This is a genomic window from Streptomyces sp. NPDC001135 (assembly GCF_053598395.1).
Window position 1 is genome coordinate 1 of record NZ_JBSFKD010000041.1, and the last position, 57032, is coordinate 57032.

General features: G+C 70.0%; 50 protein-coding genes, 1 tRNA gene and 3 pseudogenes (1 of these 54 running past the window's edge). 38 read left to right on the forward strand and 16 right to left on the reverse strand.

The annotated features are described in order from the left end of the window. Window positions 1-173: 173 nt before the first annotated feature. Window positions 174-2084 carry an RICIN domain-containing protein gene (locus ACWC94_RS35850; RefSeq protein WP_450801461.1) on the reverse strand — a complete coding sequence of 637 codons (1911 nt, stop codon included), beginning with the start codon at window positions 2082-2084 and terminating at the stop codon, window positions 174-176. Window positions 2085-2133: 49 nt separating this feature from the next. Here ACWC94_RS35850 and ACWC94_RS35855 point away from each other — a divergent pair. The 3 genes and pseudogenes from ACWC94_RS35855 to ACWC94_RS35865 form a co-directional block, all read left to right on the forward strand. Further along, window positions 2134-2413 (forward strand): annotated as a pseudogene (locus ACWC94_RS35855) (hypothetical protein); the annotation flags it as partial. After that, the gene (locus tag ACWC94_RS35860; RefSeq protein WP_450801462.1) at window positions 2334-2708 is read left to right on the forward strand and encodes a DNA-binding protein; all 375 of its coding nucleotides are present in this window, start codon (window positions 2334-2336) and stop codon (window positions 2706-2708) included. The pseudogene ACWC94_RS35855 and the gene ACWC94_RS35860, both read left to right, overlap by 80 nt. Window positions 2709-3205: 497 nt before the next feature. Further along, window positions 3206-3508, forward strand: a pseudogene (locus tag ACWC94_RS35865) (transposase); the annotation flags it as partial. Window positions 3509-3524: 16 nt separating this feature from the next. On the opposite strand, the gene ACWC94_RS35870 reads toward ACWC94_RS35865, so the two are convergent. The 3 genes from ACWC94_RS35870 to ACWC94_RS35880 form a co-directional block, all read right to left on the reverse strand. Then, entirely contained in the window at window positions 3525-4112 is a 588-nt protein-coding gene (locus ACWC94_RS35870) for a histidine phosphatase family protein (RefSeq protein WP_450801463.1), read from the reverse strand. A gap of 121 nt (window positions 4113-4233) precedes the next feature. Then, window positions 4234-4998, reverse strand: a complete 765-nt coding sequence (locus tag ACWC94_RS35875) for a MerR family transcriptional regulator (protein ID WP_450801464.1) — start codon at window positions 4996-4998, stop codon at window positions 4234-4236. Window positions 4999-5556: 558 nt separating this feature from the next. Then, window positions 5557-6036: a hypothetical protein gene (locus ACWC94_RS35880; protein ID WP_450801465.1), complete on the reverse strand. Its 480-nt coding sequence runs from the start codon at window positions 6034-6036 to the stop codon at window positions 5557-5559. 98 nt (window positions 6037-6134) lie between these two features. Between ACWC94_RS35880 and ACWC94_RS35885 the strand changes: the two genes are divergently transcribed. After that, the gene (locus tag ACWC94_RS35885; RefSeq protein ID WP_450801466.1) at window positions 6135-7307 is read left to right on the forward strand and encodes a tyrosine-type recombinase/integrase; all 1173 of its coding nucleotides are present in this window, start codon (window positions 6135-6137) and stop codon (window positions 7305-7307) included. A gap of 50 nt (window positions 7308-7357) precedes the next feature. Here the strand turns inward: ACWC94_RS35885 and ACWC94_RS35890 are convergent. Then, window positions 7358-7431 (reverse strand) — tRNA-Gly (locus tag ACWC94_RS35890). A gap of 594 nt (window positions 7432-8025) precedes the next feature. Between ACWC94_RS35890 and dcd the strand changes: the two genes are divergently transcribed. After that, window positions 8026-8601 (forward strand): dCTP deaminase, encoded by a 576-nt coding sequence (dcd, locus tag ACWC94_RS35895; RefSeq protein WP_450801467.1) that lies wholly within the window; start codon window positions 8026-8028, stop codon window positions 8599-8601. Window positions 8602-8615: 14 nt separating this feature from the next. Then, window positions 8616-9125 (forward strand): phosphoribosyltransferase, encoded by a 510-nt coding sequence (locus ACWC94_RS35900; protein WP_450801468.1) that lies wholly within the window; start codon window positions 8616-8618, stop codon window positions 9123-9125. A 187-nt stretch (window positions 9126-9312) separates the two neighbouring features. On the opposite strand, the gene ACWC94_RS35905 is transcribed toward ACWC94_RS35900, so the two are convergent. Continuing rightward, window positions 9313-9813 carry a hypothetical protein gene (locus ACWC94_RS35905; RefSeq protein WP_450801469.1) on the reverse strand — a complete coding sequence of 167 codons (501 nt, stop codon included), beginning with the start codon at window positions 9811-9813 and terminating at the stop codon, window positions 9313-9315. A gap of 346 nt (window positions 9814-10159) precedes the next feature. On the opposite strand from ACWC94_RS35905, the gene ACWC94_RS35910 reads away from it, so the two are divergent. Beyond that, entirely contained in the window at window positions 10160-11074 is a 915-nt protein-coding gene (locus tag ACWC94_RS35910) for an aminoglycoside phosphotransferase family protein (RefSeq protein WP_450801470.1), read from the forward strand. Between the two features lie 3 nt (window positions 11075-11077). Here ACWC94_RS35910 and ACWC94_RS35915 read toward each other — a convergent pair whose 3' ends face one another. Next, on the reverse strand, window positions 11078-12454 hold the full coding sequence (locus ACWC94_RS35915) for a sporulation protein (RefSeq protein WP_450801471.1): 1377 nt from the start codon (window positions 12452-12454) through the stop codon (window positions 11078-11080). A gap of 269 nt (window positions 12455-12723) precedes the next feature. Between ACWC94_RS35915 and ACWC94_RS35920 the strand changes: the two genes are divergently transcribed. Both ACWC94_RS35920 and ACWC94_RS35925 read left to right on the forward strand, forming a co-directional pair. Continuing rightward, window positions 12724-13233: an ATP-binding protein gene (locus ACWC94_RS35920; protein WP_450801472.1), complete on the forward strand. Its 510-nt coding sequence runs from the start codon at window positions 12724-12726 to the stop codon at window positions 13231-13233. 321 nt (window positions 13234-13554) lie between these two features. Next, window positions 13555-13851, forward strand: coding sequence for a hypothetical protein (locus ACWC94_RS35925; protein WP_450801473.1), 297 nt, complete (start codon window positions 13555-13557; stop codon window positions 13849-13851). A gap of 338 nt (window positions 13852-14189) precedes the next feature. On the opposite strand, the gene ACWC94_RS35930 is transcribed toward ACWC94_RS35925, so the two are convergent. Then, window positions 14190-14969, reverse strand: a complete 780-nt coding sequence (locus ACWC94_RS35930) for a GntR family transcriptional regulator (RefSeq protein WP_450801530.1) — start codon at window positions 14967-14969, stop codon at window positions 14190-14192. A gap of 164 nt (window positions 14970-15133) precedes the next feature. Here ACWC94_RS35930 and ACWC94_RS35935 point away from each other — a divergent pair, with 164 nt between their 5' ends. From ACWC94_RS35935 to ACWC94_RS35950, 4 genes are all read left to right on the forward strand, one after another. Beyond that, window positions 15134-15478, forward strand: a complete 345-nt coding sequence (locus tag ACWC94_RS35935) for an SCO3933 family regulatory protein (protein ID WP_450801474.1) — start codon at window positions 15134-15136, stop codon at window positions 15476-15478. Beyond that, window positions 15478-16779, forward strand: a complete 1302-nt coding sequence (locus ACWC94_RS35940) for an FtsK/SpoIIIE domain-containing protein (RefSeq protein ID WP_450801475.1) — start codon at window positions 15478-15480, stop codon at window positions 16777-16779. The genes ACWC94_RS35935 and ACWC94_RS35940 overlap by 1 nt, the downstream gene beginning before the upstream one ends. Then, the gene (locus tag ACWC94_RS35945) at window positions 16776-16973 is read left to right on the forward strand and encodes a hypothetical protein (protein ID WP_125213920.1); all 198 of its coding nucleotides are present in this window, start codon (window positions 16776-16778) and stop codon (window positions 16971-16973) included. Before ACWC94_RS35940 ends, ACWC94_RS35945 begins: the two co-directional genes overlap by 4 nt. A gap of 292 nt (window positions 16974-17265) precedes the next feature. Further along, a complete protein-coding gene (locus ACWC94_RS35950; RefSeq protein ID WP_450801531.1) occupies window positions 17266-18624 on the forward strand; it encodes a replication initiator in 1359 nt (452 codons plus the stop codon). A 163-nt stretch (window positions 18625-18787) separates the two neighbouring features. Here the strand turns inward: ACWC94_RS35950 and ACWC94_RS35955 are convergent, their stop codons facing one another. Both ACWC94_RS35955 and ACWC94_RS35960 read right to left on the reverse strand, forming a co-directional pair. Then, window positions 18788-20224: a recombinase family protein gene (locus ACWC94_RS35955; protein WP_450801476.1), complete on the reverse strand. Its 1437-nt coding sequence runs from the start codon at window positions 20222-20224 to the stop codon at window positions 18788-18790. A 196-nt stretch (window positions 20225-20420) separates the two neighbouring features. Next, window positions 20421-21488 (reverse strand): YIP1 family protein, encoded by a 1068-nt coding sequence (locus ACWC94_RS35960; protein WP_450801477.1) that lies wholly within the window; start codon window positions 21486-21488, stop codon window positions 20421-20423. 103 nt (window positions 21489-21591) lie between these two features. On the opposite strand from ACWC94_RS35960, the gene ACWC94_RS35965 reads away from it, so the two are divergent. Then, window positions 21592-21915 (forward strand): antibiotic biosynthesis monooxygenase family protein, encoded by a 324-nt coding sequence (locus ACWC94_RS35965; protein WP_450801478.1) that lies wholly within the window; start codon window positions 21592-21594, stop codon window positions 21913-21915. Window positions 21916-22207: 292 nt separating this feature from the next. On the opposite strand, the pseudogene ACWC94_RS35970 reads toward ACWC94_RS35965, so the two are convergent. Further along, window positions 22208-22291: pseudogene (locus ACWC94_RS35970) on the reverse strand (LysR family transcriptional regulator); the annotation flags it as partial. Window positions 22292-22387: 96 nt separating this feature from the next. Continuing rightward, the gene (locus tag ACWC94_RS35975) at window positions 22388-24670 is read right to left on the reverse strand and encodes a (Fe-S)-binding protein (RefSeq protein ID WP_450801479.1); all 2283 of its coding nucleotides are present in this window, start codon (window positions 24668-24670) and stop codon (window positions 22388-22390) included. Between the two features lie 200 nt (window positions 24671-24870). Here ACWC94_RS35975 and ACWC94_RS35980 point away from each other — a divergent pair, with 200 nt between their 5' ends. The 7 genes from ACWC94_RS35980 to ACWC94_RS36010 all read left to right on the forward strand — a co-directional run bounded on the left by ACWC94_RS35980 (window position 24871) and on the right by ACWC94_RS36010 (window position 32888). After that, window positions 24871-25890: an MraY family glycosyltransferase gene (locus tag ACWC94_RS35980; RefSeq protein ID WP_450801480.1), complete on the forward strand. Its 1020-nt coding sequence runs from the start codon at window positions 24871-24873 to the stop codon at window positions 25888-25890. Window positions 25891-25984: 94 nt separating this feature from the next. Beyond that, complete coding sequence (gene dnaK, locus ACWC94_RS35985; protein WP_450801481.1) at window positions 25985-27835, forward strand: molecular chaperone DnaK; 1851 nt, start codon at window positions 25985-25987, stop codon at window positions 27833-27835. After that, a complete protein-coding gene (gene grpE / locus ACWC94_RS35990; protein WP_450801482.1) occupies window positions 27832-28503 on the forward strand; it encodes a nucleotide exchange factor GrpE in 672 nt (223 codons plus the stop codon). The genes dnaK and grpE overlap by 4 nt, the downstream gene beginning before the upstream one ends. A gap of 36 nt (window positions 28504-28539) precedes the next feature. Continuing rightward, entirely contained in the window at window positions 28540-29712 is a 1173-nt protein-coding gene (gene dnaJ / locus ACWC94_RS35995) for a molecular chaperone DnaJ (RefSeq protein ID WP_450801483.1), read from the forward strand. A gap of 5 nt (window positions 29713-29717) precedes the next feature. Continuing rightward, window positions 29718-30167, forward strand: coding sequence for a heat shock protein transcriptional repressor HspR (locus ACWC94_RS36000; RefSeq protein WP_450801484.1), 450 nt, complete (start codon window positions 29718-29720; stop codon window positions 30165-30167). Between the two features lie 389 nt (window positions 30168-30556). Beyond that, complete coding sequence (locus ACWC94_RS36005; protein WP_450801485.1) at window positions 30557-31663, forward strand: sugar ABC transporter substrate-binding protein; 1107 nt, start codon at window positions 30557-30559, stop codon at window positions 31661-31663. 178 nt (window positions 31664-31841) lie between these two features. Beyond that, on the forward strand, window positions 31842-32888 hold the full coding sequence (locus ACWC94_RS36010) for a LuxR C-terminal-related transcriptional regulator (protein ID WP_450801486.1): 1047 nt from the start codon (window positions 31842-31844) through the stop codon (window positions 32886-32888). 40 nt (window positions 32889-32928) lie between these two features. Here ACWC94_RS36010 and ACWC94_RS36015 read toward each other — a convergent pair whose 3' ends face one another. Beyond that, on the reverse strand, window positions 32929-33891 hold the full coding sequence (locus ACWC94_RS36015) for a helix-turn-helix transcriptional regulator (RefSeq protein ID WP_450801532.1): 963 nt from the start codon (window positions 33889-33891) through the stop codon (window positions 32929-32931). A gap of 421 nt (window positions 33892-34312) precedes the next feature. On the opposite strand from ACWC94_RS36015, the gene ACWC94_RS36020 reads away from it, so the two are divergent. Continuing rightward, window positions 34313-34648: a Rieske (2Fe-2S) protein gene (locus ACWC94_RS36020; RefSeq protein WP_031172594.1), complete on the forward strand. Its 336-nt coding sequence runs from the start codon at window positions 34313-34315 to the stop codon at window positions 34646-34648. A gap of 158 nt (window positions 34649-34806) precedes the next feature. Here ACWC94_RS36020 and ACWC94_RS36025 read toward each other — a convergent pair whose 3' ends face one another. Continuing rightward, window positions 34807-35199, reverse strand: a complete 393-nt coding sequence (locus tag ACWC94_RS36025; protein ID WP_450801487.1) for a pyridoxamine 5'-phosphate oxidase family protein — start codon at window positions 35197-35199, stop codon at window positions 34807-34809. Between the two features lie 115 nt (window positions 35200-35314). Between ACWC94_RS36025 and clpB the strand changes: the two genes are divergently transcribed. After that, the gene (gene clpB / locus ACWC94_RS36030; RefSeq protein ID WP_450801488.1) at window positions 35315-37936 is read left to right on the forward strand and encodes an ATP-dependent chaperone ClpB; all 2622 of its coding nucleotides are present in this window, start codon (window positions 35315-35317) and stop codon (window positions 37934-37936) included. A 240-nt stretch (window positions 37937-38176) separates the two neighbouring features. Then, complete coding sequence (locus tag ACWC94_RS36035) at window positions 38177-38707, forward strand: YbjN domain-containing protein (protein WP_450801489.1); 531 nt, start codon at window positions 38177-38179, stop codon at window positions 38705-38707. 15 nt (window positions 38708-38722) lie between these two features. Here the strand turns inward: ACWC94_RS36035 and ACWC94_RS36040 are convergent, their stop codons facing one another. Next, window positions 38723-39904 (reverse strand): hypothetical protein, encoded by a 1182-nt coding sequence (locus ACWC94_RS36040; RefSeq protein ID WP_450801490.1) that lies wholly within the window; start codon window positions 39902-39904, stop codon window positions 38723-38725. Between the two features lie 150 nt (window positions 39905-40054). Next, window positions 40055-41239, reverse strand: a complete 1185-nt coding sequence (locus tag ACWC94_RS36045) for a pyridoxal phosphate-dependent aminotransferase (protein WP_450801491.1) — start codon at window positions 41237-41239, stop codon at window positions 40055-40057. 793 nt (window positions 41240-42032) lie between these two features. On the opposite strand from ACWC94_RS36045, the gene ACWC94_RS36050 reads away from it, so the two are divergent. From ACWC94_RS36050 to ACWC94_RS36115, 14 genes are all read left to right on the forward strand, one after another. Continuing rightward, complete coding sequence (locus ACWC94_RS36050) at window positions 42033-42575, forward strand: DUF2617 family protein (protein WP_450801492.1); 543 nt, start codon at window positions 42033-42035, stop codon at window positions 42573-42575. A 78-nt stretch (window positions 42576-42653) separates the two neighbouring features. Then, window positions 42654-44291, forward strand: a complete 1638-nt coding sequence (locus ACWC94_RS36055) for a polyamine aminopropyltransferase (RefSeq protein ID WP_450801493.1) — start codon at window positions 42654-42656, stop codon at window positions 44289-44291. A gap of 66 nt (window positions 44292-44357) precedes the next feature. Beyond that, window positions 44358-45140: an SRPBCC domain-containing protein gene (locus ACWC94_RS36060; RefSeq protein ID WP_450801494.1), complete on the forward strand. Its 783-nt coding sequence runs from the start codon at window positions 44358-44360 to the stop codon at window positions 45138-45140. A gap of 47 nt (window positions 45141-45187) precedes the next feature. Then, entirely contained in the window at window positions 45188-45994 is an 807-nt protein-coding gene (locus ACWC94_RS36065; protein WP_450801495.1) for an aldose epimerase family protein, read from the forward strand. A 10-nt stretch (window positions 45995-46004) separates the two neighbouring features. Beyond that, complete coding sequence (gene pyrE, locus ACWC94_RS36070; RefSeq protein WP_351807522.1) at window positions 46005-46553, forward strand: orotate phosphoribosyltransferase; 549 nt, start codon at window positions 46005-46007, stop codon at window positions 46551-46553. Window positions 46554-46698: 145 nt separating this feature from the next. Then, complete coding sequence (gene fbaA / locus ACWC94_RS36075; protein ID WP_450801496.1) at window positions 46699-47721, forward strand: class II fructose-bisphosphate aldolase; 1023 nt, start codon at window positions 46699-46701, stop codon at window positions 47719-47721. Window positions 47722-47789: 68 nt separating this feature from the next. Beyond that, window positions 47790-49247 (forward strand): MFS transporter, encoded by a 1458-nt coding sequence (locus ACWC94_RS36080; protein ID WP_450801497.1) that lies wholly within the window; start codon window positions 47790-47792, stop codon window positions 49245-49247. Between the two features lie 173 nt (window positions 49248-49420). Continuing rightward, window positions 49421-49834 carry a DUF3151 domain-containing protein gene (locus tag ACWC94_RS36085; protein WP_450801498.1) on the forward strand — a complete coding sequence of 138 codons (414 nt, stop codon included), beginning with the start codon at window positions 49421-49423 and terminating at the stop codon, window positions 49832-49834. Between the two features lie 146 nt (window positions 49835-49980). After that, the gene (locus ACWC94_RS36090; RefSeq protein ID WP_450801499.1) at window positions 49981-50826 is read left to right on the forward strand and encodes a tryptophan 2,3-dioxygenase family protein; all 846 of its coding nucleotides are present in this window, start codon (window positions 49981-49983) and stop codon (window positions 50824-50826) included. After that, window positions 50819-52003, forward strand: coding sequence for a kynureninase (gene kynU, locus ACWC94_RS36095; protein WP_450801500.1), 1185 nt, complete (start codon window positions 50819-50821; stop codon window positions 52001-52003). The genes ACWC94_RS36090 and kynU overlap by 8 nt, the downstream gene beginning before the upstream one ends. 218 nt (window positions 52004-52221) lie before the next feature. Continuing rightward, window positions 52222-53124, forward strand: a complete 903-nt coding sequence (locus ACWC94_RS36100) for an alpha/beta hydrolase (RefSeq protein WP_450801501.1) — start codon at window positions 52222-52224, stop codon at window positions 53122-53124. Between the two features lie 149 nt (window positions 53125-53273). Further along, window positions 53274-54491: an alpha/beta hydrolase gene (locus tag ACWC94_RS36105; RefSeq protein ID WP_450801502.1), complete on the forward strand. Its 1218-nt coding sequence runs from the start codon at window positions 53274-53276 to the stop codon at window positions 54489-54491. 61 nt (window positions 54492-54552) lie between these two features. Then, window positions 54553-55743: an acyltransferase family protein gene (locus tag ACWC94_RS36110; RefSeq protein WP_450801533.1), complete on the forward strand. Its 1191-nt coding sequence runs from the start codon at window positions 54553-54555 to the stop codon at window positions 55741-55743. A gap of 1 nt (window position 55744) precedes the next feature. Beyond that, window positions 55745-57032: the 5' portion of a sensor histidine kinase gene (locus ACWC94_RS36115; RefSeq protein ID WP_450801503.1), read on the forward strand. It continues 218 nt past the right edge of the window; 1288 of the gene's 1506 nt are visible here — the first part of the coding sequence; it begins with the start codon at window positions 55745-55747; the stop codon falls past the right edge of the window.

Here is a 57032-nt window from a genome sequence, read left to right on the forward strand (position 1 = left end):
CTGCAGCTCCTCTACCAGGGCAAGTCCCCCACGGCGACCGGCCCCTACGACCGACTGCCCTGGCGGCCGGGCGTCCTCACCCTGCAGCGCTGACCCCCAACCGCACGTGGAGGAACCCCAGCCGTGCGTCGGCTGGGGTTCCTCTCTTCTGCGCAAGGCAGGGGGACATCTGCCTACTTGAGCGCTGTACCGCCCGCGTTGTGATAGGCGATCGCCTTGCGGATCAGGTTTCCGCCGTCGGACTCGGCCGTGGTCTGTTCCTGCTGCCCTGGACCGAAGAGCAGGCCGGCGACATGGGCGTTCGCGACCTGGTCCATGTGCGCGAAGAACCAGTCCACCTTGTCGTCCTTGTAATGGTTGAGAGTGTTGTTCTGCGCCATGTTGCCCACGGGGATCTGCCACAGGACCACCGGCTTGCCCACGGACTCGGCCATCGTCTTGTAGAACTTCAGCGTGGCGGCGGCCTTCTGGTCGGTCCAGAAGTGGTCACTGCCGCCGTGGGCCGGCTGTGCGTACCAGCCTGCGTCGCGGTCCGACACATCGGTGACCAGGAAGTCGGCGTTCTGTGCCCCGAGCTTCGCGTAGTCCCTGACGCACGCCTGTGTGGCGGTCTGCCAGTCCCAGCAGGTCAGGTGGAGCCCCACGGCGGTGTTCGGCGCGTACTTGCGCGCCATCGACATCAGGCAGCGGCTGAGTCCGGCGGCGCTGTTCTCCTGCGATCCGCAATCGGTCGGGTTGGCGGCCGAGACCTGCGCGGCAACCTGGTGCGGATCGCCGAGCGACCGGACGTAGCCCCAGAAGTCGGGCTCAAGGTCGATCGCGTCGTGCGACGTGCCGATCTTCTGGAGGAAGAAACGGTAGTCGTTCATGTACCGGGTGAGCAGGTCGAGCCTGTTGATGGCCTTGACCTCGCCCGGGCCGTCGCCCTCGCCTGCCAGATCCCCGAGGTCGCGCAACGAGTACCACGTCCAGAGCATCTTCTGCGGACGCGGGCTGCCCTTGTACGTCGCCTGGGCCGCCACGCTGTCCCGCCAGGTCACGTAAGTGCCGGGCGCCGTGGTGCTGCCGTTCCAGCAGCCCCACCAGCCCGACCACCCGTCGTGGCAGCGCGCTGCCGAGTAGTAGTCCGACGAGGGCGCGGGCTGGCTGTGCACATAGGCGTAGCGCATGTCGAACGGAGCGGCGGCCGCCGAGGCGTCAGTCATCGAGCCGCCGATGAGCACCGTGCTGCTGCCCATGAAACGTGTCGTCGAGCTGCCGCCACCGGCCGCGGGAGACGGTGCTGACGACGGCTGCGTGCCGACACTCCCGGCCGGGACGAGTTGCCACTGCTGATCGGCGCCGCCCCGGTCGCGGTTCTGGACGACGTCGCCCCCGTCGGCCTTGGCGGCGTTGTGGACCTCGACGGCCATGCCACTGAAGCGATTGATCAAACGCACGTAGCCGTCCGGCGACTTGGCCAGTTTGAACTGCTGGTTGGTGCCGTTCAGGTCTTTCCACTGCACGAGGGCGGAGCCGGCGGTCTTCGACCAGCCGAGGTCGTCCAGCACCTTGCCGGAGTTCCGGTTCTGCAGCCGGTAGTACCCGTCACCCGCGTCGACGAACCGCCACTGCTGGTTGGCCCCGCCGTGGCGCGCCCACTGCACCACCGCCGCGCCGTCGTTCGTGGCGAAGCCGCGGTCGTCCAGCACCTTGCCGCTGTTGCGGTTGACCAGCACGTACCACTTCTTCATATCCAGGGTTTGCTGCGCCGAAGCCTGGCTGACCACAACGGCGGAGCCGGCCACGACCACCGTGACGAGGCCCGCCCAGAAACCCCGACGCGCGAGCAACCGGCGGCCACGATGCTTCGGGCGGCCACCGCGGGCGCGGCCGTCGGCACGGCGGCCGCCGGCGCGGGACGCCAGCGATGACGTGGGTGGGCTGGGGACATGTCTGTGCTCCCGTTCAAGGGACATGCCTGTGCTCTCCTTCAGCCGTTGCATCTGACCGGACCACTTGGCCGGACACCACTCAGTGGTCCGAGAGGCCGAAAAGGTTGCCGCGAAGATCCACAAAGCTGCGACGATCACCGGCGAGTTCACGGGCCAGGGCTACGACGGAGGGTTCGGCGGATGACGCGCCCGGACCCTCACCACCATCGACCGCTACGACGGCCTGCTGCGCCCGCACCTCCTGCCGACCTTCGGCGGCAAGGACCTGGACGAGATCACTCCGCGGCCTCATGGTCCTGCTTGGCGCGTTCGCCTCGCTCCGCCCCGAGGAACTGGCCGAGCTGCGCCGTCACCTGCAATGGTTCGCCGAGAAAGGGTCGGACGGCCTTCTCTTCGTCGGTGAGAAGGGCGCGCCCTTCCGCCGGTCGACCGTCGGCCGGCAGTGGCGCAGGGCCAGGAAGAAGGTCGGCATGGCGGAGGGTGATCACATCGGCCGCGGTCCTCGTCGAGGTCATCCACCCGAAGATCAACGACGCCGCGCTGAAGTGGACCTTGTCCCGGCTGCGCGTGGAGCCGGTAACCCAGACGGTTGCACAGTCCGCCGCCACCCTGCTGCGGGCGGCGGGGCTGCACGGTCACAAGTACGCCATCGACGCCCTGCTGTGCGCGACCGCCCTGCGGCATCCCGGCCGGGTGACGAGCCTGACGTCCGATGCCGAGGGCATCGGTCTGCTCACCGCCGGGCATCCACGCGTGCTGGCCGAGAAGGTGTGAGGAACAGAGCCGGTGGTCTGGACAACAAAGAACCCCCCGGGTCTCCGACCCTGGGGGTTTCACATGGAGCGGGTGACGAGAATCGAACTCGCGCTCTCAGCTTGGGAAGCTGGGGTGATCTACGGCCGGTCTCTGGGCTGACCTGCAGTGGAGTGGTGCCGTCGTCAGATCGGAGCGCTCAACTCGTACCCGGTGTTCCCCGTGGTTCCCCGCACGATCTGGCACGTGTCTGGCACGGCCCTCCGTCCCTGGACCCCTCGCTCGCAGACCTGGCCGGCATGCCGGGCCACGTCGCAGGGCGCACCACTGCTCAGGGCTCGCGGGGGGTTCGGGCATGGACGTTATCCCGATGGCGGCGACGTCTGAATAGCCCCAACGCGCTTTCCCACTGTCCGCGCGGCCGTACGGGGGCGTCCATGGGGGTTCGCGCGGCAGGTCAGACGAGGTGCGCGTGCGGGGGCGAACGGTGGCGACCCGTCAGCGCCCCCTTGCGGAAACAGACCCGTCGTAGGCCCCGTCGGCGACGGCCCGCCAAGCTCCACGCCGACAAGGGCTACGACTACGACCACCTGCGCCGATGGCTCCGGTCCCGAAACATCACTCCGCGCATCGCCCGCAAGGGCATCGAGTCCTCTCAGCGTCTGGGCCGCCACCGTTGGACCGTGGAGCGGACAGTTGCGTGGCTGTCCGGGTGTCGCCGCCTGCATCGTCGCTATGAACGCAAAGCGGAACACTTCCTGGCCTTCGCCGGGATCGCCGCGGCGCTCATGTGCTTCCGGCGCCTCTCGCAGCAGGCGTGAGGCAGCGGCACCGCCGCTACGGGACGTTCCAGGCGGCGATGAACGGCTGCCCATCCTCGGTGGCCAGAAAGCTGAGCGTGCCCGGATGCGGATGGCCGAGCAGCCGGCCGGCGGAGGCGTCGAGGCCGAGCCAGCGCACCGTGAGCACGCGGGCCAGATGACCATGCGCGACGACGGCGACATCGCCGTCCTCCAGCAGCGGCCGGATCCGGTCCAGCACCGCGTCCGTGCGCGCTGCCACCTGCTCAAGCTGCTCGCCAGGATGGTCGTCGTCGCCGGGAACGACGCCGTCCCGCCACAGGTCCCAACCCGGCTTCATCTCCTGGATCTGTGCCGCGGTCAGACCCTCGTAGCCGCCGTAGTCCCACTCCAGCAGATCGGGATCGGGCCGGACGCCGGCCAGGCCCGCCAGCTCGGCCGTCCGCATAGCGCGGCTCAGCGGGCTGCTGAAAACCGCCACCAGATGGCGTCGGGCCAGCCTCGGAGCGAGCTCCTTCGCCGCGGCCTCACCCGCGTCAGTCAGCGGAACGTCGGTACGGCCAGCGTGCTGGCCCGACAGGCTCCATTCGGTCTGGCCATGCCTGATCACTATCAGTTCACCCATGGCCGCGCACGATATCTGATCATGCGACACGGCCGACCACTCCCGCCTTCGCCGCCACCGCCAGCACCCTCATCTGCGACGGCTGAATCGCCAACTGAGATGACCTCTGAGGCACGTGCGGTCAGCTCAGCCGGGCATCGGCGTACACGGTCATCGCATCGCGCTGGTAGACGGCGAGACCTTCGGCGATCTTGTCGAAGTTGGCCCGCATCTGCGGGTCGTCGACATAGGTCTGGGCCACTCCCTTGTACGCGGCCGCGGTCGGGGTCCAGAACCGGCAGATCTGCTGGTAGTTGGCGTCCACCTCGGCCTGTACCGCGGGGTCGGAGACCGGCGTTCCGGCCACCATGAACTCCGCCATACGGATCATCTGCGCCGTCACCTCACGCTGCCAGCGCTCCGTGTCCTCGGGGGTCATCGCCTCGACTGCCTGCCGGGACTGCTCCCACGCCTGCGGCCACCGCTCCCGTACTTCGGCCTCGGCCTCGGAGGGGGCCTGGAACCCCTCGAACAGGTTCTCCGGCTTGTTGATCTTCGTCATCTTCCTGTTGTCCCTACCTTCTTCCAGTTCGGCGATGGTGCGGCCGACCGTACGGGCCAGCGTCTCCAGCCGGTCCCGTTCCGCGAGTAGCCGTTGGTGGTGCTCGCGGAGCACGGCCACCTGGTCGAGCTGGCTGTCCAGGACTGCCTGGATCTCGCGCAGCCCCAGGTCCAGTTCCCGCATCAGCAGGATCTGCTGCAACCGCAGCAGATCGGCCTCCTCGTAGTAGCGGTGCCCGTTGCTCCCGATCCATGCGGGCGGCAGCAGGCCGATCTCGTCGTAGTGCCGCAGCGTCCGCGATGTCACCTTGGACATCCGCGCCACCTCCGCGATCGACCAGGCCATGCCGGTGCCTCCCTCGCCGGGCCGGTCTCTCCGGCCACACACATGACCGTAGAAGTTGCCGCAACGGAAAGCGCAAGCCCAAACCCTGTTGGACAGACACCACGGCCTGACCCGTCGGACAGGCGCTGCTAGGGGCGCAGACGGTTGGCGCCGGCCAGCGGGATTGCTGTACTTCGCTGCTGTACTGCGACGGTCCAGGGGTGCCGGCCGAGCAGTCCACGGGAGGGCCTCCGGCCCAACTCGCTCAGTACCCGAAGAAGTGGCGGGCCGGGTCTCTGACCTGCGGCCGTGAAATCGATCAACGCTGCGACCTGCGACTTAGCCGTCGGTGGTTGTCAGCGTTGGTCGTCGTTGAGCACCCCCGTACGGCCCAGAGACGGCCCGAGCGGGGGTGCCGTGATGTGCCCCCCTCGATGCGAACTATGGGCACGGTGGTCGCTGAAGTCTCCTGGGCTGGTACGGAGGGTGGCCAGGGACGCCAATGGTCGGCGCGGGTCGGTGGAGTTGCTGTACTTCGCTGCTGTACTGCACAGCCCAGGACCGTAAGGAACGCCCCGGTCATCTGAGATCAGTTGTGAGTCGACGCTCCGCAGCAGCCGTCAGCTCCTTGAGGCTCTGTCGAAGCAGGTTCAGGTCCGGGGAAAAGTCCCCCTGTGCCACCTGGCCCAAGACGGCAACGACTTGCTGATCGAGCCTAGCCATGGCCTGGCGGACCTCGTCACTGTCGATCCCCATGTGGGAAATATCCCAAGTTGTGTGGCAGTCGGTGCTGCGTCTGATTGCTTCATCCTGGATCTCCTGCCGACGCTCAGGTGAGTCAGACACGTTGATCGACTGCGGGAGGCGAGCCACCCAGTCCTTAGCTGCGTACGCACGCTTGAACTGCTTGCGCACGGCTTGTCGCTGAGCTTGCAGCCCCGTTTCCTGGTCCCTGCGACGCTCTCTTCGGATCGTGAACATGTGGTTGGCTGCGGCTCCAAGGAAGGCTCCCCCAAGGGCTCCGCCAAGGCCTACGAGCGCTGTTTCAAGTCCGGTCACACTTCCCAGGGAATGGCTTGCGGCAGTCCGTAAAGCGTTACACGCCGAACGGATCACCCGTTGAGGCGTCCGCGCACGCGCTACGGGCGGGCCGCCTGATGGCCAACAACAAGGGGAGGCGCCGGCGTTTCGGCGCGATCAGGCGACTACCCTCCGGCCGCCATCAGGCGCGCTATCCCGGACCGGATGGAGTGATGCGCCCGGCGCCGGTGACCTTCGCGACGACCGCTGACGCGGACGACTGGCTCGCAGAGAAGCAGACGGAGATCCGGCGGGGCGAATGGCGAGACCCGGACGCCGGGGCAGTGAGCTTCCGGGCCTACGCCGACAAGTGGGTGGAGGAGCGAGACCTGGCGCCGCTCACCAAGGACCTGTACCGCTACCTTCTCGACAAGCATCTGACCGCGTTCGCCGAAGCCGACTTGGACGAGATCACCGCACCGCGCGTGCGCGAATGGCGGGCCGAACGGTTGCGGCTGACCGGCGCCAAGACCATCACGGCCAAGGCCTACCGCCTTCTCAAGGCCATCATGGAGACCGCCGTAGACGACGAGCTGATCCCGCGAAATCCCTGCCGGATCAAGGGTGCTGGCAAAGAGAAGGCGGCCGAGCGGCGCATCGCTACCGTTGCTCAGGTCGACGCTCTTGCCACCGCCGTGGGGATGCGGTGGCGCCTGATGGTCTACCTCGGTGCGTACGGTCCGATGCGACCGGAAGAGCTGGCCGGTCTCCGTCGCCGAGACGTCGACCTCGACACTCTTCGGATCCGCGTTCGCCTCGCCGAGCCGGAGCGGATGAACGGGCGACGCGTGCAGGGCGGCACCAAGAGCGAAGCGGGAACTCGGACTGTGATTCTTCCCGCGTTCCTCCGCCGGGAGCTGCGCTGGCATCTGGAGTCGTACGCCGAGCCGGGGCCGGGCGGGCTGATCTTCGGGGGGGGAGAGAAGGGCGCCCCCTTCCGCCGCAGCTCCTTCGGGAGGAAGTGGCGCAAGGCGCGGGAGATCGTCGGCATGCCGGAGGGCTTCCGGTTCTACGACCTTCGGCACACCGGGCACACGCTCTCCACGCGGTCCGGTGCCACCCTCAAGGACATGATGGTCCGCGCCGGGCAGTCCTCCGAGAAGGCCGCGCTGATCTACCAGCACTCCGACGACGAGCGACAAGAAGAGGTCGCCGCCGGCCTCGATGCCACCGTTCGGAAGGCTCGGGCCGAGGCAGCGAAGAAGGCGGCCGACAAGCCTTCTGGCACGAATCTGGCACGCGGCGCGTGATCACCCTGCACGACAAAAAGGCCCGGGTCCTCTGACCTGGGCCTTCTTCATGGAGCGGGTGACGAGAATCGAACTCGCGCTCTCAGCTTGGGAAGCTGATGTTCTACCATTAAACTACACCCGCGTAAGTACGGACATGGTCCTCGCGGAGCCGGTGCCCGGACATTGCTCACTGTACATCATCGCAGACCCCTGGTGCCGAGACCCTGGGGTCTGAGTCTGTTTCAGGGGTCGGATCCGGCTGCGGGTGGGGCGAGTTGGGGCGTACCGTGGAGGCCTCGGGGAGGGCCCGGGTGAGGTCGGAGTGCCGCCTGGAGAGTCGTCTCTTTGATCCCGTAATGTGGCTTTTGTCGTCAGGGCGAGAAGCCCGACGAGGCTCTTGGGGAAGGGACTTAAGGGACTTGATGGAACGCACCGTCGTCCGTTGCGCGGACGGGCACGTCTTCAGCACCGCTTCGTTCCCGATGCAGCAGGCCGATCGGCTCGGCCCCCGTCGGCTCATGAGGTGTCCCCGGTGCGCCCGGCTCCGCAGTGTGGTGCCGGTCGCCCTGGAGAAGCGCTAGAGGCGTCGGCGGGAAGCCGGGGCAGGTCCGAGGCAGGGAACACCAGCCCCGGCGGTATCACGGACCGCACGGCGGGCACCCGCCGCAGTGGTGACTCAGGCGCGCGGAGTCGTCACGATTGTCACGGCTCCGCGCGCCTTGCGTATCCTCGCTACGTGCTTCTCTCAGACAAGGACATCCGGGCCGAGATCGACGCCGGGCGGGTACGGATCGATCCCTATGACGAATCCATGGTGCAGCCGTCGAGCATCGACGTGCGGCTGGACCGGTATTTCCGGGTGTTCGAGAACCACCGCTACCCGCACATCGACCCCTCCGTCGAGCAGGCCGATCTGACCCGGCTCGTGGAGCCGGAGGGGGACGAGCCGTTCATCCTGCACCCCGGGGAGTTCGTGCTCGCCTCCACGTACGAGGTCATCACGCTGCCCGACGATCTTGCCTCGCGGCTCGAGGGGAAGAGCTCGCTCGGGCGGCTGGGGCTGGTCACGCACTCCACCGCCGGGTTCATCGACCCCGGATTCAGCGGGCACGTGACGCTCGAACTGTCCAACCTCGCCACGCTGCCGATCAAGCTCTGGCCCGGGATGAAGATCGGCCAGCTGTGCATGTTCCGGCTGACCTCGCCCGCCGAGTCCCCGTACGGCAGCGAGCGCTACGGCTCCCGGTACCAGGGCCAGCGCGGGCCGACCGCCTCGCGGTCCTACGTCAATTTCCATCGGACCCAGGTGTGAGGGCAGCCGCAGACATGAGTGATGTTCGGGAGAACCTGACCTACGAGCGGTTCGGCGGCGCCGTCCGCGAGCTCGCGCAGACCATCGCCGACGACGGGTACGAGCCGGACATCGTACTCAGCATCGCGCGGGGCGGGGTGTTCGTCGCCGGCGGGCTCGCCTATGCCCTGGACTGCAAGAACATCCACCTGGTGAACGTCGAGTTCTACACCGGGGTGGGGACGACGCTCGAGATGCCGGTCATGCTCGCGCCGGTCCCGAACGTGATCGACTTCTCGGACAAGAAGGTCCTGATCACCGATGACGTCGCCGACACCGGCAAGACGCTGAAGCTCGTGCGCGACTTCTGCCTCGACACCGTCGCCGAGGTGCGCTCCGCGGTGATCTATGAGAAGTCCCACTCCCTCGTGAAGTGCGAGTACGTCTGGAAGCGGACCGATGAGTGGATCAACTTCCCGTGGTCTGTGTTGCCTCCATGCCGTAAGTCTGGCACGCCGATCACGCCGTCGAAAGACGCTCTCTGAAGATCGTCACTGTGGTGAATGTGCCGAACATCTGCTGTCGCATTTCGCGAACAGAGCCAGTTGGCGCTTCATGACTATGACCGCACCTCAGGGGGCGCCGGTCTCCCGCTGGTGATGGAGCGGTGGAGGCCGGCGCCCGCCGCGGACCGCAACCAAGCTGCGTGATTGGCCTGCGGTCTTCAATCGGTCAGCCGAGGCTGGGCTCAATCTTGCCGTGCGCGAGCGCGGGCATGTACTTCTTGTTGCCCTGGAACTGCGCCTCGTAGCCAGAGCCGAGCGCCTGGGCCCACAGAATGGGGTCGAGGAGGTTGGAGCCGCTGTCGAGGTGCGCAACGCCGGTGGCGTCCGTCACCCCGATACCGATCTGTCGGCCCGACCCAACGGTGAAGGTGATGGGCACGCCCTTGATGGGCTCGCCGTCGCTGTCGATGAGCTTCGCGCTGATCTGAGCTTGCGCCTGGCCCATCACAGTGCCCTTCACCGTCGCTGCGGTGAGCTGCGGGTATTCCTTGTCGGTCCCTCCGTTGGGCTGCGGCGGGTACGGGTAGGGCTGCGGGTACTGCTGGAACTGCGGCGGGTACGGGTACTGCCCCTGGGGCGGGTACGGGTACGGCTGCGGGGGGTACGGCTGGAACTGCGGCGGGTAGGGATACGGCGGCTGGGGCGGCGCGTACGGCTGCGTCGTCACTGGTGCTCCTCAAGGGATGAGTTCGCGCGGGCATATGCCCGCCCTCCCACCGTTACACGCAAAGCGACGATTCGCCCCCGGAGTCGTCACTATGCGTGACATTAGGGGGGTTGTGATTGGCATATGACCCGGACGGCCCACCGATCCATGGCATCGGCCGGATGTGGGCCCCAGCCGATCCACTCCAACCAGCCGGCCGCAGCCGCACCCTTGGCTGAGAGCTCCCGCCCTCGCTGAGACCGCCTGCTCCTGGGTACCGTCGTGTTCGTGTGTCCGGTGCGCGTTGGGTTGGTCACCCAAGGCTCGCACTGGTTGATCGCGCGCGACTAGGGGAGCTGGTACGGGCATGGCGGTTGACGCTGCTCGATCGGAAGAGGGGTTCACGTCGGCCAGGGCTACACGGGTGATGAGTGCCGCGTGTCGGGCTGCGGGCCTCGATGGCAGAGGCGCGGAGCTGATTCGTCTCGGAGAGAACGCGCTGTTCCGGCTGGCCTCGGCGCCGGTGATCGTCCGCGTGGCTCGGGGAGAGCCCTGGTTGCCCAAGGCGCGTGTCGAGGTGGCTGTGTCCAGGTGGCTGGCGGCAGAAGGGTTCCCTGCTGCCAGGCTCGTTGACGGCTTGGAGCAGCCGATTGTGACTTACGGTCACCCGGTAACCTTCTGGCGCCTCATTGTGGAGGGCGACCGTAAAGCCACGTACGGCGAACTGGGCGCCATATTGAGAGACTTGCACTCTATGACGGTGCCTGCGGGCCTTGAGTTGCCTGCGTTCGACCCATTCGACAAGCAAGAGCTGCGGATCAGTAAGGCGCCGATCCCGGACGATGACCGGGTCTTCCTCCGCAAGCGGTGGCAGGAGCTGCGCGGTCAGTTTGAGGAGTTGAGGTTCGAGACTCCGAAGGGGCCGGTGCACGGTGATGCGCACGTGCAGAACCTCATGGTGAACGATCGGGATGAGGTGATCCTGATCGACTTCGAGGCCTTCTGCTTCGATCACCCGGAGTGGGACCTGATGGTCACGGCGGTCGAGCATCACAGCCTTGGGTGGCAGACCGATGAGCAGTACGCGGACTTTGTGCGGGCGTACGGACGGGACCTGTACGACTGGCACGGTTACGACACGCTTCGGCGGCTGCAAGAGTTCGGCATGACGACGTGGCTCATGCAGAACGTGCGGGAGAACGAGGAGACGGCGGCCGAGTACCGCCGGCGCATCGCTGGCTTGCGTAACGATGATGCGCCGCGCGATTGGCGACCCTGGTAACTGCTACTCGTCCTCGTCGTCCAGGCGGGCCAAAGCTTCGCTCACCTGCTCGTTTAAGGCGACGACGGCGGTGTGAGTGGCGTGCGTGCTCACCTCTGCCTGGAAGTCAGTGACATAGCGCTGGAAGCGTGAGGACTGGAGGGAATCGCCGCCGTCCACGGCAAGGCTCGCGGTGGTGACGGCGGCCTCCAGCTCGCCGTTCAGTAGCTGGCTCTGGGCGAGCACCATGCGGCAGAAGCCCAACGTGCGGGCGTACTGCGGATCGGTGCTGTCGACGGCGCGCTGTGCATGCTCGACGGCTTCCCGGCGCATCTTGAGGTCCCGGAAGCAGTGGCAGAACTCGCCCAAGAGCTCGGCGTCATCGAAGTAGCTCAGCCAGGCCGGGTCATCGGCGCTTTCGGCTCGCTCGAAGTGTCGTTCCGCTTGGTTCATCGCCTCGGCCGCTCCGGCCCGGTCGCTGGCGTTGGAGAGTGCGCGGGCCTCCATTGCCCAGTAATTGGCCATAGCTCGTGGGGTGGCTCGGCCCTTGGCGCCCTCGACGGCGGCACGGGCAAGCTGGATGGCTTGCGCGTGGTTGCCCAGGTAGTTGGCCTGATGGCTGAGGTTGCCCAGGATGCGTGCCCCGAACATCCGGTCGTCGATGACCTTGGACAGCCGCAGTGTGGACGTGAGGTAGCGGTGGGCAAGCCGGTGGTTACCGACGTCGTACGCGGTCCACGCGAGCAGCTGGGAGACCTCGGCGGCGGCCCCGTAGAGCGCTGTGCCCACCTTCTCGCTATAGCTGGCGTTCAGCAGGGGAAGGACCTCGTGACGGAAGTAGTGGCGTAATGCCTTGTGGCCGTGGCCTCCGCCGTACTTGAAGTCGAGCTGCATGAACATGGAGGCGGCATCCCGGATCGCGCGTACGTCGCGCATGCCGACTCGTTGATGCGCGGGCCTGTCGGCCTGGACGCCGTCGGGCCGGTCGATCATCCATGACAAGACGGCTGTGCTCAGCTCGGCGTCCTCAATGATCAGTCGGTCTGAGACGGGCGTGTCGGCACCCTCCTGCGCAAGACCGTCAAGCGCCGATAGTACGTCGGGGACCGTGCTCGGGTAGCCGATCGGCTCGGGGGCGGTCGGCCGAGTGTGGTCGAAGAAGCCGAGATCGCCCGGCGTGATGCGGCGGCCCAGCTTGGCGCTGAGGACGTCAGCCATGATCGCTGCTGTCTCCGGTTTGATTCCGACGCCGTCTCGCCAGCGCTGCACAGCGACGTGTGTCGTTCCGAGAGGGATGCCTCGCTGGGCGGCAGCGTCCTTCATCCGCTTGGCAAGCCCCTTGTTGGAGACCTTCGCCTCGTCCATGACCGCGATCAACTGAGCGTTCGGTTCTCGGCTCATGCTCCCCTGCCAACCCGAGAATTGCGGCGAGTGTTCATCGTGTCACAGCAGTGTCGCCTTGGGGGTTCATTGGTGAACCCCCTTCGTATTTGACGGTGTTCACGTGAACCCCCCGATGAACGCTCCCGACTAAGCCTGCCGCGCCGTTCACTGGTCAGCACAGATCGGCGGGCTATGGGGCCCGCAAGGGCTCGGGAGGGAACGCGGTGGAAGCACGGCAGAGCAAACGCACAGCGAACGTCCCGACGACGGGCACTCCGCCTCGCTCGGTGTACGACCCTGACGTCGGCCACTTCCGGGCTCTGACCGTCCACGCCGAGGACTCGGACTGCGTGAAGGCCGCGCGGGACATGATCGGTTCCTACCTTGCGACCTGGAGCCTGGGTTACGCGGTCGATGACGTGAAGCTCGTCGTGTCGGAACTGGTCGGCAACGTCGTCCACCACGCTGTGCCAGATGAGCGCTTGTCGATGCCCGGTGCGAAGCGGCGCATCGACGTGTGGCTGATCAACTACCCCGGACTGCTGGCGATCGGCGTCTTCGACGAGGACTCGACACCGCCGGACCTCCCCGCGGGTGAGTTCATCTCGCCAGACCTGGCCGGTGACTTCATCGAGGCTCTCGTACCGGACCGGGGGCGCGGGCTGCTGATCGTTCAGCGCTTGGCCGATGCGGTCTGGTGGTCGCCGGGGCTCAAGGGCGCTGGCAAGACAGTGTGGGCTCGGTTCGACCTCGATCGGGTCTGGGCCGACTGGTGGGCCGAGTACTCGGCTCGATAGACGCCGGGTCGCCACCCTGCTCTGCTCCCACGCGATCGGGAGCGGGACGGCGACCCGGTCACTGGCCGGAGCCTGACCACTCCGGCCGAAGGGGCGCGGTCTCTCGGACGGCTCGGGGGCTCCCCTCCCGAGCGAGAGTCCGCGCTTCACATCCCCATATAGGCCGGGCCACCCCGTCAGCCCTGGAAAGCGAAGGGTGGCCCGGCTGGGAACACGGCGGTTCCCGGTGCCTGATGGTACCGGGGCCGCCGTGCTGCGTTTGTGCCCTGGTCCAAGGAAGTTGATGATCCGTTACCTAGATCAGAGGCAGAGGTGGGCAAGGTGACTGGCTCGGGTGAGGGCTGGCTGAACGATGGTCTCGATCTGCCGGGGGCGGACTCCGGTCTCTGGGTGTCGGGGGTGGACTACATCTCCGGTTGGCGTGAGGCACGTGAGGCTGCCGACCGGCTGAACCGCGCACTCCTGGGCGCGGGGTTGGAGCTGTCCGCCGTGAGGGCCGTTGCGTCCACGAACGAGGACGGGCACGGGGTGGTGCGGCTGACGGGCTGGCCGGCCGTCGTGGACCGGCTCTCTGCGCTCCTGGAGGCACGCGCGGACAGCGATGGCGGTGCAGCGTGAGGCTGTCGACTCTCCTGCTTGATGCCTCAGCCACAGAAAGTCAGCCACGACGATGCCGTGCGGCGAACGAGCGGGCGCGCGTGTGTCTCGCTCAGCCACCCACCGGCAGCAACCACGCTTCCGTGTTCTTGATCGTCGCGGCCGTTGCCGCCCGAGGCTCGGCACCGATGGTTGGTCAACGGCTCGGCTCCTTTGGCGTACTGCGGGTGGGGGCGCCTGCCGACCGGACGGGACCGGCGTCCACGCCGCACGCCCGGCCGGGGCGGCCGGGCGCCCCGGCGCGCCGCAGGCGCGCCCTTGAGGAAGTGAAGACTGTTTCGACCGATCGTTGTCGGCGCTCAGGCGTGGGGACGTCGTGCGGGCCGCTTGTCGGCGGTGATCCGGTAGGCGAGTTCGGCCCGGTCGGCGCCGAAGCGCAGCTCTTCGAGGATCAGCGGGCGGTCGTCGGTGCCGTGCGCGACGCGACATACGTGCAGGATCGGTGTGGCGTCGGGGAGCTGGAGCGTGGTCCGCTCATCTGGCAGGGGCATGCGGGCACGTACGGTCTCGGTCCAGGTGAGCTTGTGCCCAGCCTGGGTGAGCACCCAGTAGAGGGCGGCCGATGGCTTGCACGGCTCCTGACCGAGGAGGGGAACGGCCTCGGCAACCTCGAATGGGATCAAGGTGCGATGCATGGCACGCGTCCCGGTGCTGGGGTCGGTGAGCAGTCGGTCACAGCCGAACAGGGCTTCCTCAGTATCGAGTTGGAGGAGTCGGCCGGTGTCCTTCGTGGTGCGGGTGCGGTAGGTGCTCGGCTTCTCGGTCTCCTGCCAAATGTCGCCGCTGGGCATCACGAACTTGTCTTCCGCCGTGCGGCTGATGCCCCGTTCAAGCGTGAGCACCGGCTGACCGCTGGAGCGTACGAAGCTGCCCTTGCCGTGCCGAACGTCAATGAGTCCTTCGGCTCGCAGCGCGGCGATGGCGTTGCGGACGGTCGGCCGGGAGACGCCGTAGCGGGCCATGAGCTGAGCCTCGGACGGCAACAAGGAGTCGGGAGCGAACTCGCCGGACAGGATCGCTTCGCGGATCGCGGCGGCGACCTGCTGGTAAAGGGCTCCTGGACGCTGGATCTCCGACATTCGCTCATCTCCAGGTTGCAGTCGTAGGCACGTCGCACGCGCGACATCACTCGTCAGCATAAGTACTTGCGCTGCTGTCGTACAGGGCCCCATAGTCGTACCTCGTAAGGACAAGTGACGTCAGGATGTCTCCGGCATCCCGAGTGGCCAAGGAGGCCAACGAAATGCAGTCCATTCCCGTGGACACGGCGCGGCTGGGCGTACTGCGGTGCGCCATCGCGCCCGAAGCAAAGATCACCAACTCTGAGACGCAGGAGGTGAAGAGGGACCGGGACGGCAACCCGGTCTGGACCGTGGCCGTCACTGTGCGGCAGGACGGACGACGGATCTCCGTCATCGAGATCGCTGTGAGCGGTCAGCCCAAGGGCATCGAGGAAGGGCAGATCGTAAAGGTCACCGGTCTGACCGCGTTCATGTGGTCGATGGGGGACCGGCACGGCGTCAGCTTCCGCGCCGACTCCGTCACCCCCGTGACCGGCCCGGCGCACGCCAAGGGTGGTGACGCCTAATGGGACCTATCCTGCTCGCCCTCGGCCTGGCCGTGCTGGCGTGGGTGCTCGTCGTCGGTGACCTGGTCCGCCGGCACCGCCCCGTCTGGCACTGGTACCTGATCGGTTACCCGGCCACCGCCTGCCGGGTGCTGTTCACCTGGCGCAAGGTCGCTCAGCTCAACGACCTAGCCGTGTCCAAGCGTCCGCCGCGTGGGCTGCTCGGCGACCTGGTCGTCAAGGGTGACCCGCTGCGGCCGGTGGCTCCGCGGATTTCCTTCCCGCGCGCCACACGCATGGGCCTGACGGTGCTGGTCCGGCTGCACGCGGGCCAGACCCCGGCGACCTTTCTGAAGGCGGCTGACGCGTTCGTGCACGCGTGGAAGGTCCACGCGGTCCGGGTCACCTCGCCCGAACGCGGGCTCGTCCTGCTGACGGCGACGGCCACGGATCCGCTTCAGCGGCCCGGCTTAGCGTCTGCTCCGGCCGAGTTGCTGTCGGCGCTCATCGGGGTCCTGGAGAGCGGCGGCGCCTGGGTGATGAACCTGCGGTTGGTGCCGCACTGGCTCATCGCCGGTGCCACCCGCTCGGGCAAGTCCACGCTGCTGGCCCGGTTGATCACCCAGCTCGCCCCGCAGCCGGTTGCCATGGTCGGCATCGACTGCAAGGGCGGCATGGAACTCGGGCTGTTCGCCGACCGGCTCAGCGCGCTGGCCACCTGCCGACGCGAAGCGGTCGCCGTGCTCTCCGCGCTCGTGGTCGACATGCAGGACCGGATGAGCGCCTGCCGGTCGGCCGGGGTGCGCTCCATCTGGGAGCTTCCCGACAAGGTCCGGCCGGTGCCGGTCGTCGTGATCGTGGACGAGATCGCCGAACTGTACCTGTCGGACGGCACCCGCGAGAGCAAGGCGGAAGCCGAACAGTGCTCCACCCTCCTGCTCCGGATCGGCCAGCTCGGGGCAGCGCTCGGCCTGCACCTGGTCGTCGCCGGCCAACGCGTCGGCTCCGACCTCGGCGCCGGTGTCACCGCGCTGCGGGCTCAGCTCGGCGGCCGGATCTGCCACCGCGTCAACGACCCCGGCACCGCCGAAATGACCTTGGGTGACCTGAACAAGGACGCCGTGGCCGTCGCCCAGTCCATCACGGCAGAGGAACGCGGCGTGGCCGTCTGTACCGGCCCGGACGGCGGCTGGAGCCGCGCCCGCTCCCACCTCACCCCGACTGAGGAAGCCGTCTCGACAGCCCGGAAGTACGCCGCGACGGCACCCGACCTGCCTGCCCTGAACCGCGTCCCTGAGGTGCTGGAAGGAGACGACAAGTGATCAGCGAAGGTACCGCGTTCACGTTCTCGGTGATCTTCGGGATCATCACCGTCCTCCTCGTCCGCTCCCGCGACGTGCGCGCCTGGGAAGCGGTCTGCGTCGGCCTCTTCGGCCTCTACCTCGGTCAGACCCCCGTGGTCTTCACCGTCCACGGTCTCTTGACCTGGCTCATCAGCGGCTTCGCCCACCACTGACCCGAAGGGACACATGGCCATGCCCATGCCTCGCGTGAGGTGCCCCCACTGCAAGGGCGACGGAGCCCGCAAGACCTGGACCGGCCGCATGCGCCGCTGCCGCGTCTGCCGGGGCACCGGAAGCATCCGCTGACCACCAACCCACCCCGACACAGGAGGTGATCCCCATGACCAACGGTGCACCACCCACCATCAGCCCTGCCGCTTTGGCGGCCCACCCCGGAAGGTCACCACCATCAACCCGGACTCCACCCCCGCTGACCGGCGCGCCGCCCTCGACCGCGCGGCGCGCCTGCGTCAGCTCCCCGAAGCAGACCGCGACGCAATCCGCCTCGCACAAGATCCCAACTTCCCCCGCCTGCTGGAGCAGATCACCGCAACCGGCGGCTGCTCCCACCCCGTCCACCTCTCCGGCTCCACCACCACCGTGGACGGCACCACCGGCGAGATCCTCCACCACTACGACACCCGCAACGAGCCCGGCGAACGCCTCCTCGTCCGCTGCCGCAACCGCCGCGCAACCATCTGCCCCGCCTGCTCCCGCCTCCACGCCGGAGACACCTACCACCTCGTCCGCGCAGGTCTCCTCGGCGGCAAGAACGTCCCCGATGCCGTCCGTCACCGCCCCCGGCTGTTCGTCACCCTCACTGCTCCGTCGTTCGGCCCGGTCCACCGGTCATCGGAGCTGTGCCGACCCCGCCGCGACGGCGGCACCTGCGAACACGGCCGCCTCCTTGGCTGCGGCCTCGTCCACACGCCGGACGAACCGAGTGTCGGTCAACCGCTCTGCCCCGACTGCTACGACTACACCGCCCACGTCCTGTGGCACGCACATGCCTCCAAGCTATGGGACCGCTTCGTCATCGACGTCCGGCGGCGCCTCGCATCATCGGTCGGCCTGGTGCAGTCCCGCTTCGCCCGGCATGCCCGGCTGTCCTTCGCTCGCGTCGCCGAGTACCAGAAGCGGGCGGCCGTCCACGTGCATGCCGTCGTCCGCCTCGACGGCCCGACCGGCCCCGGCGACGAACCCCCGGCCTGGGGCACGGCCGAACTCCTCATAGACGCCGTACGCGCCTCCGCCCGGAGAGTCACGGTCGGCACCCGCTACAGCCCCGCCGTGGGCGAGCTGGGCCTACGCTGGGGCGCCCAGATCGACGCTCGGCCCCTGCGGACGGACGGTGACAGCCCCGACGATGACGCCGTAGCCGCATATGTTGCCAAGTACGTCACCAAAGGCGCGAGCGACACAGGCGCTGGCACTGACCACCCGCTCTCAACCTGGGCCGACATCGAGTCGGCACCCGTGAGCGAACACACCCGAACCCTCATGCGGACCTGCTGGCGCCTCGGCGGCCTACCCGAGTACACGCCCCTGCGCCTGCGTGTCTGGACTCACACGCTCGGCTACCGGGGCCACATCCTCACCAAATCCCGCGCCTACTCCACCACCTACGCAGCACTCCGCGCCCAACGCGCCCACCACCAGGGCCACACCGACCTACCCGACGCAATCACCGAACGGAACTGGCGCTACATCGGCACCGGCCACACCCCCGGCGCAGCACTCATTGCCGCTGGCATCGCTGAGGACCGACGCCTCAACCAAGAGATGGTCCGCGAACTCTCGAACGCGGGAGGGGCCGTTGGCTGAGCCGAAGAAGATCATCACCACCGAAGAATGGATCAAGAAGCACCTTGCACGAGCTCCAGCACGGGACAGGGCATGGGTGGAACGCGCTCGGCTGCTGCATCGAAGGATCACATGACAGAGGCCCCGGTATCCCCGGGGCCTCTCAGCGTTGTGCGTTCCGACGTCACTCCCGCCAGACGGGCTCGATCAGATCAGGATCGAAGATCCGCTTTCCCCTACCTGCCGGGTGGATGATCACTGCCGACAGGCTGTGGAGGATGATCTCCTGTTGCCGCTCAATAGGGAGATCGAAGAACTCCTCTTCGGTCAGGTCCTCGGTCCGTCCCTTCGCCTCCCTCTGCTTCTGCTCCTTGTAGAACCTGGACCGCTCCAGCTTCAGTTCGTCGCGCAACCTCTCCTTGGCCGGCAGCAACTGCAAGAGCGTGGACACGCTGATCTGCTTGGCCTTCTCGGCCTCCACCAGTTGGCGGATGTCGGCGTTCACGTCCTCCAACTCGTGCTCTCGGGGCCACCGCTGATCACCGGCGGCATCGGATCCGGCGGCTTTCTCACGCTTCTCCGCGAGCACCAACCGCGCGATGTGCTTGTCTACGGGCTCGCCTACGCGTCCGACCTTGCCGCACCCGCCGTTGACCACCGAGCACTGGTAGCTGTACTTCGACGCCTTGGAACCGGGCTTCCAGTTTCGATTGTTCTGTCCCCGGATCTTGGTCTTGCACAGTCCGCAGCGCGCGATGCCGGAGAGTAGGTACTTACGTGCCAGGGACTGTCCAGGCCGCTGCCGCTTGCGCTCTGCGATCGCCTCGCAAACCGCCTCCCACTCCTCGACGGTGTTGATCGGTTCCCAGTCACCCATGACGGGCTGTCCGTCGTCGCCGTAGAGGATCTCGCCGTGGTACGTCCGGTAGCCGACCAACCGTGGGTTGGTCAGGATGTGCTCGACGTGGTGGTGCGCCATGCGCTTGGTGCCCTCGCGCGGGTTCCCCAGCCCCTGTTCCTGCCACCGCGTGCGAATCGTGCCGATGCGGACTCCGGCCAGCACTTCACGCTGTGCCGCCCGGATCGCCTTGGCGGCCTCGGGATCGACCTTGCTCCGGTCGTCCTTGCGCCACCCGTACGGCGCTGGGCCGCCGCTGTCCTTGCCCTGCTGGGCCAGCTCCAGGTGCTTGCGCCGGATCCGGCGCGATGCGTCGTGGGACGACTTGTTGGCGAACGCCACCATGATCCGAGCCATGGTGCGACCGTCGGGCGTTCCCAGGTTGATGTCGTTGGTGACGGTCGCGAACTCCAGGCGCGGGCGCTCGTCGAAGATCTCGATCAGCCGCTCAAGGTCGCGCGGCTGGCGGGCGAGACGGTCAAGGTCGTACGCCACGATCCCGTCGATGAGTCCGGCGCGGAGATCGTTCAACATCAGCTCGAACTCGTCGCGCACCACGTTGCGCTTGAACGCGGACACGTCGTTGTCCTCGTAGACCTTCACGGCCTGCCAGGAACGGAGATCGGTGAGACGCTCGCAGTCCGCTTGCTGCCGGGCTACGCCTAGCGCGTCGCCCTCGTCGTCCCGTGAGATGCGGGTGTAGATCCCCACCTTGCGCGCCACTGTCGGGCCCTCCCCTGACTGCGCCATGCTGCGACGATGCGGGAAGAGCCTACTATCCTCATTCAGTTCAATCAGCCTGGAGCGTCGAGCCGCCCGTCGTGAAGCGGGCCGGGCAGGTCCTCGACGCCTAGACCCACAGCGCATTACGAAAGGGCCCCCGGCTCCGTGCCGGGGGCCCTTTCCTGCGCGCGAACGCTCAGAACGTGCCGAGCTTCACGATCGACAGCAGCGCGATCAGCTGGATCGCCGACGCGCCCAGCGCCTTCGGCCAGGGCAGGTCGTGGGAGCGGGAGACCATCAGCGTCAGGAGGGCGCCCGCGCCGATCCAGGTGGCCCAGCCGAGGACCTGGACGAAGCCGGCGTCGCCGCCGAAGAACATGGCGAAGACCAGGCGGGGCGCGTCCGTGAGGGCGGTGATCAGCATGGACAGGCCGACCGTCGGCTGCCAGGCGCCGTCGCCGCCGAGCTGGCGGGCCAGGGTGTGGGTGACCACGCCCAGGATGAACAGGCCGAACACCATCACGACCGCCGTTATCAGCACGATCGGCACCGCGGTGGAGAGCGTGGCGCTGATCGCGTCCTTGCGGGCGCCGTCGAAGCCGAAGACGGCCAGCAGGCCGTACAGGAAGGTGGTGATGAGCGCCGGGGTCCACATCGTGTAGTCCCGCATGCGCAGGAAGGTCTGGTCGGGGGAGAGGACGATCCCCTTCAGCAGTTCCTTCCAGTGCAGGGGCGGGCCGAGCGGGGCGGCGGGTGCGGCGGACCCGGCCTGGTAGGTCGGGCCGTGGGTGTAGTCGGCGGCCTCGTCGATCGAGAACGCCTGGGTGTGGCCCGGTTGGTTGGCCGCGTACGGGTCCTGGCCGGAAGCGCCGCCCGGGTAGCCGCCGTCGTCACCGAAGTACTCCGGCCCGTCGTCGGCCGGCCCCGGGTGTCCGTACGACTGGCCCGGCCGGCCGTACGGCTGCCCCTGCTGCGGGTACGAGGGCTGCTGCCCCGGCTGCGGGTACGGCCGCTGCGGCGCCTGCGGGTAGCCGTACGAGGGCCCCGGGGGCTGCCCGTACGACGGCCCCGCGGGCTGCCCGTGCTGCGGTCCGGGCCGGCCGTACGACGGTCCCTGCTGCGCCTGCTGTCCTTGGGGGGTGCGGTTGTCCCGGCCCCCGCGTCCGATCCTGAATCCAGCCACGTCATCGAACGTACCTGGTCCCGGAGGGTGACGTGCCGGGCCCGGGCGTCCGGGCCCGGCTTTGCGGCCGACCTGTGACATCCCCTAAGGGACCGTCAGCGATTCGACCAGGGAGCCTTCAGGGGTTTCCCCCGTTTCCCCTACGGTCTCCGGCTCCCGTCCACAGGTGGGTAAGGATGGGGGCATGAGCGTAGTGAAGATCAATGTGCTGACCGTGCCCGCCGAGCAGCGGGAGGTGCTGGAGAAGCGGTTCGCGTCCCGCGCCCACGCCGTCGAGAACTCCGACGGATTCGAGTGGTTCGAACTGCTGCGGCCCGTCGAGGGCACCGACACGTACCTCGTGTACACGCGCTGGCGTGACGAGGAGTCGTTCCAGGCGTGGATGGAGGGCCCGATGAAGAGCGCGCATCAGGGTGGCGCGGAGGGGGAGCGGCCGAAGCCGGCGGCCTCCGGCTCCACGCTGTGGTCCTTCGAGGTGGTCCAGCAGGCGGGCCCGAAGGGCGAGTAGCTGCCGCGCCGGGCGCCCCGTTGCCGACGGCTCCTGTGCGGACGGTTCGGAAGCGGGGCGCTTCGCTACGAAGGAGCCGAGTCCCGGCCGACGCCACGGAGGCCGTGCAGCTCGGTGTGGGTGGTCGGCTGCTCGCCCACGCCAGGGAGCTGCTGCCGGGCACCCCGCCCGGCGAACTCCGCTTCCTCACCGCGTGCTTGACCCCGGCCCTGGACGACGCCCTGCGGGTCGCGGAGAGCCGGGGCGGCGGCTGGGGAGTTGAGGGCGGGCTCCGCCCCGCTCAGTTCCGCTTGGAGGGAGAGGCCGGCACGGCCTCGTGGCCGCTCCCGCGCAGGCGCGCGACCACCTGCGAGCCGATGAGCCCCGTACCGCCGATACGCCCCGGATCCGGTGCGCCACCGCGCACTCGCGACACGACGGCGCCCCCTGCCTGTGCGCAGCAGGGGGCGCCGTCGTGTCGCTGGAGCCGTGGTTACTTGACCGGCTCGGGCTCCGGCTCGCTCTCGGTCTCCGGCTCGCCCGCCGGGTCGACCGGCGTCCTGACGGAGTCGAGGAGCAGCTGGGCGACGTCCACGACCTGGATGGACTCCTTCGCCTTGCCCTCGTTCTTCTTGCCGTTGACCGAGTCGGTCAGCATGACGAGGCAGAACGGGCAGGCGGTGGAGACGATGTCCGGGTTGAGGGAGAGGGCCTCGTCGACGCGCTCGTTGTTGATGCGCTTGCCGATGCGCTCTTCCATCCACATCCGGGCGCCGCCGGCGCCGCAGCAGAAGCCGCGCTCCTTGTGGCGGTGCATCTCCTCGTTGCGCAGGCCCGGGACCTTGCCGATGATCTCGCGCGGGGGCGTGTAGATCTTGTTGTGGCGGCCCAGGTAGCACGGGTCGTGGTAGGTGATGATGCCCTCGACCGGGGTGACCGGGATCAGCTTGCCCTCGTCCACCAGGTGCTGCAGCAGCTGGGTGTGGTGGATGACCTCGTAGTCGCCGCCGAGCTGCGGGTACTCGTTGCCGAGCGTGTTGAGGCAGTGCGGGCAGGTCGCGACGATCTTCTTCGCCGACTTCGGCTTCTTGGTCGACTCGTCCACCTCGCCCTCCTCGTTGAGGGACTCGCCGAAGGCCATGTTCAGTGCCGCGACGTTCTCCATGCCGAGCTCCTGGAACAGGGGCTCGTTGCCGAGGCGGCGGGCGGAGTCACCGGTGCACTTCTCGTCGCCGCCCATGATCGCGAACTTGACGCCCGCGATGTGCAGCAGCTCGGCGAAGGCCTTGGTGGTCTTCTTGGCGCGGTCCTCCAGGGCGCCGGCGCAGCCGACCCAGTAGAGGTACTCGACCTCGGTGAGGTCCTCGATGTCCTTGCCGACGACCGGGACCTCGAAGTCGACCTCCTTGGTCCACTCCAGGCGCTGCTTCTTCGCCAGACCCCAGGGGTTGCCCTTCTTCTCCAGGTTCTTGAGCATCGTGCCCGCCTCGGACGGGAACGCGGACTCGATCATCACCTGGTAGCGGCGCATGTCGACGATGTGGTCGACGTGCTCGATGTCCACCGGGCACTGCTCGACGCAGGCGCCGCAGGTGGTGCAGGACCACAGGACGTCCGGGTCGATGACGCCGTTCTCCTCGGCGGTGCCGATCAGCGGGCGCTCGGCCTCGGCGAGCGCGGCGGCGGGGACGCCGGCCAGCTGCTCCTCGGAGGCCTTCTCCTCGCCCTCCATGGTCTTGCCGCCGCCGGCCAGCAGGTACGGCGCCTTGGCGTGCGCGTGGTCCCGCAGGGACATGATCAGCAGCTTCGGGGAGAGCGGCTTGCCGGTGTTCCAGGCGGGGCACTGCGACTGGCAGCGGCCGCACTCGGTGCAGGTGGAGAAGTCCAGCAGGCCCTTCCAGGAGAACTGCTCGACCTGGGAGACGCCGAAGACGTCGTCGTCACCGGGGTCGGTGAAGTCGATCGCCTTGCCGCCGGAGGTCATCGGGAGCAGGGCGCCGAGGGAGGTGTCACCGGTGGCGTTGCGCTTGAAGAAGATGTTCGGGAACGCCAGGAAGCGGTGCCAGGCCACGCCCATGTCGGTCTTCAGGGCGACCGTGATCATCCAGATGAAGGAGGTCGCGATCTTCAGTCCGGCGAAGAAGTAGGTGAGGTTCTGGAGCGTGGAGACGTCCATCCCCCTCAGCCACGACACCACCGGGTACGAGAGGAAGAACGAGGCCTCGTAGCCGTCGACGTGGTGCTGGGCGCCTTCGAGGGCGTGCAGCATGAAGATGCAGACGCCGACGATGAGGATGACGGCCTCGACGAAGTACGCCTGGCCGAAGTTGGAGCCGGCGAAGCGGGACTTGCGGCCGGGCTTGCGCGGGTGGCTCAGCTGACGGATCGCGATCAGGACGAGGATGCCGACGACCGTCATCGTGCCGATGAACTCGACGTAGATGTTGTACGGCGCCCACTCGCCGATGACCGGCAGGATCCAGTCCGCCTTGAACAGCTGCCCGATCGCGTTGACGATCGTCAGCAGCAGGGTGAAGAAGCCCACCGCGACGAACCAGTGCGCCACACCGACGACGCCCCAGCGGTTCATCCGGGTGTGGCCGAGGAACTCCCTGACCACGGTGAGGGTGCGCTGTGCGGGGTCGTTGGTCCGTGTGCCGGCCGGTACCGACTGGCCCAGCCGCATGAAGTTGTAGATCTGGAGGAGGGCGCGGCCGAACAGTGCCACGCCGACCACGATCAGGACCAGCGACACGATGATCGCGGCGAGTTGCATTGGGGCTCCTGAGGCGGCCTCGAACTGACTGAGCGACTTGAACAGGCGACATTACTAAGCGGTAACTTATGTAGTCCGTCTGAGACTACCCCCATCTTCCTGCGGGATGCAGCCGGGCACGGGGTGATGCGCATCATCCCACGGGTCATCGGATCGTGTTATTCGTACCGAATTGCTACATTCGCCCCTACCTTAGAGCCGTGCTCTACGGGATCGCCGCCGCCACCGCCGCCCTGCTCCTCGCCGCCGTCCTCGCCGCGCTGCTCAGGGTTCCCGCGCTGCGGGCCGGCATCGTCGACCGGCGCCGGCAGCGGCGGCTGCCGCTGCTCGGCGGGCTCGCCGTGGTGGTCGTCACCTGCCTGGTCACCTGGATGGGGCAGTGGACCCGGGTCGCCCCGCTCGGCGACGGGGTCGTCCGCCTGCTGGTCGCCGCCTGCTCGGTCGCCGCCCTGGGGCTGGTCGCGGACGTGTGGCGGCTGCGCGCGCGGGTGCTCGTCGCCGGTACGGCCGTGGCGGCGGCCTGCGTGGTGCCCTACGACGCGACGGGCGTGCTGGGCGGGCTGCTCGCGCTCGCGTGGATCGTCGTCGCCTCCCTGGCCTTCAAGGGGCTCGACCACGCCGACGGGCTGGCCGGGACCGTCGGGGTGGTCACCGCCTTCGGCGCCGGGGTCTGTGCCGCCGCCGAGCTGATGGACGGGCTCGCCGTCCTGCTGAGCGTCTTCGCCGCCGCCCTCACCGGCTTCCTGATGCACAACTGGCATCCGGCCCGGATCGGGCTCGGCGCCTGCGGCTCGCTGTTCACCGGGTTCCTGTTGTCGTCGTCCCTCGTCTTCACGCGCGCGGGGTACGACCTGGTGCCGAGCGCGGCGGTGATGTTCTGCCTCGGTGCGGTGGCGATCGCCGACGCCGTCCTCGTGGTCCTCGCCCGGGGGCTGGCCCGGCGTCCGCTGCTGCGGCGCGGCCCCGACCATCTCGCGCACCGGATGCGGCCGCTCGGGCTCACCCCGCCGGGATCCGTCGTGCTGCTGGGTGCCGGTTCCTTCTCCTCGGTCCTCGTCGGGGTGCTCGTGCACACCGGATGGACGGGGGAGGGGGCCGTGCTGTGGGTGGCCGGAGCGGCGCTGCTGGTGGTGCTCGTCCTCCTTCGCATGCCTGTCCAGTCACCCCGGCGCACCGAATCGACGCAGGTCAGCGGCCAGTTGCGTGTAAGGAACGGATAAGACTTGAGCCAGGGTGACTCAGGTCTGTTGACCCATCGCCGGACGTCATGCACACTTGAGTCCGTTCCACTCAAGTCAGCTGGAGGAATCAACCATGGCACGTGCGGTCGGCATCGACCTGGGCACGACTAACTCCGTCGTCAGCGTTCTGGAGGGCGGCGAGCCCACCGTCATCACCAACGCCGAGGGCGCCAGGACCACGCCGTCCGTCGTCGCCTTCGCCAAGAACGGTGAGGTGCTCGTCGGCGAGGTCGCCAAGCGCCAGGCGGTCACGAACGTGGACCGGACCATCCGCTCGGTGAAGCGCCACATGGGCACCGACTGGAAGATCCAGCTCGACGGGAAGGACTTCAACCCGCAGCAGATCTCCGCGTTCATCCTGCAGAAGCTGAAGCGGGACGCCGAGGCCTACCTGGGCGAGAAGGTGACCGACGCGGTCATCACCGTCCCGGCCTACTTCAACGACTCCGAGCGCCAGGCGACCAAGGAGGCCGGTGAGATCGCCGGTCTGAACGTCCTGCGCATCGTCAACGAGCCGACCGCCGCCGCGCTGGCCTACGGCCTCGACAAGGACGACCAGACGATCCTCGTCTTCGACCTCGGTGGCGGCACCTTCGACGTGTCCCTCCTGGAGATCGGCGACGGCGTCGTCGAGGTGAAGGCCACCAACGGTGACAACCACCTCGGTGGTGACGACTGGGACCAGCGTGTCGTCGACTACCTGGTGCAGCAGTTCAAGTCCGGTCACGGCGTGGACCTCGCCAAGGACAAGATGGCCCTGCAGCGCCTCCGTGAGGCCGCCGAGAAGGCCAAGATCGAGCTGTCCTCCTCCACCGAGACCTCGATCAACCTGCCCTACATCACGGCGTCCGCCGAGGGCCCGCTGCACCTGGACGAGAAGCTCACCCGCGCCCAGTTCCAGCAGCTGACGGCCGACCTGCTGGAGCGCTGCAAGACGCCGTTCCACAACGTCATCAAGGACGCCGGCATCTCCATCAACGAGATCGACCACGTCGTCCTCGTCGGTGGCTCCACCCGTATGCCCGCCGTCGCCGAGCTCGTCAAGGAGCTGACCGGCGGCAAGGAGGCCAACAAGGGTGTGAACCCGGACGAGGTCGTCGCCATCGGCGCCTCGCTCCAGGCCGGTGTCCTCAAGGGCGAGGTCAAGGACGTCCTGCTCCTCGACGTCACCCCGCTGTCCCTCGGTATCGAGACCAAGGGCGGCATCATGACCAAGCTGATCGAGCGCAACACCACGATCCCGACCAAGCGCTCCGAGATCTTCACCACGGCCGAGGACAACCAGCCGTCCGTGCAGATCCAGGTCTACCAGGGCGAGCGCGAGATCGCGGCGTACAACAAGAAGCTCGGCATGTTCGAGCTGACCGGTCTGCCGCCGGCGCCGCGCGGCGTCCCGCAGATCGAGGTGTCCTTCGACATCGACGCCAACGGCATCATGCACGTGACCGCCAAGGACCTGGGCACGGGCAAGGAGCAGAAGATGACCGTCACCGGCGGCTCCTCGCTGCCGAAGGACGAGGTCGACCGCATGCGCCAGGAGGCCGAGCAGTACGCGGAGGAGGACCACCGCCGCCGCGAGGCCGCCGAGACCCGCAACCAGGGCGAGCAGCTCGTCTACCAGACCGAGAAGTTCCTCAAGGACAACGAGGACAAGGTCCCGGGCGAGATCAAGACCGAGGTCGAGGAGGCCGTCGCCGAGCTGAAGGAGAAGCTCAAGGGCGAGGACACCGCCGAGATCCGCACCGCCACCGAGAAGGTCGCGGCCGTCTCGCAGAAGCTGGGCCAGGCCATGTACGCCGACGCCCAGTCCGCGCAGGCCGCCGGCGGCCCGGAGGGTGCCACCGCCGGTGGCGCCAAGGCCGCTGACGACGACGTCGTGGACGCCGAGATCGTGGACGACGAGCGCAAGGACGGTGCCGCGTGACGGAGGAGACCCCGGGCTTCGAGGAGAAGCCCGACGTCCCCTCCGGCGCCACCCCCGACGACGCCGAGTCGAAGGCCGCCCCCGAGGAGGGGGCGGCCCCGGCCGGGGACGGAAACGCAGACGCGGGCCTGGTGGCCCAGCTGGACCAGGTGCGTACGGCGCTGAACGAGCGCACGGTCGACCTCCAGCGCCTCCAGGCGGAGTACCAGAACTACCGCCGCCGGGTCGAGCGGGACCGCATCGCGGTCAAGGAGATCGCCATCGCGAACCTCCTGACCGAGCTGCTGCCCGTGCTGGACGACATCGGCCGCGCGCGGGAACACGGCGAGCTGGTCGGCGGCTTCAAGTCGGTGGCCGAGTCGCTGGAGACCGTCGCGGCCAAGATGGGCCTGCAGCAGTTCGGCAAGGAGGGCGAGCCCTTCGACCCGACCATCCACGAGGCCCTGATGCACTCCTACGCGCCGGACGTCACCGAGACGACCTGCGTGGCGATCCTGCAGCCCGGGTATCGCATCGGCGAGCGCACCATCCGCCCCGCGCGGGTGGCCGTCGCCGAGCCGCAGCCCGGCGCGCAGACCGTCAAGGCCGAGGGCGCCGAGGAGAACACCGAGGCGAAGCAGGCCGGCTCCGCCGACGACAAGGAGAACGGTGGCCCGGAAGAGGGCTGACGTAATCACCAGAGACAGGAAGGAGGGACGTCGGGGATGAGCACCAAGGACTTCATCGAGAAGGACTACTACAAGGTCCTCGGCGTCCCCAAGGACGCCACCGAGGCCGAGATCAAGAAGGCGTACCGGAAGCTCGCCCGCGAGTTCCACCCGGACGCCAACAAGGGCAACACCAAGGCCGAGGAGCGCTTCAAGGAGATCTCCGAGGCGAACGACATCCTCGGCGACCCCAAGAAGCGCAAGGAGTACGACGAGGCACGCGCCCTGTTCGGCAACGGCGGTTTCCGCCCCGGGCCGGGCGCCGGCGGCTCCTTCAACTTCGACCTGGGCGACCTCTTCGGAGGCGGCGCCCAGGGCGGGGGTTCCGGCGGTTTCGGCGGCGGAATCGGTGACGTCTTCGGGGGCCTGTTCAACCGCGGCGGAGCCACGGGCACACGCACCCAGCCCCGGCGCGGCCAGGACATCGACACCGAGGTCACGCTGAGCTTCACGGAGGCCATCGAGGGCGCCACGGTGCCCCTCAGGATGTCCTCCCAGGCACCCTGCAAGGCCTGCTCCGGCACCGGCGACAAGAACGGCACACCGCGCGTGTGCCCGACCTGCGTCGGCACCGGGCAGGTGGCGCGGGGCTCGGGCGGCGGCTTCTCGCTCACCGACCCCTGCCCCGACTGCAAGGGCCGCGGGCTGATCGCGGAGCACCCCTGCATGGAGTGCAAGGGCAGTGGCCGCGCCAAGTCCTCGCGCACGATGCAGGTCCGCATCCCGGCCGGCGTGACCGACGGGCAGCGCATCCGGCTGCGCGGCAAGGGGGCGCCCGGCGAGCGGGGCGGACCGGCGGGCGACCTGTACGTGGTCGTGCACGTCGGCGAGCACTCGGTGTTCGGGCGCAAGGGCGACAACCTCACGGTGACCGTCCCGGTGACCTTCGTCGAGGCCGCGCTCGGCGGCGAGGTGAGGGTCCCCACCCTGGGCGGCCCGCCCGTCACCCTGAAACTGCCGCCCGGCACGCCGAACGGCCGTACGATGCGGGCCCGGGGCAAGGGCGCGGTCCGCAAGGACGGTACCCGCGGCGACCTCCTGGTCACCGTCGAGGTGCGTGTCCCCACGGACCTGTCGGGGAAGGCTCGTGACGCACTGGAGGCGTATCGCGAGGCGACCGCGGGCGAGAACCCGCGTGCGGAGCTGTTCGAGGCCGCGAAGGGAGACTGAGAGAGATGGACGGCCGTCGACGTAACCCGTATGAACTGACCGAGGAGACCCCGGTCTACGTCATCTCGGTGGCGGCCCAGCTCTCCGGACTCCACCCGCAGACGCTGCGCCAGTACGACCGACTCGGCCTGGTCTCCCCGGACCGCACCGCGGGCCGGGGCCGGCGCTACTCGGCCCGCGACATCGAACTGCTCCGCCAGGTGCAGCAGTTGTCGCAGGACGAGGGCATCAACCTGGCCGGCATCAAGCGGATCATCGAACTGGAGAACCAGGTCGCCGCCCTCCAGTCCCGGGTCGTGGAACTGGAGGCGGCCCTGGACGGCGCGGCGGCCGCGATGCAGCAGCGCGAGGCCGCCGTCCACGCCTCCTACCGCCGCGACCTGGTCCCGTACCAGGAGGTCCAGCAGACCAGCGCGCTGGTGGTGTGGCGGCCGAAGCGGCAGCAGAGCGACTGAGACACATGCGAAAGGGGCCCGGAGACAAACCTCCGGGCCCCTTGGCCTGCTGGTGGGCGGTCAGCCGGGGAGCATCTCGCCCGCCCTCTCGATCGCGCCGCGCAGCAGCCGGCTGCCCGGGACGGAGTCGGGCACCGGACGGCGGGGGTCTGACGCTCCCGTTCTCTTGCCGTCTCCTTTGCCGTTTCCTGAACGGCCCTTGGATGAAGGGTCCGTAAAGGGTGTTTGGAGATGATTCCGCTCGGCCTTCACAGGGTCAGCCGAGGGTGGTGTTGCGGACTCGTTAAGTAGTTACGCTTGACGCCGGGTGTGGCCTGCGCGTTGTCTTTTCAGACACCTGGGTCGTATAGCAGCCCTACGTCCGGAACGCACCTGAAGTGAGCCCCCGAATGCGTCGTATCGCCATATCCGTGGCCGCGTCCACGATGACCCTCTCGCTCGCCGGATGCGGCGTGCTGGACGCGACGGGGGACGGCGCGAACGCGAGCCCGAGCAAGGGCGACGACATCACCGTGGGCCTGCTGCTGCCGGAGAAGGCGAACAGCCGCTACGACAGGTTCGACTACCCCATCATCAAGGACAAGGTCGCCCAACTCACCAAGAAGCAGGGCAAGGTCGAGTACGACAACGCCGACGCGGACGCCTCCCGGCAGGCCTCGCAGCTGCAGAAGATGATCGACGACAAGGTCGACATCATCCTGCTCGACGCCGTCGACTCGCACGCCGTCGCCGCCGGGGTGAAGAAGGCCAAGGACGCCGGCATCCCGGTCATCGCCTACGACCGTCTCGCCGAGGGCCCGATCGACGCCTACGTCTCCTTCGACAACGAGCTCGTCGGCGAGGTGCAGGGCCGCACCCTGCTGGAGGCCCTCGGGCCGAACACCGACACCTCCGACAAGATCGTCATGGTGAACGGCTCGCCCACCGACCCGAACGCCAAGCAGTTCAAGCAGGGCGCGCTCTCCGAGCTGAACGGCAAGGTGACGATCGCGGGGTCGTACGACACCACGGACTGGAAGCCGGAGCTCGCCGAGACCGAGATGGCCAGGGCGATCGGCGCGATCGGCAAGAACAACATCGCCGGCGTGTACGCCGCCAACGACGGCATGGCGGGCGGTGTCATCAAGGCCCTGAAGGCGGCCGGCGTCACGAGCCTGCCCCCGGTCACCGGTCAGGACGCGGAGCTCGACGCGGTCCAGCGGATCGTGGCCGGCGAGCAGTACATGAGCGTCTACAAGGCCTACCCGGACGAGGCCGAGGCCGCCGCGCAGATGGCCGTAGCCAAGATCCAGGGCAAGGACATCCAGTTCGACGCGCTCACCCAGGACAAGGTCGACAGCCCCACCGACAAGGACATCCCGGCCAAGCTGATCCAGCCGATCGCCCTGACCAAGCGCACCGTCAAGTCCACGGTCATCGCGGACGGCATCTACTCCGTGGGTGACATCTGCACCCCCAAGTACAAGGCGGCCTGCCTGACGCTCGGCCTGAAGTAGGGCACGTTCCCGGCGGATCGCTTCAGCTTGTTGCAAGGCGAGGGGCGGAGCCTGGTCGATACCCGGACATAACCGCTTTTTCTGCTGGCCCCGTTGAGTCGAGCCGTGTTGCGGACCCGGTCGACGCCGCGCATAGTTGCGCTGCGGAAGTGGCAGCACACCGGGGGTGAAATGGGCGATGGCCGGGCGCGGGGCGGACGAGCATCCACACGGCGCCGACCGACTGTGCGCGGCCGGGGATCGGGTGTATTCCCGGGCCGTACGCCGCGGGCGGGTGCCGCGCACGGATGCCGAGACGGTGCCCTGCCTGCTGGAACTGGCCCTGCTGCACCCGGACCCCGACGACATGGACTGGCTGGTGCCGACCTCCCCGCAGGAGGTCATGACCAGGCTGCTGCGCGGGGTCTACGACGAGGTCAGCGAGAGTCAGCGGCGGGTGGGCTCGGCGGTGGCCGCCTTCGAGTGGTACGCCGGACTGGGCCGTCAGCTGGGCGCGCTCGCCGCGCCCGCCGAGGGCAGCGCGATCCGGGTGCTGGACGGGCTGTCCCGGATCCAGGCCGCGATGGACGAGGCGACCAAGGCGTGCACGACGGAGGTGCTCACCGTGCAGCCCGGCGGCATCCGCCGGGAGGCCGAGCTGACCGAGGGGCTGCACCGGGCGCTGGCACTGCGCGGCCGGGGCGTGCGCATGCGCGACCTGTACACCCACGTGGCCCGGCACGGGCAGGGGCTGCTCACCTACCTGGAGCTGATGGGCGACACGGTCGAGGCCCGGACCCTGGACGAGGTGATCGACCGGCTCATCCTCTTCGACCGCACGGTCGCCTTCATCCCCGCCAACTCCGACCGCACGATGGCGCTGGAGCTGCGCCACCCGGCCCTGGTCGAGTACCTGGTCACGGTCTTCGAACGCCTCTGGCGCCTGGCCATCCCGCTCACCGCCCCCCTCCCCGACACCGGCATCGAGGGCATCTCGCACCGTGAGCAGTCCATCGCCGCACTGCTCGCCGAGGGCCACCAGGACGCCGTGATCGCCGAGCGGCTCGGTATCAGCGTGCGTACCTGCCGCGCCCACATCGCCCGCCTCTCGGAGACCCTCGGCGCGGCCAGCCGTACCCAACTCGGCGTCCGGATCGCCCAGGTCGGTCTGGACGGCCACCGCGGCCCCGCGCTGCCGGCCGGCGCGCTCACGGCTCCTGATCAGGAATCCCCGAGCGTGCGATGAGACGGCCGAGCCGGCGCGGCGTGACACCTGTGCTCGCCCGTCACTGCTCACCACCCGACGAGGTGTCCTTGTCCAGCAGTCCGGACTGCGCGATGAGGAAGCCGAGCTGGGCGCGGCTGCCGCTGCCGAGGGCCGAGGCCAGTTTGGCGATGTGGGCCCGGCAGGTGCGGACGTTCATCCCGAGGCGGCGGGCTATGGCCTCGTCCACGTGGCCCTCCACCAGGAGTTTGGCGATGGAGTGCTGGATCTCCGGGATGCCGTCGGGGGCGGTCTCGTAGGGGGCGCCGGCGCTCAGCGGGACCGCGCGGGACCACATGAACTCGAAGACCTTGATCAGGTAGCGGACGAGCCCCGGATGCCGGAGTTCGAGGGCGATCTCCCCGTCGTCGCGGGTCGGGATGAAGGCCACGGTCTCGTCGCAGATGATCAGCCGCTCGACGAGTTCGTCGATGGTCCGGTACTCCACCTTGCCGTCGGTGAACTGGGCCACGTACGCCAGCGTCTCCGGGCTGTAGCGGGCCGGATGCTGGTAGAGGGTGCGGATGCGGCAGCCGCGTTCGATCAGCGGCCTGTCGCGTTCCAGTGCCTTGTTCAGGGTGTGTTCGAGCCGTCGGCGGCTCGGCTGGACGGTGAGCATCTCGGTCTGGCACTGGGCGGTGGCCAGGTCGAGCGCCGCGTTGATCCGGTCGATGCCCTCCAGCACGGTGATCGAGTGCGTGGTGGCCGTGGGCTGGGCACTGATGCTCATGAACGGCTCGAAGGCGTCGGCCAGTTCGATGGACTGCCGTCTGCGCTGGGTGATCTCGCGCTCGAGGGGGGTGAGCCGCTGGGCCAAGGCGATCGACGGCGGCACCGGGCGCAGCCAGTTCGGGTCGTCGGGGTCGGGATGGAGAAGGGCGAACTCCATCAAACACGGCGCGGGTTCCGCATCCGCACGGGCTAGGCGTCCCGTCCGGAGAGCGTTCCCGTAAAGGCGGCGCCCTTCCTCGCACAGGTCGGTCAGCCCGTGGGGATGTGTCCGCTTAGTCTCATTTATCGCCAAATCTCCACCCCCCAGGGTCCTGAACGTGCAGGAACATGATGCATCGTTTGTGTGGCCATGACGTGCCGGAATGGGCCATCGTCGTATTCGGACGGGGGAGAGGTGACCTTCACATGAGGACGAAGCCGACTATGCGTAAGAAAATGCTTCGCTCGGCGCTTGTCGCCGCCTTCTCCGCCGTATTGGCCTTTGGGGCGCTGACCGGCCACGCGGGGACGAAGAGTGCTGTCGCGCAGGACAGCAGCTGGCTCACTGTTGCCGCCGGTTCCGGTGACAGCAGTTGGGTGATCGCGGCGTCCGATGTCCCGGGTGACAGTTCGTGGGTCGCCCCGAGGGACAGTTCCTGGGTCGCCCCGAAGGACAGCAGCTGGATCGTGCGCTCATGACCACTCCACCCGACGACCGGTCCTTCCGTCGCGAAATGGCCACGGCCTACCGCTCCGGCTGGCACTTCATCGACCTGGTCACCGCCATCCCCCACAGTGGTGACTCGCTGATGGTGACCGTGTTCGGCGAGCCGGTCGTCGTCACCAGGGACGACGACGAGGACGTCCGCGCGTACCGGTGCCTGCGCAAGCCGCGTGGCGCGCCCCAGCCGGTGCGATGTGCCATCCGGTACGGAATGATCTTCGTGAACCTCGACCAGCGGGACCACCGGCTCGCCGAGCCGACGGACCAGGACCTCAGGACCATCTCAGCCACCCCCCGCAGTGCCTGACGCGATTCCCCCGTCGTACAAGATCGCTCAGGTGCTTCCCCCCGCAGCGGCGTCACCGTGACCTGAACACGGTGACGCCGCTGCAGTTTTTGTGGGTACATTCCGTGGTATTTCGTGCATGGGTGCGCTTCCAGCGTGGCCGAAAGTTTTCGGCCGCCTCAGCCGTTCCCCAGTGACCGCAGCACCTCTATCTCGATCACCACGCGCGCCGGATTCGGCCCCGGCGTCCGCTCGTAGCGCTCGGCATAGCGCCGCACCGCCTCCGCGACCCGTTCCGGCTCCGTGCGGACCCGTGCGCGCCCTTCCAGCGTGGCCCAGCGCCGGCCGTCCACCTGGCACACCGCGACCCGGGCGCCCCCGGGCCCGGCCGCGCGCACGTGTCCCGCCTTCGCGCTGGTCCCGTTGGTGATCACCCTGGCCAGCCCGGCTTCCGCGTCGTACGTCACCCCCACCGGCACCACGTGCGGGCTGCCGTCGGGCCGCAGCGTCGTCAGGGTGCACAGGTGGCGTTCCCGCCAGAACTCCAGGTACTGCTCAGAGTGCTTCGCCATGACCCGCAACCTAGCCCCCGCAAGCCCTTCCGCCCACCTTGAGCGGAATAGACTCAACTTTGTGTACGCTGACTAAGTCAGCAGTGGAGAGCGGACGAGGAGGAGAACGGACAACGTGGACGCCGAGCTGACCAACAGGAGCCGGGACGCGATCAACGCGGCCAGCAACCGCGCCGTGACCGAGGGGCACCCGGACCTCACGCCTGCGCACCTGCTCCTCGCGCTGCTCGCGGGGCAGGAGAACGAGAACATCACCGACCTGCTCGCCGCCGTGGAGGCCGACCAGGCCGCCGTACGCGCGGGCGCCGAGAAGATCCTGGCCACCCTGCCCAGCGTGACCGGATCGACCGTCGCGCCCCCGCAGCCCAACCGCGAGCTGCTGGCCGTCATCGCGGACGCCACCGAGCGCGCCAAGGCGCTCGGCGACGAGTACCTGTCCACCGAGCACCTGGTCATCGGTATCGCCGCGAAGGGCGGCGCGGCCGGGGACGTGCTCAAGGGGCAGGGCGCCGATGCGAAGAAGCTGCAGGAGGCCTTCCAGAAGGCCAGGGGAGGACGCCGCGTGACCACCGCCGACCCCGAGGGCCAGTACAAGGCCCTGGAGAAGTTCGGCACCGACTTCACCGCCGCCGCCCGCGAGGGCCGGCTGGACCCGGTCATCGGGCGGGACCAGGAGATCCGGCGGGTCGTGCAGGTGCTGAGCCGCCGTACGAAGAACAACCCCGTCCTCATCGGCGAGCCCGGCGTCGGCAAGACCGCCGTGGTCGAGGGGCTCGCCCAGCGGATCGTCAAGGGGGACGTGCCCGAGTCGCTGAAGGACAAGCGGCTCGTCGCGCTCGACCTCGGCGCGATGGTGGCCGGGGCCAAGTACCGCGGCGAGTTCGAGGAGCGGCTGAAGGCCGTCCTCGCCGAGATCAAGGACTCCGACGGGCAGATCATCACCTTCATCGACGAGCTGCACACCGTCGTCGGCGCCGGCGCGGGCGGCGACTCCGCCATGGACGCCGGCAACATGCTCAAGCCCATGCTGGCCCGCGGCGAGCTGCGCATGGTCGGCGCCACCACGCTGGACGAGTACCGGGAGCGGATCGAGAAGGACCCCGCCCTGGAGCGCCGCTTCCAGCAGGTGCTGGTCGCCGAGCCGACGGTGGAGGACACGGTCGCGATCCTCCGCGGCCTGAAGGGCCGCTACGAGGCCCACCACAAGGTCCAGATCGCGGACTCGGCGCTGGTGGCGGCGGCCACCCTCTCCGACCGCTACATCACCTCCCGCTTCCTGCCCGACAAGGCCATCGACCTGGTCGACGAGGCGGCCTCCCGCCTGCGCATGGAGATCGACTCCTCGCCCGTCGAGATCGACGAACTCCAGCGCGCCGTCGACCGGCTGAAGATGGAGGAGCTGGCGATCGGCAAGGAGACCGACCCGGCCTCCCTCGCCCGCCTGGAGAAGCTGCGCCGCGACCTCGCCGACAAGGAGGAGGAACTGCGGGGCCTGACCGCCCGCTGGGAGAAGGAGAAGCAGTCCCTCAACCGCGTCGGTGAGCTGAAGGAGAAGCTGGACGACCTGCGCGGCCAGGCCGAGCGCGCCCAGCGCGACGGCGACTTCGACACCGCCGCCAAGCTCCTGTACGGCGAGATCCCCCAGCTGGAGAAGGAGCTGGAGGCCGCCTCCGAGGCCGAGGAGGCGTTGACATCCTCCGCCTCCGGCGGGGGCGCCAAGGACACGATGGTCAAGGAGGAGGTCGGCTCCGACGACATCGCCGACGTCGTCGCCGCCTGGACCGGCATCCCCGCCGGCCGCCTGCTGGAGGGCGAGACGCAGAAACTGCTGCGCATGGAGGAGGAACTCGGCAAGCGGCTCATCGGCCAGACCGAGGCCGTACGGGCGGTCAGCGACGCCGTACGGCGCTCACGCGCCGGTATCGCCGACCCCGACCGCCCCACCGGCTCCTTCCTCTTCCTCGGCCCGACCGGTGTCGGCAAGACCGAACTCGCCAAGGCGCTGGCCGACTTCCTCTTCGACGACGAGCGGGCCATGGTCCGCATCGACATGTCGGAGTACGGCGAGAAGCACAGCGTGGCCCGGCTGGTCGGCGCGCCCCCCGGGTACGTCGGTTACGAGGAGGGCGGCCAGCTGACCGAGGCGGTGCGCCGCCGCCCGTACAGCGTCGTGCTGCTGGACGAGGTGGAGAAGGCCCACCCCGAGGTCTTCGACATCCTGCTCCAGGTGCTGGACGACGGCCGCCTGACGGACGGTCAGGGGCGGACGGTCGACTTCCGCAACACCATCCTGGTCCTCACCTCCAACCTGGGCAGCCAGTTCCTGGTCGACCCGCTGACGAGCGAGGTGGAGAAGAAGGAACAGGTCCTGGAGACGGTCCGGTCGTCCTTCAAGCCGGAGTTCCTCAACCGGCTGGACGACCTGGTGGTGTTCTCGGCCCTGACCAAGCCCGAGCTGGAGCGGATCGCGCAGCTCCAGATCGACCGGCTGGCCAGGCGGCTCGCCGAGCGCCGGCTCACCCTGGACATCACACCCGAGGCGCTGGCCTGGCTGGCGGAGGAGGGCCTGGACCCGGCCTACGGCGCCCGCCCGCTGCGCCGCCTCGTCCAGACCGCCATCGGCGACCGCCTCGCCAAGGAGATCCTCTCCGGCGAGGTCGCGGACGGCGACACGGTCCGCGTCGACCGCTTCGGCGAGGGACTGCTGGTCGGGCCGGCCACGGGGAAGACGCTGTGACGCTCCGGAAGACGCTGTGACGCTCCGGTGGTGAACGCCGAGAACCGTACGAGGGCCCGGTCCGGGCCCTCGTACGCGGAGTCCGGGAGCAGTACCGCGCCTTCGGCTCCGGCGCGTGTCCTCGTCAGCCCGGCAGCCGGAATCATGTCAGCCCACGGCTGACAGCGGGGCGTCGGGGCTTGCCTCCCCCCTCCCTGCATGGGGGAGGATGGCCAGATCCACCATGAAGGGAAAAACACGGTGAGCATCGACCCGTCCTCGATTCCGAACTTCGGGGGCCAGCCCGAACCGCAGCCCCAGGGACCGGCCGGCCCCGTCCTCCCGGATCAGGACCTCGTGAAGCAGCTCCTCGACCAGATGGAGCTGAAGTACGTCGTCGACGAGGAAGGCGACCTCGCGGCTCCGTGGGAGCAGTTCCGCACCTACTTCATGTTCCGCGGGGAGGCCGAGCAGATGGTCTTCTCGGTGCGGACCTTCTACGACCGCCCCCACCCCATCGATGAGAAGCCGCAGCTGCTGGAGTCCATCGACGAATGGAACCGCCGCACCCTGTGGCCCAAGGTCTACAGCCACACCCACGAGGACGGCACCGTCCGTCTGATCGGCGAGGCTCAGATGCTGATCGGCACGGGCGTCGACATCAACCACTTCGTCTCCTCCACGGTCAGCTGGGTGCGGGCCGCGATCGAGTTCGACAAGTGGCTCGTCGAGCAGCTCGGCCTGGAGCAGGAGGTCGACGAGGCGGACAAGCCCGAGGACGACGGCGAGTAGGTCCCGCCGTACGGCCTACAGCGGCTCCCGCGCGTACACCACCAGGTACGCGCCGTAGAGACAGCTGAGCCCGGCCAGGCTCGCGACCAGCACGGTCGCGTGCCAGGGCCGGGCTTTCGCCATGCGCACCAGCCCCCGGGCGAGCGGCAGCAGCAGCGGAAACGCCGGCAGCAGGAACCGCGGCTTGGACTCGAAGAACCCCGACCCGCCGAGCGCGATCAGCAGCAGCGCTCCGCTGTGCACGAGCAGCGGCAGCGGAGCGCGGTCCAGGCACAACAGCGCGTACAGCACCGCCGCCGCCACGACGATCACCAGCGCCACCGGGAACACGAACCGGCTGCCGTGCAGCAGCATGGCGCGCACGAACTCCAGCGAGCCCCGTCCGAAGTCGAAGCGCGATCCCCACAGCCGCTGCACCTCGAAATAGCCGCCGAGCGCATCCCCCTTCCGCCGGCCCACCCACAGCACGTACCCCGTCCAGCCCAGCGGGGCGAGCGCCGCGCCCGTCCACAGCCTGTGGGAAACCCTTCCGCGCCGTCGCCACACCTCGGCCCCGGCCGCGGCCAGCACCGCGGCGGCGACCGTGAACCCGTTCGGCCGGGCCAGCCCCGCGAGCGCCGCGAGGACACCGGCCCACAGCCAGTTCCCGGCCAGCACCGCGTACAGCGACCAGGCCGCGAACGCGGTCAGCACCGGCTCGGTGTACGCCATCGACAGCACCACCGAGTGCGGCAGCAGCCCCCACAGCAGCACCAGCGCGATGCCGGTGGTCCGCCCGTACAGCCGGGAGCCGACCGCATGGATCCCGGCTGCGGCCACGGCGGCACCGGTCCACGAGATCAGCAGCCCGGCGAGGCTCCCGTCGAGCGGGGCCAGCCCGGTCACCGCCCGCAGCAGCACCGGGTACAGCGGGAAGAACGCCAGGTCGCTGTGCGGGCCCGGGGCGTGGGAGGGCAGGTCGTGGCCGTAGCCGTGCGCGGCGATGCCCAGGTACCAGACCGAGTCCCAGGACCTGCCGAGCAGGGCCACCGGGTGCCGGCCGGCGACATGCGCGACGAGGGCGAGTACGGCCACCCCGGTGAGCCGGGCCCCGAGGAACAGGCCCACGGCGACCCCGCTCGCTCGCACGGTGCGTGTGCGCTGCGCCGGCTTCGGCGTGGTGAGGGACGGGGCGATGACGGTGCTGGCGTGGCTCACATCTCTGCACCCTGCAAGTGCGGGCGGGCGAGCGCGAGCAGGTGACCGCCGTCGGTGTCACGGGTTCACCTGTGTCGAGTAAGCGGGGAGGCGCCCGCGCCCACGCGGCGCGGCCGCGCATCGGCACAGCCCCGCGCCCCTTCGGAGCGCTTACAGTGCCCGGAGCCGTTCAGCGGCCTCCCTCAGGACTTCCTCCCGCTTGCAGAACGCGAACCGTACGAACGGTGCCCCGGCCTCCCGGTCGTCGTAGAAGACGGCGTTGGGGATCGCCACCACACCCGCGCGTTCCGGCAGGGCGCGGCAGAAGGCGAAGCCGTCCTTCTCGCCGAGGGGGCGGATGTCGGTGGTGATGAAGTACGTGCCGGCCGGGACGAAGACCTCGAAGCCCGCCTCCGTCAGGCCCTGCGCCAGGATGTCGCGGCGGGCCAGCATGGACCGGCGGAACTCCTCGAAGTAGGAGTCGGGCAGGGCCAGGGCCTCGGCGACCGCGTACTGGAAGGGGCCCGAGGAGACGTACGTCAGGAACTGCTTCACCGAGCGGACCGCGCCCACCAGCTCCGGTGCGGCCGTGACCCAGCCGACCTTCCAGCCGGTGAAGGAGAACGTCTTGCCGGCCGAGCCGATCGTCACCGTGCGCTCGCGCATGCCGGGGAAGGAGGCGAGCGGGAGGTGCCCGGCCTCGTCGAAGACCAGGTGCTCGTACACCTCGTCCGTGACCACGAGCAGGTCCCGTTCGACCGCCAGCTCGGCGATCGCGGCCAGCTCCGCGCCCGTGAGGACCGTACCGGTCGGGTTGTGCGGGGTGTTGACCAGCAGCAGCCGGGTGCGGTCGGTGACGGCGGCGCGCAGCTCGTCCAGGTCCAGGCGGAAGGAGCCGTCGTGCGGGCGCAGGGTGACCGGTACGCGCGTGCCGCCCGCCAGCGCGATGCTCGCCGCGTAGGAGTCGTAGTACGGCTCCAGGGCCACGACCTCGTCGCCCGGCTCCACCAGCGCCAGCAGCGCCGCCGCGATGGCCTCCGTCGCGCCCGCCGTGACCAGCACCTCGGTGTCGGGGTCGTAGGACAGCCCGTAGCGGCGCAGCTGGTGCGCGGAGATCGCGGTGCGCAGCTCCGGGACGCCGGGCCCCGGCGGGTACTGGTTGCCGCGGCCCTCGCGCAGCGCCCGCACCGCCGCCTCGCGCACCTCCTCGGGGCCGTCGGTGTCGGGGAAGCCCTGGCCCAGGTTGATCGCCCCGGTCGCCACGGCGAGCGCGGACATCTCGGCGAAGATCGTCGTCCCGAACGCGGCGAGGCGGCGGTTGAGGTGAGGACGTGCGCTGGAGGTCATGCCGGCCATCCTGCGCCCAAGCTCTGGAGTTCCTCAACTCTGCTTTGAGCCCCGGGGCGGCCGGGCATCCCCCGGTCACCGCGGTCCACGGGGGGCCGTTCGGGGGGAACGGAAGGGGGGTGACGCCGTGGTCGTCGGCATCATCTGCGTCGCTGTGGTGTGGGGTGTGTGGGGTTGCCTCCTGGCCGTCACGGAGCGGAGGAAGGGGCGGCGGAAGGTGTCGCTCGGCAAGCGCGGCGGCGGCCGGTCCCGGTCGCACCGCTCGTCCTCGTCGTCGTCCTCGTACGACGGCAGCGGCAGCTGGTGGGCGGGCAGCACCGACTCCGGTTCGTCGGGCGGGCACCACGGAGGGCACCACAGCAGCCACTCCTCCTGCGGCGGGGGTCACCACTCCTGCGGAGGCCACTCCTCCTGCGGCGGGGGTTCGTCCTGCGGCGGAGGTTCGTCGTGCGGCGGCGGGGGCGGATGCGGCGGAGGCAGCTGACACGGGGCAGCTGAGCTTTCGGGGGAACCGCATACGGCCGCACAGGGGCGCCCGCCGGTGAAGGCAGCCGGCGGGCGCCCGCCGTCTCGTCCTCGCGCCGGGCGTACGCCATGGTTGAACAGTTGAACTGTGTAGCCCTCTGAGGGATGGAAACCCCACGAAGTTGGGTAAAAACGCGGTGGGGGCGCCTCTGTTCATGATTCCCTCTAAACCGCCAACGCAGCCCCTCGGACGTCCCTGAGACTCCCCACCCGGCCGAGCCGGCTGGGCTGACATGGCCGATCTCCCCCCCTCATCGCGTGTTTGCGGAGCCGATCCATGCTCACGACCCTGAACACCTCCTACACCGATACGCGCGCTGCCGACCTGGCCTGGGCTCTGGGACGCGAGCCGCTGCCGGCCCTGGCCACCCTCGATCTGGAACTCACCGGCACAAAGCTCCAGTTGAGACTGCTCGGCGCATCCCACCAGGTGCTGCTGGAGGAGGAGCGCGGCCTGTGTTCGGAGACGGTCGCGTGCATCCCCGGCTCCAGCACCCCGCTGCCGCTCGGCGTCGCCAAGCGGGTCGGCGACTGGGAGTACGAGTTCGCCGCACGCGTCGAGGTGCTCACCCCCGGCTCGTTCGCGGGCCGCGCCCAGGAGTTGCTGGCCCTCGTCTCCGACCATCCGCACGGCCTCGCGGGCGTCTTCCCGGGCAGCCCGCACGCCTTCACCGCCATGCTGGCACAGCGCCACGAGGGTCAGGTGCACTGGCGCACCTGGCACGCCTACCCGCAGGACGGCCAGTTGGTGGCCACCCGTACCCGGGTCGGCGAGCGGATGAAGGGGCCGCAGCCCGCTGAGCACACCGCGCTGACATAAACCCGCCGGGTGTCAACTGCCCCAGTTCCACACGTGTGGGTGACGAAGCGTGCCGAGCATGTGACGTAACGTCGCAACGTGATCGAACCGCACGCCCCCGCGCCCCCGGGCGCCCCGCCCCCCTGGACAGGCCCCGCCCGGCTGCCCGTCCGGCCCGGCACCGGGCGGTTCCTGGTTCTCGTGTGCGTCTTCGTCTGCGCCGCCTGCGGACTCGTCTACGAACTCGAACTGGTGGCCTTCGCCTCGTACTTGATGGGCGACTCGGTCACCCAGGCCTCCGTCGTGCTGTCCGTGATGGTGTTCGCGATGGGCATCGGCTCCCTCGGCGCGAAACGGCTGCGCTGGCACGCGGCGGCCGGCTTCGGCGCGATCGAGACCGTGCTCGCGCTGGTCGGCGGCTGCAGCGCGATGGCGCTGTACGCCGTCTTCGCCTGGACCGGCGGCTGGGGCGGGCTGTGGGCCGAGGGCCCGCGCTGCCTCCTGGTCACCTTCTCGCTCGCCATCGGCCTGCTGATCGGCGCCGAAGTCCCGCTGCTGATGGAGCTGATCCAGCGCATCCGCCACCAGGACGCGGGCGGCGCGGTCGCCGACCTGTTCGCCGCGGACTACGTGGGCGCCCTGGTCGGCGGCCTCGCCTTTCCCTTCCTCCTCCTGCCCTTCCTGGGCCAGTTGACGGGCGCGCTGGTCACCGGCACGGTCAACGTGGTGGCGGGCGGCGCCCTGGTGCTGGGCCTCTTCCGGCGCGACCTGACCCGCCGGGCCCGCTGGACCCTGCTCGTCGGAGGCCTCGTCGTCCTCGGCGTCCTCGCCTCCGCCGCGGCGCTCGCCGACGACTTCGAACGCGCCGCCCGGCACGCCGTCTACGGCGACGACGTCCGGGTCGCCGAACAGACCGGGGTCCAGGAGGTCGTCCTGGCCGGCGGCACCGACGGCAAGCCCCTCGACCTCTTCCTGGACGGCCGGCTCCGCGTCGGCGGCCGTGACGAACGCCGCTACCACGAGGCCCTCGTGCACCCCGCGCTGTCCGGCGGGCCGCACGCGCGCGTCCTCATCCTCGGCGGCGGCGACGGCCTCGCCGCCCGCGAGGTGCTGGGCCGGCCCGGAGTGCGCCGCGTCGACATCGTCGAACTCGACCCCGGACTGGTCCGCCTGGCCCGCCACGACCCCGGCCTCGCCGCCGCCAACCACCACGCCTACGCCGACCCCCGTCTCCACACCACCGCGGCCGACGCCCTCGGCTGGCTGCGCGGGGCACGCAGCCGGTCGTACGACGTCGTGATCGCCGACCTCCCCGACCCCGGGATCACCGCCAGCACCAAGCTGTACTCCCAGGAGTTCTACGGCCTGGCCCGCCGGGTCCTCGCCCCCGGTGGGCGCCTGGTGGTGCACGCCGGCTCCGTCACCACCCGTCCCCTCGTCTTCTGGACGGTCGCCGCGACCCTGCGCGCGGCCGGCTTCGCCGACTCCCCCTACCGGGTTCTCGGCCACGACTCCGGCTTCCCGGCCGGCCCCGACCGCTCGGCGGGCGCGTCCGGCGCCCCACACGACTGGGGGTTCCTGCTGGCGGCTCCGGGACACATCCCGCCACCGCTGCGGCTGGGGTCCTGGCATGCGCACACCCTGACCCAGCGCGGCCTCTCGGCGGACGGGAGGGCGGCGGCACGGACGCGGATCGGGGGTCTGCCGGCTTCGACGCTGGTGCATCCGCGGTACTGAGAGCCGCGCTGAGGGGCCGGTTCCGTGAGGGTACTTTCCGGTCACACCTGGGTAGGCTCAGCGGACATGGAGCACCAGGTCTTCGTCCCGGCCCCGGTCGAGCCGCTCAGGGCCGCCCTCGCCGATCCCGCCCGGGTCGCCCGTGCCATCCCCGGCCTGCAACAGGACGCCGGTGCCGAACCCGTCGCCGGACGCCTGAAACTGCGCGTCGGCGGACACTCCGTCACCTACCGGGGCACGGCACGGGTGGTCGCCCGCGAGGACGGCACGTACGCCGTCGAGGCCGACGCCACCGAGGCCCGCGGCACCGGCGCCGTGAAACTCACCCTCACCCTGCGCCTCGCGGACACCGAGGGCGGTACGACGGTCACGGCCGAGGGCGCGGCGGTCGCGGACGGCCGCATCGCCGAGCTGCCGCCGGACGCGGTGAGCGCGGCGGCGACCCGCCTGCTGAACCGTTTCGTGGCGAACCTGGCGACCACGGAGGCATCGCAGGAGCAGGAGCAGGAGCAGGAGCAGGAGGGGCAGGGGCCGGCGCCCGGAGCCGGGCACACCTCCGTCTTCGACACCGAGGTCCCCCCGCCCTCCCTGGACGCGGCGGCCGACCGTCTCTCGGAGGACTTCGCCGACACCGGTGAGCCGCCCGCCGAGGCCGCGCACGCACGCCGGACGATGATCGGCCGCAGCGCCGAGGAGGTCGACCACGCCCCGCCGCGCGGCCGGTACGCGCCCGTCCCGGCGCCGCAGCCGGTCACGGCGACGTCGGCACTGCGCTGGGCGGCCCCGGCGGCGGCCCTGGCCGTGGCGTCGGCGATCGTCGTCAGCAGGGCCCTCCGTAGACGCCACTGACCGAAGGGGACCCCTTCACGGAAACGGCCCCCCAGTAGCCTCTTCCCGTGAGTAACGAAGACATCACGCTGACCGCAGGTGACGCAGAGGTACGGGTCAGCCCCGCCGACGGTGGTCGTATCGGCAGCCTCAGGCTCGGCTCCCTCGAACTGCTGAGGCAAGGCCCCCGGTTCGGCTGCTTCCCCATGGTGCCCTGGTGCGGCCGCATAAGGGACGGCCGGTTCCTGGACGGCGGCACCGTCCGTCAGATGCCGCTGAACTCCCCGCCGCACGCCATCCACGGCACCGCCCGCGACGGTGCCTGGCGCACCGCGCGCGTCTCGGAGGACGAGGTGGTGATCACGTGCGAGCTGGTCGACCCGTGGCCGCACCCCGGCCGCGTCACCCAGAGCGTCGCGCTCGCCGAGGACAGCCTCACGCTGACGATGTCCGTGGAGACGTACGACGACTCCTTCCCGGCGCAGATCGGCTGGCACCCCTGGTTCAACCGAACCCTCGTGGGCGAGGACGGTACGGCCGGTGAGGACGTGAGGCTCGCTTTCGAGCCCGCCTGGCAGGAGGAACGCGGGGAGGACCATCTGCCGACCGGCAACCGGATCGACCCGAAGCCCGGCCCCTGGGACGACTGCTTCGGCATGCCCGGCGGTGTCGACGTCACCCTGACCTGGCCCGGGCAGCTGGAGCTGAAGGTGGCCAGCCGTGAGGAGTGGGTGGTCGTCTACGACGAGCAGGCCGAGGCCGTGTGCGTGGAGCCGCAGACCGGCCCGCCGAACGGGCTCAACACCCTCCCGCGCCTGGTCACCCCGCTGGAGCCGCTGGAGGCGACGACGACCTGGAGCTGGCGCCGCCTTTAAGCTGGTCGGCATGACGGACGTACGTGGCGCGCTGCTGCAGCAGATCAAGGACAAGGCCGTGGTGCACGGCAAGGTGACCCTCTCCTCGGGTCTGGAGGCCGACTACTACGTCGACCTGCGCCGCATCACCCTCGACGGCGAGGCCGCCCCGCTGGTCGGCCAGGTGCTCCTGGATCTCACCGCGGACCTGGAGTTCGACGCGGTGGGCGGCCTGACCATGGGCGCCGACCCGGTCGCCGCGGCCATGCTGCACGCCGCCGCCGCGCGCGGGAAGCGGCTGGACGCGTTCGTCGTCCGCAAGGCCGCGAAGGCGCACGGTCTGCAGCGGCGCGTGGAGGGCCCGGACATCGCGGGGCGGCGCGTGCTCGTGGTCGAGGACACCTCGACCACCGGCGGCTCCCCGCTCGCCGCCGTGGAAGCCGTGCGCGAAGCCGGCGCGGAGGTCGTCGCCGTCGCGACCATCGTGGACCGGGCGACCGGTGCCGCCGAGAAGATCGAGGCCGGCGCGGGTGTTCCGTACCGTTTTGCCTTCTCGAAGGATGAACTGGGTCTGGACTGACGACGCGGATCGATCTGGACTTGACCGGCGCATGGACCAGCGGTCCATGTCTGGAAAGATGGGGCCGACGACGACGTCACCCCCTCAGGTCTAGGTCAGGGCCGTAACGCAGCACCTCTCAACCCGCAACACAAGGAGCGGACAGATGCCCATCGCAACCCCCGAGGTCTACAACGAGATGCTCGACCGGGCGAAGGCAGGCAAGTTCGCCTACCCGGCCATCAACGTCACCTCGAGCCAGACCCTGAACGCGGCGCTGCGCGGTTTCGCGGAGGCGGAGAGCGACGGCATCGTCCAGATCTCGACCGGCGGTGCCGAGTTCCTCGGCGGCCAGTACAGCAAGGACATGGTCACCGGCGCGGTCGCCCTCGCGGAGTACGCGCACATCCTCGCCGAGAAGTACCCGGTCAACATCGCGCTGCACACCGACCACTGCCCGAAGGACAAGCTCGACGGGTACGTACGCCCGCTGATCGCGGTCTCCGAGGAGCGGGTGAAGGCCGGCCGGAACCCGCTGTTCCAGTCGCACATGTGGGACGGCTCCGCCGAGACCCTCGCCGACAACCTGGAGATCGCCCAGGAGCTGCTGGAGCGCACCCGCGCCGCCAAGATCATCCTCGAGGTGGAGATCACCCCGACCGGCGGCGAGGAGGACGGTGTCTCGCACGAGATCAACGACTCCCTGTACACGACGGTCGAGGACGCCATCCGTACGGCGGAGGCCCTCGGTCTCGGCGAGAAGGGCCGCTACCTGCTGGCCGCCTCCTTCGGCAACGTGCACGGCGTGTACAAGCCGGGCAACGTCGTGCTCCGCCCCGACCTGCTGAAGGAGCTGAACGACGGCGTCGCCGCCAAGTTCGGCAAGCAGTCCCCGTTCGACTTCGTCTTCCACGGCGGCTCCGGCTCCACCGAGCAGGAGATCCAGACCGCGCTGGAGAACGGCGTCGTGAAGATGAACCTCGACACGGACACCCAGTACGCCTTCACCCGTCCGGTCGCCGCCCACATGTTCCAGAACTACGACGGCGTCCTGAAGGTCGACGGCGAGGTCGGCAACAAGAAGGCCTACGACCCGCGCACCTGGGGCAAGCTGGCCGAGGCGAGCATGGCCGCGCGCGTCGTCGAGGCCACGAAGAACCTGCGCTCGGCGGGCAACAAGATCAAGTAAGCGGTACGTCCGTTTCGCGGCGGGCCCGGCGGCTGTCCTCGGTCGCCGGGCCGCTGTATACCTGGGGCGTGCCCGATGTCCGGCTGACCTCGCCCCAGGGCAGGTGGATCCTGTTCACCACGGTCCTCGGCTCCAGCATGGCGCTGCTGGACTCCACCGTCGTCAACGTGGCGCTCCCGCGCATCGGCCGCGACCTGGACGCGAGCCTGGCCGCGCTGCAGTGGACGGTCAACGCGTACATGGTCACGCTGGCCGGTCTGATCCTGCTGGGCGGCTCGCTGGGCGACCACTACGGGCGCCGGAAGATCTTCGTGCTGGGCGTGATCTGGTTCGCGGCGGCGTCCCTGCTGTGCGGCCTGTCGCCGAACCCGCCCGTGCTGATCGCCGCCCGGGCCCTGCAGGGCGTCGGCGGCGCGCTCCTGACCCCCGGCTCCCTGGCGATCATCCAGTCGTCCTTCCACCGCGACGACCGCAGCCGGGCCGTCGGCCTCTGGTCCGGCTTCGGCGGGATCGGCGCCGCGGTCGGCCCGTTCCTGGGCGGCTGGCTGGTGACCGGCCCCGGCTGGCGCTGGGTGTTCCTGCTGAACGTCCCGCTGGCCCTGCTGTGCGTGCCGGTGGCGCTGCGGCACGTGCCGGAATCCGCCGACAGCGGCAGCCGGGGTCGCTTCGATGTGCTGGGTGCCGCCCTCGGCGCCCTGGCCCTGGCCCTGCTGACGTACGCGCTGATCGAGGCGAGGGCGGGTTCCCTGGCGGTGACGCTGACCGGGGTGGCCGGTGTGGTGGCGGCCGTGGCCTTCGTGTACGTCGAGCGGCACCGTCCGCACCCGATGCTCCCGCCGGACATCTTCGCCTCGCGCCAGTTCACGGCCGTCAACCTCGTCACCCTGTGCGTGTACGCGGCGTTCGGCGGCTTCTTCTTCCTCACCGCGCTGCAGCTGCAGGTGGTGGCGGGCTACTCGCCGCTGGCCGCCGGGACGGCGTTGCTGCCGACCACCGTCCTGATGCTCCTGTTCTCCGCCCGCTCCGGCGCCCTGGCCGACCGCACGGGCCCGCGGCTGCCGCTGACCGTCGGCCCCCTGCTCTGCGCGGCGGCGATGCTGCTGATGCTGCGGGTGGGGCCGGACGCGGACTACCTGACGGACGTGCTGCCCGCGTTGCTGGTGATGGGCGCCGGCATGGTCACCCTCGTCGCCCCGCTGACCGCCACGGTGCTCGCCTCGGTGGACACCGCGCGGGCCGGCCTGGCCAGTGGCATCAACAACGCGGCGGCACGGGCGGCGGGCCTGATCGCGGTCGCGGCGCTGCCCCTGCTGGCGGGGATGGGTCCGGAGGCCTACCGGTCGCCCACGGCGTTCGACGCGGCGTTCGACCGGGCGATGCCGATGCTGGCGGGGACGCTGCTGCTGGGCTCGGCCGTCGCTTTCACCCTGGTCCGCCGACCGTCCCCCGGCTGCCCGCGCCCGGAGTGCCGCACCCACGGCAATGTGACGACGCCGCCGTTGGAGGGGGAGCGGAGGGGCGGCTAGGGGTTTCGTCTGGATCAGGATCGGACAACGAAACCCCCTGGGGCCGGCTGAGGGTGCGTCGTGGCCGCTCGCGCCGTTCCCCGCGCCCCGGGGGAGCCGCGGCGCCGTCGACTCAGGACCACGGTGCCCCGCAGGACGCGCCCGCATATGCGCCCGTGCGAGAAACTGAACCCATGACGATTCACGAGAACCTCTTGGGCGGCCCGCCCCCCACCCACCTCCCCGACGACCCGGAACCCCGCGAGCTCCTCGCGCAGGGCACCGCGCCGGCGGACGTCGCCGCCAAGTACCCCACCTCCTCCCTCGCCTGGGCCCAGCTGGCCGACGAGGCGTTCGAGCGCGGCGCGGTCGTGGAGTCGTACGCGTACGCCCGTACCGGCTACCACCGCGGCCTGGACGCCCTGCGCCGAAGCGGCTGGAAGGGCCACGGTCCGGTCCCCTGGGAACACGAGCCGAACCGCGGCTTCCTGCGCGCCCTGCACGCCCTCGCCCGCGCCGCGCAGGCGATCGGCGAGCAGGAGGAGTACGAGCGCTGCTCGCAGTTCCTGAAGGACTCCTCCCCGACGGCGGCCCAGACCCTCGGCTAGCCGGACCTCACGGTGTGGCCCGTCTGGCAGCAGACGGGCCTTGCCGTATCCGAGGCGATTGCGGAGGATTCCGGGTGGGGACCGGGGCCCCCGTGCCGGAATCGGCAGGGGCGGACCGCTACCCGGAGTAACAACAGGAGACAGCGATGTCCCAACAGGCTCACCCCCTTCCCGAGGCCGAGCCCGAGACCCCGCATCTCGACTTCGCGGGTACGACGCCGTACGAGGACTACGTCAAGGCGGACGTGCTCACCCACCTGCAGCACACCCTGTCCGACGATCCCGGCGAGATGGTCTTCCTGGTGACGACCCAGGTCATGGAGCTGTGGTTCACGGTCATCGTGCACGAGTGGGAGACCGCGGCGAACGCCCTGCGCGCGGACGACGTACCGGTCGCCATCGCCGCGCTGAAGCGTTCCGTACGGGAGCTGGAGGCGCTGAACGCCTCCTGGAAGCCGCTCGGCCAGCTCACTCCGGCGCAGTTCAACTCCTACCGCAGTGCCCTCGGCGAGGGCTCCGGCTTCCAGTCGGCGATGTACCGCCGTATGGAGTTCCTGCTCGGTGAGAAGTCCGCGTCCATGCTCGTCCCGCACCGCGGCGCCCCGCGCGTCCACGCGGAACTGGAGAAGGCCCTGCACGAGCCGAGCCTGTACGACGAGGTCGTACGCCTCCTCGCGCGCCGCGGCCACCCGATCCCGGACTCGGTCCTGCGCCGGGACGTCTCCGAGCGCTACGCGCCCTCGGACGCCGTGGAGGCGGCCTGGACCGCCGTCTACGCGGGGGACGCGAACGACGAACTCGCCCGGCTCGGCGAGGCGTTGACCGACGTGGGCGAACTGGTCTGGCGCTGGCGCAACGACCACCTGGTCGCCACCCGCCGCGCGATGGGCGCCAAGCCCGGCACGGGCGGTTCGGCCGGCGTGGCCTGGCTGGAGAAGCGCGCCCGCAAGAACGTCTTCCCGGAGCTGTGGACGGCGAGGTCCCATGTCTGAGCTCGTCCTGCGGGCAGAGAAGCTGGACGCGGCGGACCCGCTGGCGCCGCTCAGGGACCGCTTCCTGCTGGATGACGTCATCTACCTGGACGGGAACTCCCTGGGGGCCCTGCCCGCGCAGGTACCCGACCGCGTGGCCGACGTCGTCCGCCGCCAGTGGGGCGAACTGCGCATCCGCTCCTGGGAGGAGAGCGGCTGGTGGACCGCGCCCGAGCGGATCGGCGACCGGATCGCCCCGCTGGTCGGCGCGGCGGCCGGGCAGATCGTCGTCGGCGACTCCACCAGCGTCAACGTCTTCAAGGCACTGGTCGCGGCCGTACGCATGGCGGGCGAGGACCGCACCGAGGTCCTGGTGGACGCCACGACGTTCCCCACGGACGGCTACATCGCCGAGTCGGCGGCCCGGATGACCGGCCGCACCCTGCGCGCCGTGACCCCGGCCGAGGTGCCCGCCGCCCTGACCGGCCGTACGGCCGCGGTGCTGCTCAACCACGTCGACTACCGCACCGGCCGCCTCCACGACCTGCCGTCGCTGACGTCGGCCGTCCACTCCGCCGGCGCCCTCGCGGTCTGGGACCTGTGCCACAGTGCCGGCGCGCTGCCGGTGGACCTGGACGAGCACGGCGTCGACCTGGCGGTCGGCTGCACCTACAAGTACCTGAACGGAGGCCCCGGTTCACCGGCGTACCTCTACGTGCGCAGGGAGCTGCAGCCCCGTTTCGACTCCCCGCTGCCCGGCTGGAACTCGCACACCGACCCGTTCGGCATGAGCCCGTCCTACGCACCGGCACCGGGCGCGCTGCGCGGCCGGGTCGGGACGCCGGACATCCTCTCCATGCTCGCCCTGGAGGCGGCCCTGGACGTCTGGGACGGCGTATCCGTCTCCGCCGTCCGCGCCAAGTCCCTCGCGCTGACGGACTTCTTCCTGCACTGCGTGCGGGCGTACACCGAGCCGGGGCGCGTCGAGTCGGTGACCCCGGAACGGCACAGCGAACGCGGCAGCCAGGTCGCCCTGCGCTGCCAGGACGCCGGTGAGGTGATGAAGCGCCTGATCGCGCGGGGTGTCGTGGGCGACTTCCGCCACCCCGACGTCCTGCGCTTCGGCTTCACGCCGCTGTACGTGACCTTCGGCGAGACCGAGCGGGCGGCCCGGATCCTGGCCGAGGAACTGGCGTAGCGGGGAGCCGGGGGCGGGGCCGCTTGTCCCCGCCCCCGGCTCTTCCCGGCTCGGCCGCCGGCTCACCCGACGGGCGGAGAACCGTTTACCCCGACCCTCCGTCACATCTCCATGTCCCCGCACGTCACCGGCCTGATACCGTCCCCGCCAACGGCGAACGACGATTCCCCTCCGGTCCGCCGGACGCCGCACACGTTCCATCGCTGAGAGGTTGGAGCATGCCGGACGACGCCGCAGCAGCCCGCGCCGCCGCCGAAGAGGAGTCGGCCTTCTCGCACCCCCCGGTCGACCCCGACGCCACCTCCGCGTACGGCAGCCACCCCGACCAGGTGATCGACTTCTACGGCCCCCGGGCCGCGTCGGACTCCCCGGCCCCGCTGGTGGTGGTCCTGCACGGCGGCGCCTGGCGCGCCCGCTACGACCGGCGCCACATCACGCCCTTCGCGGACTACCTGGCCCGCAGGGGCTTCGCGGTGGCCAACGTCGAGTACCGGCGCGGCGGCGAGCCCCTGATCCCCGGGCAGAGCACGGGTGAGGGGGGCGACGACGCCCCCGCGCCGGCCGGCCGCTGGCCCGACACCTTCGACGACGTCGCGGCCGCCCTGGACGCCCTGCCCGCCCTGGTCCGCGGGGCGCTGCCGCAGGCCGACCCGCGCCGCACCGTGCTGACGGGCCACTCGGCCGGCGGCCACCTCGCCCTGTGGGCCGCGGCCCGCCACGTCCTGCCCGCGGACGCCCCCTGGCGCACCGGTCGGCCGGCGCCGCTGCGCGGGGTCGTCGCCCTCGCCCCGATCGCGGACTTCGAGGCCGCGGAGAAGTGGGACGTGTGCGGCAACGCCGCCCTGCAACTCCTCGGCGGCCCCGACACGTTCGCCGAGCGCCGCCCCTGCGCCGACCCGGTCCTGCTCCTCCCGACGGGCATCGCGACGACCCTCGTCCAGGGGCGTACGGACCGGGTGGTGCCCCAGGCGGTGGCCGAGTCCTACGCGGACGCGGCGGCGAAGGCCGGGGAGGTCGTGGGCCTGACGCTGCTGGAGGACGTGGGCCACTTCCCGCTGATCGACCCGGCGGCGGACGCGTGCGCGGTGGTGGCGGAGGAGATCGCCCAACTGGCGTGGTGACGGGTCGTCTCCGGCACCCGGTGATACCCGTAGTACCTGAGAGCTACCCCGCGGGAGAGCTCCCTGGCGGGACGCCGACGACGGCCCGCGATCCCTAACTTCCTTCTCAGAGAAGCCCGATGGCCGGGCCATCTGAAAGGAACCCGCCCATGGGGCACTCCACCTCCCCCACCCACGCACAGTCGCCCCGGACCACAGCCTCCCTCCCCACGGACCGGCGGTCGCCGTCGTACACGTCCTCCGCGTCCACGGACCGGCGGTCGCCGTCGGTGGGTGCGTTCCGCGGGGGCCACCCGCAGCCGGCGACGAAGGCGGCACCGGTGGCGCGGCTGGAAGACGGGGCCAGGCCGGAGGCCGGGTGCCCACCCACAGACCCGCGCCCGGAGCCCGACGGCCCCCACCCCGCCCGGCGCCCGAAAACATGGGGCCGCACCCTCCTCGCCACCCTCCTCACCGCGGCCATAGCCGCCCCCCTCGCCGGCGCGGCCCGCCCCCTGATCCCCGCCCCCACCCCCGCGGCCCTCCCCCCACTCACCGCCACCACCCTCCCCACCACCTACGCGACCAACCGGGCCGACGCCGCCGAGGCCGCCCACACGGCCGCCACCCACGGCGACACCCACCGCGCCGCCGCCGACCAGGCACTCGCCTCCCCGTCCCGTCACCTCCTCACCTTCGACGGCCGAGGCGCGGGCCGGGCCACAGAGGTCCTCGGCGACCTCCCCCACGCCGACCACCTCGCGGTCCTGGTCCCCGGCTCGGACACCTCCCTGGACACCTACGCCCGCTTCCACCAGGCGGCCACGGCCCTCTACACGGACCTCACCCGCCGCGCCCCGCGGCACACCCGTGTCGCCGTCATCGCCTGGCTCGGCTACGAGACACCGGCCACCGTCAGCACCACGGTGACCACGACCGCCCGCGCCGACGAAGCCGCCCCCCGCCTGCGCGCCTTCGTACGCCACCTGCGCGCGGCCACCCCGCCCCGGACACACATCTCCCTGCTCTGCCACTCCTACGGCTCGGTCGTCTGCGGCCGCGCCGCCCCCGGACTGGACGCGGACGACATGGCCCTGGTCGGCAGCCCCGGCACCGGCGCCGACTCGGCCGCCGCCCTGCACACCCGCGCCCGGATCTGGGCGGCCCGTGGCGGCGACGACTGGGTGGAGCACGTGCCGCACGTCCGCGCCCGCCTCTTCGGCACCACCCTCGGCTTCGGCACCGACCCGGTCTCCCGCGCCTTCGGCGCCCGGGTCTTCGACGCGGCCGCCGCCGACCACAGCGGCTACTTCACCCCGGGCTCGGCCTCCCTCGCCAACCTGGCCCGCATCACCCTCGGCGAGACCTCGGAGGTGACCCGTGCCTGAGCAGACCGCAAGCGCCCCCCGCCCCACCGTCCACGCACCGCAGCCCGCCCTCCGCACCGCCCTGCGCGCCCCCCTCCGCACCCTCCGCCGAGCCGCCCACCAGGTCGACACCGCCACCCCCGCGTCCCGGGACCGTGCGATCGACGCCCTGCGCGCCCTCGCGATCCTCGGTGTCGTCCTCGGTCACTGGCTGGTGACGGCACTGGTCGCGCAGGACGGCGGTCTGCACACGGCGAGCCCGCTGCAGTACATGCCCTGGCTGGCCCCGGTGTCCTGGCTCTTCCAGACACTGGCCGTGTTCTTCCTGGTCGGCGGCCAGGTGGCGACGCGCGGTCTGGCCTCGGCCCAAGACCGAGGCGACGGTTACACCGTCTGGCTGCGTGCCCGTCTGGCCCGCCTCCTGCGCCCGGTGGCCGCGCTGCTCGCCCTGTGGACGGTGACGACCGTGACCCTCCTCCTCACCGGCACACCCCTGTCCACGATCCACACACTGCTCAAACTGGCGCTGTCCCCGCTGTGGTTCCTGCTGGTCTTCGCCGCGCTCACGGCCGCCACCCCGCTCGTCGCGCGCCTCAACCCGCTCTGGCCGCTCGCCGTCGTCCTGCACGTGGACCTGCTCCGCTTCGGCCTGCACCTCGGCCCGTCCTGGCTCGGCTGGCTGAACCTGCCGGCGGGCTGGCTGGTCCCGTACGCCCTGGGCGCGGCCTGGGCCCGGGGCGAGCTGACGAGCCGCCGCTCGGCCTGGACCCTGCTGCTCGGCGGTGCGACGGCCACGGCCGTGCTCATCACCTGCGCGGGCTATCCGGCGTCCATGGTCGGTGTCCCCGGCGCGCCGATGTCCAACCTCAACCCCCCGACCCTGGCGGCCGTCACCTTCGGCCTGGCCCAGTGCGGCCTCGCCCTCCTGCTCCGCGACCGCCTGCGCCGCGCGACGGCCCGGCCCGTGGCCTGGGCGGCGACGGCCTTCGTCAACCTCTCCGCGATGACGATCTTCCTCTGGCACCAGACGGCCATGATGGCCACCACGGCGACAGCCCTCCTGGCCGGCCGCCTGCCCGGCCTGCACACCACTCCCGACTCCCTCGCCTGGGTGGCGTCCCGTCTGCTCTGGCTCCCTGTCCTCATCCTGACCCTGGCCCTGTGCCGGACGGCCTTCCGGCACCACGAGCAGGGCCCCCGCCGCCCCCGCAACCGTACGTCGCACGTGGTCCGACGCCATGTGCCGCCAGCGAGGTCCCGGCACCATGCCTAAAGTGACGTCCGTGATGTCCGCGGAACCCGAGAACCCGACCGAGCAGTCCGACGGCGCCCCGCCCGCGACCTCACCCGACTCCAAGACCTCACCCGACTCCAAGACCTCACCGCACTCCCGGACCCCACCCGACTCCCCGGCCCCGGCCGACGACGAGTCCGGCCCGGCCACTGCGTCCCGTGCCGCTCGCCTCCGTTCCTGGCTGGGGGCGAGGCCCTCCTCCCAGTCACCCCCCTTCTCCAAGTACCGCTGGCTGCGTCTCCTCACCTATCTGGTCACCTTCTACGCGGCCCTGGCCATCATGGGAGCCGGCGCCGAAGAGCTGTCCAACAGCTACGACCTCGCCTTCGGCGTAGCCGTGTGGTGCACGTTCCTCCAGGCCGTCGCCCTCGTCATGGCCCTGTGGCTTCCCGTACCCGCCTGGGCGGTGTCCCTGGCCGCCGCCACCGCCACCGCGCTGCTCACCCGGCCGCACCTGGCCTCGCTCGGGCCTCCCGGCCCCAACTGGCCCTGGTCCACTCCCGTTGTGCTGGCCCACATGGCCGTACTCCTGTTCCTGGCCCTGCGCGTCCGCCTCCGCGGAGCGGTCACCGCGCTCGCCGTGACCGCCGTGATCACCTTCGCCGTGCAGAGCAAGAACGGCGTGGGTGCGCAGCACTTCACCGCGACCGGTGCCGTCGCCGTCGGGCTGTTCGCCGTCGCCACCGTCATCGGCGCCGCCCTGCGCAGCCGGAGCGAGGCCCGTACCGAACTGGTCCAGCAGACGACGATCACCGCCGAGGAGCGGGCCCGCCGCACCCTCCTGGAGGAGCGCAGCCGTATCGCCCGGGAGCTGCACGACGTGGTCGCCCACCACATGTCGGTGATCTCCATCCAGGCCCAGGTGGCCCCCCACCTGGTGGAGAACCCCACGCAGGAGCTGAAGGAGAACCTCGCCGGCATCCGCAACAACGCCCTGGAGGCCCTGACCGAGCTGCGTCGCGTGCTCGGCGTCCTGCGTTCCGAGAGTCCGGACGAACCGGAGGCCGAGGACACCTCGCGCCTGTCCGCTCCCGGCACCGGCCCGGCCCCCGACGCCCCGCAGCCGAACCTCGCCCGTCTGGACTCCCTGCTCGAGAACACCAGGGCGGCCGGCGTGGACGTGGTGAAGGCCGAGGAGGGCGACCCCCGCGGCTACTCACCCGGGGTGGAGCTGTCCGCGTACCGGATCGTCCAGGAGGCGCTGAGCAACGTACTGCGGCACGCGCCGGGCGCGAAGGTGCGGGTGGACATCGCCCACTTCCCCAACG

Bases quoted from the DNA above. Each gene is read 5' to 3' on its own strand.
- ACWC94_RS35870 (WP_450801463.1), bottom strand. From the start codon at position 4,112: ATGGGTGAACTGATAGTGATCAGGCATGGCCAGACCGAATGGAGCCTG.
- ACWC94_RS35875 (WP_450801464.1), bottom strand. From the start codon at position 4,998: ATGGCCTGGTCGATCGCGGAGGTGGCGCGGATGTCCAAGGTGACATCG.
- ACWC94_RS35885 (WP_450801466.1), top strand. From the start codon at position 6,135: ATGGCCAACAACAAGGGGAGGCGCCGGCGTTTCGGCGCGATCAGGCGA.
- ACWC94_RS35900 (WP_450801468.1), top strand. From the start codon at position 8,616: ATGAGTGATGTTCGGGAGAACCTGACCTACGAGCGGTTCGGCGGCGCC.
- ACWC94_RS35910 (WP_450801470.1), top strand. From the start codon at position 10,160: ATGGCGGTTGACGCTGCTCGATCGGAAGAGGGGTTCACGTCGGCCAGG.
- ACWC94_RS35915 (WP_450801471.1), bottom strand. From the start codon at position 12,454: ATGAGCCGAGAACCGAACGCTCAGTTGATCGCGGTCATGGACGAGGCG.
- ACWC94_RS35930 (WP_450801530.1), bottom strand. From the start codon at position 14,969: ATGTCGGAGATCCAGCGTCCAGGAGCCCTTTACCAGCAGGTCGCCGCC.
- ACWC94_RS35935 (WP_450801474.1), top strand. From the start codon at position 15,134: ATGCAGTCCATTCCCGTGGACACGGCGCGGCTGGGCGTACTGCGGTGC.
- ACWC94_RS35940 (WP_450801475.1), top strand. From the start codon at position 15,478: ATGGGACCTATCCTGCTCGCCCTCGGCCTGGCCGTGCTGGCGTGGGTG.
- ACWC94_RS35960 (WP_450801477.1), bottom strand. From the start codon at position 21,488: ATGTCACAGGTCGGCCGCAAAGCCGGGCCCGGACGCCCGGGCCCGGCA.
- ACWC94_RS35965 (WP_450801478.1), top strand. From the start codon at position 21,592: ATGAGCGTAGTGAAGATCAATGTGCTGACCGTGCCCGCCGAGCAGCGG.
- ACWC94_RS35975 (WP_450801479.1), bottom strand. From the start codon at position 24,670: ATGCAACTCGCCGCGATCATCGTGTCGCTGGTCCTGATCGTGGTCGGC.
- dnaK (WP_450801481.1), top strand. From the start codon at position 25,985: ATGGCACGTGCGGTCGGCATCGACCTGGGCACGACTAACTCCGTCGTC.
- dnaJ (WP_450801483.1), top strand. From the start codon at position 28,540: ATGAGCACCAAGGACTTCATCGAGAAGGACTACTACAAGGTCCTCGGC.
- ACWC94_RS36000 (WP_450801484.1), top strand. From the start codon at position 29,718: ATGGACGGCCGTCGACGTAACCCGTATGAACTGACCGAGGAGACCCCG.
- ACWC94_RS36005 (WP_450801485.1), top strand. From the start codon at position 30,557: ATGCGTCGTATCGCCATATCCGTGGCCGCGTCCACGATGACCCTCTCG.
- ACWC94_RS36010 (WP_450801486.1), top strand. From the start codon at position 31,842: ATGGCCGGGCGCGGGGCGGACGAGCATCCACACGGCGCCGACCGACTG.
- ACWC94_RS36020 (WP_031172594.1), top strand. From the start codon at position 34,313: ATGACCACTCCACCCGACGACCGGTCCTTCCGTCGCGAAATGGCCACG.
- ACWC94_RS36025 (WP_450801487.1), bottom strand. From the start codon at position 35,199: ATGGCGAAGCACTCTGAGCAGTACCTGGAGTTCTGGCGGGAACGCCAC.
- ACWC94_RS36045 (WP_450801491.1), bottom strand. From the start codon at position 41,239: ATGGCCGGCATGACCTCCAGCGCACGTCCTCACCTCAACCGCCGCCTC.
- ACWC94_RS36050 (WP_450801492.1), top strand. From the start codon at position 42,033: ATGCTCACGACCCTGAACACCTCCTACACCGATACGCGCGCTGCCGAC.
- ACWC94_RS36060 (WP_450801494.1), top strand. From the start codon at position 44,358: ATGGAGCACCAGGTCTTCGTCCCGGCCCCGGTCGAGCCGCTCAGGGCC.
- pyrE (WP_351807522.1), top strand. From the start codon at position 46,005: ATGACGGACGTACGTGGCGCGCTGCTGCAGCAGATCAAGGACAAGGCC.
- fbaA (WP_450801496.1), top strand. From the start codon at position 46,699: ATGCCCATCGCAACCCCCGAGGTCTACAACGAGATGCTCGACCGGGCG.
- ACWC94_RS36085 (WP_450801498.1), top strand. From the start codon at position 49,421: ATGACGATTCACGAGAACCTCTTGGGCGGCCCGCCCCCCACCCACCTC.
- ACWC94_RS36090 (WP_450801499.1), top strand. From the start codon at position 49,981: ATGTCCCAACAGGCTCACCCCCTTCCCGAGGCCGAGCCCGAGACCCCG.
- kynU (WP_450801500.1), top strand. From the start codon at position 50,819: ATGTCTGAGCTCGTCCTGCGGGCAGAGAAGCTGGACGCGGCGGACCCG.
- ACWC94_RS36100 (WP_450801501.1), top strand. From the start codon at position 52,222: ATGCCGGACGACGCCGCAGCAGCCCGCGCCGCCGCCGAAGAGGAGTCG.
- ACWC94_RS36105 (WP_450801502.1), top strand. From the start codon at position 53,274: ATGGGGCACTCCACCTCCCCCACCCACGCACAGTCGCCCCGGACCACA.